This is a genomic window from Tardiphaga sp. GW821-FHT12E02, from assembly GCF_058807155.1.
Genome location: NZ_JBXAQK010000001.1, coordinates 3207537 through 3263403 on the forward strand (window position 1 = coordinate 3207537; position 55867 = coordinate 3263403).

General features: G+C 62.6%; 53 protein-coding genes (1 of these 53 running past the window's edge). 27 read left to right on the top strand and 26 right to left on the bottom strand.

Annotated elements, in window-relative coordinates:
- The first annotated feature begins 122 nt into the window (after nucleotides 1-122).
- From AC1RQ5_RS15165 to AC1RQ5_RS15210, 10 genes are all read left to right on the top strand, one after another.
- The gene (locus AC1RQ5_RS15165; RefSeq protein ID WP_056294916.1) at nucleotides 123-362 is read left to right on the top strand and encodes an acyl carrier protein; all 240 of its coding nucleotides are present in this window, start codon (nucleotides 123-125) and stop codon (nucleotides 360-362) included.
- 110 nt (nucleotides 363-472) lie between these two features.
- Nucleotides 473-1732: a beta-ketoacyl-ACP synthase II gene (gene fabF / locus AC1RQ5_RS15170; protein ID WP_398480979.1), complete on the top strand. Its 1260-nt coding sequence runs from the start codon at nucleotides 473-475 to the stop codon at nucleotides 1730-1732.
- A gap of 124 nt (nucleotides 1733-1856) precedes the next feature.
- Nucleotides 1857-3116, top strand: coding sequence for an endolytic transglycosylase MltG (gene mltG / locus AC1RQ5_RS15175; protein WP_493200026.1), 1260 nt, complete (start codon nucleotides 1857-1859; stop codon nucleotides 3114-3116).
- A gap of 107 nt (nucleotides 3117-3223) precedes the next feature.
- Nucleotides 3224-4111, top strand: a complete 888-nt coding sequence (locus AC1RQ5_RS15180; protein ID WP_398480974.1) for a YicC/YloC family endoribonuclease — start codon at nucleotides 3224-3226, stop codon at nucleotides 4109-4111.
- 2 nt (nucleotides 4112-4113) lie between these two features.
- Nucleotides 4114-4755 carry a guanylate kinase gene (gene gmk, locus AC1RQ5_RS15185; protein ID WP_398480972.1) on the top strand — a complete coding sequence of 214 codons (642 nt, stop codon included), beginning with the start codon at nucleotides 4114-4116 and terminating at the stop codon, nucleotides 4753-4755.
- A 116-nt stretch (nucleotides 4756-4871) separates the two neighbouring features.
- Nucleotides 4872-5492 (top strand): TIGR00725 family protein, encoded by a 621-nt coding sequence (locus tag AC1RQ5_RS15190; RefSeq protein ID WP_398480970.1) that lies wholly within the window; start codon nucleotides 4872-4874, stop codon nucleotides 5490-5492.
- Nucleotides 5493-5580: 88 nt separating this feature from the next.
- Nucleotides 5581-6369, top strand: coding sequence for an ABC transporter permease (locus AC1RQ5_RS15195; protein ID WP_398480967.1), 789 nt, complete (start codon nucleotides 5581-5583; stop codon nucleotides 6367-6369).
- A complete protein-coding gene (locus AC1RQ5_RS15200) occupies nucleotides 6366-7406 on the top strand; it encodes an ABC transporter ATP-binding protein (RefSeq protein ID WP_493200028.1) in 1041 nt (346 codons plus the stop codon). Before AC1RQ5_RS15195 ends, AC1RQ5_RS15200 begins: the two co-directional genes overlap by 4 nt.
- 23 nt (nucleotides 7407-7429) lie before the next feature.
- The gene (locus AC1RQ5_RS15205) at nucleotides 7430-8509 is read left to right on the top strand and encodes an extracellular solute-binding protein (RefSeq protein WP_493200029.1); all 1080 of its coding nucleotides are present in this window, start codon (nucleotides 7430-7432) and stop codon (nucleotides 8507-8509) included.
- Nucleotides 8510-8621: 112 nt separating this feature from the next.
- Nucleotides 8622-9446, top strand: a complete 825-nt coding sequence (locus AC1RQ5_RS15210) for an ABC transporter permease (protein ID WP_493200030.1) — start codon at nucleotides 8622-8624, stop codon at nucleotides 9444-9446.
- A 10-nt stretch (nucleotides 9447-9456) separates the two neighbouring features.
- Here AC1RQ5_RS15210 and AC1RQ5_RS15215 read toward each other — a convergent pair whose 3' ends face one another.
- The 6 genes from AC1RQ5_RS15215 to AC1RQ5_RS15240 all read right to left on the bottom strand — a co-directional run bounded on the left by AC1RQ5_RS15215 (nucleotide 9457) and on the right by AC1RQ5_RS15240 (nucleotide 14911).
- Entirely contained in the window at nucleotides 9457-9936 is a 480-nt protein-coding gene (locus AC1RQ5_RS15215; RefSeq protein ID WP_493200031.1) for a hypothetical protein, read from the bottom strand.
- Nucleotides 9937-9962: 26 nt separating this feature from the next.
- Nucleotides 9963-10469 (bottom strand): hypothetical protein, encoded by a 507-nt coding sequence (locus AC1RQ5_RS15220; RefSeq protein WP_493200033.1) that lies wholly within the window; start codon nucleotides 10467-10469, stop codon nucleotides 9963-9965.
- 27 nt (nucleotides 10470-10496) lie between these two features.
- A complete protein-coding gene (locus AC1RQ5_RS15225; RefSeq protein ID WP_493200035.1) occupies nucleotides 10497-11864 on the bottom strand; it encodes a caspase family protein in 1368 nt (455 codons plus the stop codon).
- Nucleotides 11865-12061: 197 nt separating this feature from the next.
- Nucleotides 12062-13120, bottom strand: coding sequence for an alcohol dehydrogenase (locus tag AC1RQ5_RS15230; RefSeq protein WP_398480951.1), 1059 nt, complete (start codon nucleotides 13118-13120; stop codon nucleotides 12062-12064).
- Between the two features lie 172 nt (nucleotides 13121-13292).
- Complete coding sequence (locus tag AC1RQ5_RS15235; protein ID WP_493200037.1) at nucleotides 13293-13595, bottom strand: hypothetical protein; 303 nt, start codon at nucleotides 13593-13595, stop codon at nucleotides 13293-13295.
- Nucleotides 13592-14911: an HdeD family acid-resistance protein gene (locus tag AC1RQ5_RS15240; protein ID WP_493200039.1), complete on the bottom strand. Its 1320-nt coding sequence runs from the start codon at nucleotides 14909-14911 to the stop codon at nucleotides 13592-13594. Before AC1RQ5_RS15240 ends, AC1RQ5_RS15235 begins: the two co-directional genes overlap by 4 nt.
- Before the next feature lie 207 nt (nucleotides 14912-15118).
- On the opposite strand from AC1RQ5_RS15240, the gene AC1RQ5_RS15245 reads away from it, so the two are divergent.
- Nucleotides 15119-16270 carry an MFS transporter gene (locus AC1RQ5_RS15245; RefSeq protein WP_493200041.1) on the top strand — a complete coding sequence of 384 codons (1152 nt, stop codon included), beginning with the start codon at nucleotides 15119-15121 and terminating at the stop codon, nucleotides 16268-16270.
- Between the two features lie 147 nt (nucleotides 16271-16417).
- Here the strand turns inward: AC1RQ5_RS15245 and AC1RQ5_RS15250 are convergent, their stop codons facing one another.
- The 8 genes from AC1RQ5_RS15250 to lptF form a co-directional block, all read right to left on the bottom strand.
- The gene (locus AC1RQ5_RS15250) at nucleotides 16418-16969 is read right to left on the bottom strand and encodes an SGNH/GDSL hydrolase family protein (protein ID WP_493200042.1); all 552 of its coding nucleotides are present in this window, start codon (nucleotides 16967-16969) and stop codon (nucleotides 16418-16420) included.
- A gap of 144 nt (nucleotides 16970-17113) precedes the next feature.
- The gene (locus AC1RQ5_RS15255; protein WP_493200044.1) at nucleotides 17114-18223 is read right to left on the bottom strand and encodes an acyltransferase family protein; all 1110 of its coding nucleotides are present in this window, start codon (nucleotides 18221-18223) and stop codon (nucleotides 17114-17116) included.
- 124 nt (nucleotides 18224-18347) lie between these two features.
- Nucleotides 18348-19211, bottom strand: a complete 864-nt coding sequence (gene rsmA, locus AC1RQ5_RS15260) for a 16S rRNA (adenine(1518)-N(6)/adenine(1519)-N(6))-dimethyltransferase RsmA (protein ID WP_493200045.1) — start codon at nucleotides 19209-19211, stop codon at nucleotides 18348-18350.
- On the bottom strand, nucleotides 19208-20212 hold the full coding sequence (pdxA, locus tag AC1RQ5_RS15265) for a 4-hydroxythreonine-4-phosphate dehydrogenase PdxA (RefSeq protein WP_493200047.1): 1005 nt from the start codon (nucleotides 20210-20212) through the stop codon (nucleotides 19208-19210). The genes rsmA and pdxA overlap by 4 nt, the downstream gene beginning before the upstream one ends.
- Nucleotides 20213-20252: 40 nt before the next feature.
- Nucleotides 20253-21185, bottom strand: coding sequence for a peptidylprolyl isomerase (locus AC1RQ5_RS15270; protein ID WP_493200048.1), 933 nt, complete (start codon nucleotides 21183-21185; stop codon nucleotides 20253-20255).
- Between the two features lie 114 nt (nucleotides 21186-21299).
- Complete coding sequence (locus AC1RQ5_RS15275; protein WP_493203437.1) at nucleotides 21300-23705, bottom strand: LPS-assembly protein LptD; 2406 nt, start codon at nucleotides 23703-23705, stop codon at nucleotides 21300-21302.
- 107 nt (nucleotides 23706-23812) lie between these two features.
- A complete protein-coding gene (lptG, locus tag AC1RQ5_RS15280) occupies nucleotides 23813-24910 on the bottom strand; it encodes an LPS export ABC transporter permease LptG (protein ID WP_493200050.1) in 1098 nt (365 codons plus the stop codon).
- Nucleotides 24907-26076 carry an LPS export ABC transporter permease LptF gene (gene lptF, locus AC1RQ5_RS15285; protein WP_398483644.1) on the bottom strand — a complete coding sequence of 390 codons (1170 nt, stop codon included), beginning with the start codon at nucleotides 26074-26076 and terminating at the stop codon, nucleotides 24907-24909. The genes lptG and lptF overlap by 4 nt, the downstream gene beginning before the upstream one ends.
- Nucleotides 26077-26490: 414 nt before the next feature.
- Here lptF and AC1RQ5_RS15290 point away from each other — a divergent pair, with 414 nt between their 5' ends.
- The 3 genes from AC1RQ5_RS15290 to AC1RQ5_RS15300 all read left to right on the top strand — a co-directional run bounded on the left by AC1RQ5_RS15290 (nucleotide 26491) and on the right by AC1RQ5_RS15300 (nucleotide 29143).
- Nucleotides 26491-27993: a leucyl aminopeptidase gene (locus AC1RQ5_RS15290; protein WP_398483642.1), complete on the top strand. Its 1503-nt coding sequence runs from the start codon at nucleotides 26491-26493 to the stop codon at nucleotides 27991-27993.
- Between the two features lie 6 nt (nucleotides 27994-27999).
- Nucleotides 28000-28452 (top strand): DNA polymerase III subunit chi, encoded by a 453-nt coding sequence (locus AC1RQ5_RS15295; RefSeq protein WP_493200053.1) that lies wholly within the window; start codon nucleotides 28000-28002, stop codon nucleotides 28450-28452.
- A 220-nt stretch (nucleotides 28453-28672) separates the two neighbouring features.
- Nucleotides 28673-29143, top strand: coding sequence for a hypothetical protein (locus AC1RQ5_RS15300; RefSeq protein WP_493203439.1), 471 nt, complete (start codon nucleotides 28673-28675; stop codon nucleotides 29141-29143).
- Between the two features lie 288 nt (nucleotides 29144-29431).
- Here AC1RQ5_RS15300 and AC1RQ5_RS15305 read toward each other — a convergent pair whose 3' ends face one another.
- Complete coding sequence (locus AC1RQ5_RS15305) at nucleotides 29432-30304, bottom strand: helix-turn-helix domain-containing protein (protein WP_493200055.1); 873 nt, start codon at nucleotides 30302-30304, stop codon at nucleotides 29432-29434.
- A 137-nt stretch (nucleotides 30305-30441) separates the two neighbouring features.
- On the opposite strand from AC1RQ5_RS15305, the gene AC1RQ5_RS15310 reads away from it, so the two are divergent.
- Complete coding sequence (locus AC1RQ5_RS15310; RefSeq protein ID WP_493200057.1) at nucleotides 30442-32748, top strand: TonB-dependent siderophore receptor; 2307 nt, start codon at nucleotides 30442-30444, stop codon at nucleotides 32746-32748.
- 86 nt (nucleotides 32749-32834) lie between these two features.
- Entirely contained in the window at nucleotides 32835-34169 is a 1335-nt protein-coding gene (locus AC1RQ5_RS15315; protein WP_493200059.1) for a PepSY-associated TM helix domain-containing protein, read from the top strand.
- 61 nt (nucleotides 34170-34230) lie between these two features.
- Here the strand turns inward: AC1RQ5_RS15315 and AC1RQ5_RS15320 are convergent, their stop codons facing one another.
- From AC1RQ5_RS15320 to AC1RQ5_RS15330, 3 genes are all read right to left on the bottom strand, one after another.
- A complete protein-coding gene (locus AC1RQ5_RS15320) occupies nucleotides 34231-36093 on the bottom strand; it encodes an ABC-F family ATP-binding cassette domain-containing protein (protein ID WP_493200060.1) in 1863 nt (620 codons plus the stop codon).
- Nucleotides 36094-36151: 58 nt separating this feature from the next.
- Nucleotides 36152-36328: a hypothetical protein gene (locus AC1RQ5_RS15325; RefSeq protein ID WP_398482661.1), complete on the bottom strand. Its 177-nt coding sequence runs from the start codon at nucleotides 36326-36328 to the stop codon at nucleotides 36152-36154.
- A gap of 174 nt (nucleotides 36329-36502) precedes the next feature.
- The gene (locus tag AC1RQ5_RS15330) at nucleotides 36503-36769 is read right to left on the bottom strand and encodes a sulfur globule protein precursor (RefSeq protein ID WP_493200062.1); all 267 of its coding nucleotides are present in this window, start codon (nucleotides 36767-36769) and stop codon (nucleotides 36503-36505) included.
- Between the two features lie 258 nt (nucleotides 36770-37027).
- Between AC1RQ5_RS15330 and ndk the strand changes: the two genes are divergently transcribed.
- Both ndk and AC1RQ5_RS15340 read left to right on the top strand, forming a co-directional pair.
- Nucleotides 37028-37450, top strand: coding sequence for a nucleoside-diphosphate kinase (gene ndk / locus AC1RQ5_RS15335; protein ID WP_398482657.1), 423 nt, complete (start codon nucleotides 37028-37030; stop codon nucleotides 37448-37450).
- Nucleotides 37451-37539: 89 nt separating this feature from the next.
- Entirely contained in the window at nucleotides 37540-38373 is an 834-nt protein-coding gene (locus tag AC1RQ5_RS15340) for a TerC family protein (RefSeq protein WP_493200064.1), read from the top strand.
- 167 nt (nucleotides 38374-38540) lie between these two features.
- On the opposite strand, the gene AC1RQ5_RS15345 is transcribed toward AC1RQ5_RS15340, so the two are convergent.
- From AC1RQ5_RS15345 to AC1RQ5_RS15355, 3 genes are all read right to left on the bottom strand, one after another.
- Complete coding sequence (locus tag AC1RQ5_RS15345; protein WP_493200066.1) at nucleotides 38541-39467, bottom strand: ketopantoate reductase family protein; 927 nt, start codon at nucleotides 39465-39467, stop codon at nucleotides 38541-38543.
- A gap of 53 nt (nucleotides 39468-39520) precedes the next feature.
- On the bottom strand, nucleotides 39521-40126 hold the full coding sequence (locus AC1RQ5_RS15350) for a class GN sortase (protein ID WP_493200068.1): 606 nt from the start codon (nucleotides 40124-40126) through the stop codon (nucleotides 39521-39523).
- Nucleotides 40127-40217: 91 nt separating this feature from the next.
- Nucleotides 40218-42482: a marine proteobacterial sortase target protein gene (locus AC1RQ5_RS15355; RefSeq protein ID WP_493200070.1), complete on the bottom strand. Its 2265-nt coding sequence runs from the start codon at nucleotides 42480-42482 to the stop codon at nucleotides 40218-40220.
- A 186-nt stretch (nucleotides 42483-42668) separates the two neighbouring features.
- Between AC1RQ5_RS15355 and AC1RQ5_RS15360 the strand changes: the two genes are divergently transcribed.
- Entirely contained in the window at nucleotides 42669-43439 is a 771-nt protein-coding gene (locus AC1RQ5_RS15360; RefSeq protein WP_493203440.1) for a helix-turn-helix domain-containing protein, read from the top strand.
- 216 nt (nucleotides 43440-43655) lie between these two features.
- Here the strand turns inward: AC1RQ5_RS15360 and AC1RQ5_RS15365 are convergent, their stop codons facing one another.
- Nucleotides 43656-44060: a hypothetical protein gene (locus tag AC1RQ5_RS15365; protein ID WP_493200072.1), complete on the bottom strand. Its 405-nt coding sequence runs from the start codon at nucleotides 44058-44060 to the stop codon at nucleotides 43656-43658.
- A 163-nt stretch (nucleotides 44061-44223) separates the two neighbouring features.
- Here AC1RQ5_RS15365 and AC1RQ5_RS15370 point away from each other — a divergent pair, with 163 nt between their 5' ends.
- Both AC1RQ5_RS15370 and AC1RQ5_RS15375 read left to right on the top strand, forming a co-directional pair.
- Nucleotides 44224-46182: an adenylate/guanylate cyclase domain-containing protein gene (locus tag AC1RQ5_RS15370; protein WP_493203442.1), complete on the top strand. Its 1959-nt coding sequence runs from the start codon at nucleotides 44224-44226 to the stop codon at nucleotides 46180-46182.
- A gap of 28 nt (nucleotides 46183-46210) precedes the next feature.
- Complete coding sequence (locus tag AC1RQ5_RS15375; protein ID WP_493200073.1) at nucleotides 46211-46792, top strand: TetR/AcrR family transcriptional regulator; 582 nt, start codon at nucleotides 46211-46213, stop codon at nucleotides 46790-46792.
- Nucleotides 46793-46818: 26 nt separating this feature from the next.
- Here the strand turns inward: AC1RQ5_RS15375 and AC1RQ5_RS15380 are convergent, their stop codons facing one another.
- Together AC1RQ5_RS15380 and AC1RQ5_RS15385 are read right to left on the bottom strand one after the other, a co-directional pair.
- Nucleotides 46819-47760 carry a fatty acid desaturase gene (locus tag AC1RQ5_RS15380; RefSeq protein WP_493200074.1) on the bottom strand — a complete coding sequence of 314 codons (942 nt, stop codon included), beginning with the start codon at nucleotides 47758-47760 and terminating at the stop codon, nucleotides 46819-46821.
- Nucleotides 47757-48782: an alpha/beta fold hydrolase gene (locus AC1RQ5_RS15385; protein WP_493200076.1), complete on the bottom strand. Its 1026-nt coding sequence runs from the start codon at nucleotides 48780-48782 to the stop codon at nucleotides 47757-47759. The genes AC1RQ5_RS15380 and AC1RQ5_RS15385 overlap by 4 nt, the downstream gene beginning before the upstream one ends.
- A gap of 307 nt (nucleotides 48783-49089) precedes the next feature.
- Between AC1RQ5_RS15385 and AC1RQ5_RS15390 the strand changes: the two genes are divergently transcribed.
- Nucleotides 49090-49926, top strand: coding sequence for an alpha/beta fold hydrolase (locus tag AC1RQ5_RS15390; RefSeq protein ID WP_493200077.1), 837 nt, complete (start codon nucleotides 49090-49092; stop codon nucleotides 49924-49926).
- A gap of 183 nt (nucleotides 49927-50109) precedes the next feature.
- A complete protein-coding gene (locus AC1RQ5_RS15395) occupies nucleotides 50110-52107 on the top strand; it encodes a DNA/RNA non-specific endonuclease (protein WP_493200079.1) in 1998 nt (665 codons plus the stop codon).
- Between the two features lie 49 nt (nucleotides 52108-52156).
- Here the strand turns inward: AC1RQ5_RS15395 and purN are convergent, their stop codons facing one another.
- On the bottom strand, nucleotides 52157-52807 hold the full coding sequence (gene purN, locus AC1RQ5_RS15400; protein WP_493200080.1) for a phosphoribosylglycinamide formyltransferase: 651 nt from the start codon (nucleotides 52805-52807) through the stop codon (nucleotides 52157-52159).
- A gap of 7 nt (nucleotides 52808-52814) precedes the next feature.
- Nucleotides 52815-53888: a phosphoribosylformylglycinamidine cyclo-ligase gene (gene purM, locus AC1RQ5_RS15405; protein ID WP_493200082.1), complete on the bottom strand. Its 1074-nt coding sequence runs from the start codon at nucleotides 53886-53888 to the stop codon at nucleotides 52815-52817.
- A gap of 167 nt (nucleotides 53889-54055) precedes the next feature.
- Here purM and AC1RQ5_RS15410 point away from each other — a divergent pair, with 167 nt between their 5' ends.
- The 4 genes in view from AC1RQ5_RS15410 to AC1RQ5_RS15425 are tightly spaced (at most 44 nt apart) and all read left to right on the top strand, a layout consistent with a single transcriptional unit that may run on beyond the window.
- On the top strand, nucleotides 54056-54610 hold the full coding sequence (locus AC1RQ5_RS15410) for a CDP-alcohol phosphatidyltransferase family protein (RefSeq protein ID WP_493200084.1): 555 nt from the start codon (nucleotides 54056-54058) through the stop codon (nucleotides 54608-54610).
- A 32-nt stretch (nucleotides 54611-54642) separates the two neighbouring features.
- Nucleotides 54643-55320 (top strand): P-loop NTPase family protein, encoded by a 678-nt coding sequence (locus AC1RQ5_RS15415; protein ID WP_493200085.1) that lies wholly within the window; start codon nucleotides 54643-54645, stop codon nucleotides 55318-55320.
- Between the two features lie 44 nt (nucleotides 55321-55364).
- The gene (locus AC1RQ5_RS15420) at nucleotides 55365-55640 is read left to right on the top strand and encodes a BrnT family toxin (protein WP_398478777.1); all 276 of its coding nucleotides are present in this window, start codon (nucleotides 55365-55367) and stop codon (nucleotides 55638-55640) included.
- Nucleotides 55609-55867 carry the 5' portion of a helix-turn-helix domain-containing protein gene (locus AC1RQ5_RS15425; RefSeq protein WP_398478775.1) on the top strand. The gene runs 20 nt beyond the window's last position, so only the first 259 of its 279 coding nucleotides appear in the window; the start codon lies at nucleotides 55609-55611; the stop codon falls past the right edge of the window. Before AC1RQ5_RS15420 ends, AC1RQ5_RS15425 begins: the two co-directional genes overlap by 32 nt.

The following is a 55867-nucleotide window of genomic DNA, read 5'->3' on the forward strand; positions in this document are numbered from 1 at the left end:
GCTCCGTCCGGGACGGCGGGGTCACTCCACAAGGCGCGACAGCGCAAGGTTTAACGAGTTAAACGCTCCACAATGGCTCGTATCGTCTACGGACGAGCCTGGGTAACAAGCACGAGGTTGATATGAGCGAGATTGGCGAGCGAGTGAAGAAGATCGTGGTCGAACACCTTGGTGTCGAACCCGAGAAGGTGATCGATTCCGCGAGCTTCATCGATGATCTCGGCGCTGACAGCCTCGACACTGTCGAGCTCGTGATGGCGTTCGAAGAAGAGTTCGGTTGCGAGATTCCGGACGATGCCGCCGAGACGATTCTCACCGTCGGCGACGCGACCAAGTTCCTCGAGAAGAATGCCAAGAGCTAACTTCTTCGCGTGACACATTCTGAAGCCGGGCGGATCGCGTCACCGCGGTCCACCGGCTTCTTGCTGTGGAGCGCGGGAGTTCGCTTTTGAAGGAAGCTGTGGAGATGCAGATGAGGCGGGTAGTCGTCACGGGCCTGGGCATGGTGTCGCCATTAGCCTGCGGTGTCGAGCCGACCTGGAAGCGTATCCTCAACGGGGAAAGCGGCGCCAAGCGCATCGACACGTTCGAAGTGTCGGATATCCCCGCCCAGATCGCCTGCATGATTCCGCGCGGCGATGGTACCAACGGCACCTTCAATCCCGACCAGTGGATGGAGCCGAAGGACCAGCGCAAGGTCGACGACTTCATCATCTTCGCGATGTGCGCTGCCAAGCAGGCACTCGACGACGCCAACTGGCATCCGGAGAGCTACGAGGATCAATGCGCCACCGGCGTGCTGATCGGCTCCGGTATCGGCGGCCTGACCGGCATCGCCGAAACGGCAATCATCCTGAAAGAACGCGGCCCGCGCAAAGTGTCGCCGTTCTTCATTCCCGGCCGCCTGATCAATCTGGCGTCGGGTTACGTCTCCATCGAACACGGCCTCAAGGGCCCCAATCATTCCGTCGTCACGGCATGCTCCACCGGTGCGCACGCGATCGGCGATGCCGCGCGCCTGATCGCGCTCGGCGATGCCGAAGTGATGGTGGCAGGCGGCACGGAATCGCCGGTCAGCCGGATCGCGATGGCCGGCTTTGCCGCTGCGCGCGCGCTGTCCACCGGTTTCAACGACACGCCGCAGAAGGCGTCGCGTCCGTACGACAAGGACCGCGATGGCTTTGTCATGGGCGAGGGCGCTGGCGTCGTCATCCTGGAAGAATACGAACACGCCAAGGCGCGTGGCGCCAAGATCTATGCCGAAGTCGTCGGCTACGGCCTGTCCGGCGATGCCTATCACATCACCTCGCCGTCGCCGGACGGCGATGGTGGCTTCCGCAGCATGAGCGCCGCCCTGAAGCGCGCCGGCATGACGGCCTCCGATCTCGATTACATCAACGCCCACGGTACTTCGACGCCGCTCGGCGACGAGATCGAGCTCGGCGCGGTGCAGCGCCTGCTGGGCAATGCGGCTTCCAAGGTCGCGATGTCGTCCACCAAGTCGTCCACCGGCCATCTGCTGGGTGCGGCGGGCGCCATCGAGGCCATTTTCAGCATCCTCGCGATTCGCGACAATGTCGCGCCGCCGACCATCAATCTCGACAACCCGTCGGTGGAGACGGCGATCGATCTCGTGCCGCACAAGTCGCGGCAGAAGGAGATCAATGTGGCGCTGTCGAACTCTTTCGGTTTTGGCGGGACTAATGCGTCGGTGATCCTCAAGCGCGTGTAACCGCGTAGAGGTCTTCCACCGTTTCGCCGCAATCCGCATCGATTGCTGCCGTGGGCGTATGTTATTGATGGTATTCGGATTCGATCGGATTCGAGCCCGTCAGGATTGGACTCTAGGTACATCGATGAGTGAGCGGTCGCCCATTTCGCCCCGTAGCCCGCGCGCCGCGCTGGAGCCTGAACAGGTTCCGCCGCCGCCGAAGCGGTCGGATGTGGCCCGCAGCCCGCTCGTCGTGTTCGGCAATGCCGTCATCACGCTGATCATTCTGGTGATGCTCGCCACCGGCGGCGTGTATGTCTATGGCCGCCAGGCCCTGGAGGCGGCGGGGCCGTTGCAGGACGACAAGATCGTCAATATCCCGGCCCGCGCCGGCAAGGGCGACATCGCCGAAGTGTTGCAGCGCGAGGGCGTGATCGACGCCAATCGCTGGGTCTTCCTCGGTGCGGTGTTCGCGCTGAAGGCGGCGCAGGATCTCAAGCCCGGCGAATATCTGTTCCAGAAGAACGCCAATCTGCGCGATGTCATCGGCACGATCGTCGATGGCAAGGTGGTGCAGCATTCGGTGACGATCCCGGAAGGCCTGACTTCCGAGCAGATCGTCGCGCGCCTGTCCGAGAACGACATCTTCACCGGTTCGATCCGTGAAATGCCGCGCGAGGGCACGCTGCTGCCGGAGACCTATAAATTTCCGCGTGGCACGCCGCGCGAGCAGGTGATCCAGCGCATGCAGGCCGCACAGAAACGCGTGCTGGCCGATGTCTGGGAGCGTCGCAATCCGGACGTGTTGGTGAAGACGCCGGAGCAACTGGTCACGCTCGCCTCCATCGTCGAGAAGGAGACCGGCCGCGCCGACGAGCGCAGCCGTGTCGCCGCCGTGTTCACCAATCGCCTGCAGCGCAAGATGAAGCTGCAGTCGGACCCGACCATCATCTACGGGCTGGTCGGCGGCAAGGGTACGCTCGGCCGTCCGATCAAGCGCAGCGAAATCCAGCAGCCGTCACCCTACAACACTTACGTGGTCGATGGCCTGCCGCCGGGCCCGATTGCCAATCCCGGCCGCGCCTCGCTCGAGGCCACCGCCAATCCCGCGCGGACCCGTGACTTGTTCTTCGTTGCCGATGGGACCGGGGCGCATGCCTTCACCGAGACCTATGACGCGCATCAGAAGAACGTCGCGAAGTTACGTGCGATCGAGAAGGCGGCGCAGAACGACACGGTTGAACCGGCGGAAGAGCCAGCGCCTGCTGCTGCGGCACCAGCCGATGGTAACTCCACCGGCGCCACGCCGCGTCAGGCCCCGGCCAAGCAGCAACAGCAGCGTCCCCGGACGCCGCCGGCCCGCCAGGGCGCAGCGCAGCCGAACGGCGCGCCCGTCGCGCAATAACGAGACGCGTTCAACCGCGCTGATTTTCCGTCCGGCCTGAAAGGGCCTATCCTTGTTCGGGTTCGCGATTGCGCGAATCCTCTTTCGATCTTTTGGAGTGTTTTGCGATGGTGTTGTCGAGCATGACCGGCTTTGCACGGAGCCACGGCACCAGCGGCCCCTATACGTTCGAGTGGGAGTTGAAGTCGGTCAATGCCAAGGGTTTTGACCTCCGCCTGCGCATGCCGCCGGGCTTTGACGAGGTGGAAGCCAGCGCCCGTAAGCGTGCCACTGAGGTGCTGTCGCGGGGCACCGTCTATGCCAATCTCACCGTGAAGCGCGCCAATGCCGAAGCCGCCGTGCGCATCAATGAGGACGTGCTCAATGCCGTGCTGAAGATCGCCGCCGAGATGGCGAGCAAGATCGACGCGGTGGCGCCGAGCATCGACGGCCTGATGAATATCAAGGGCGTGATCGAGATGGTCGAGCCCGAGGCCGACGAGACCGAGGAGGCTGCTGCGAAAGTCGCCGTCGCCGCGGGCTTCGAGGAAGCGTTGAAGGCGCTTATCGACATGCGCAAGCGCGAAGGCGCGACGCTCGGCGATATCCTCACCCTGCGCCTCAACGAGATCGAGGAATTGTCGAAGAAGGCCGAGGCTGCGCCGGGCCGCAAGCCGGAAGCGATCCGCGCGCGCATCGCCGAACAGATCGCGACATTGCTCGATGCCTCCGATCGTTTCGATCAGGATCGCCTCTCGCAGGAAGCACTGATGATCGCCACCAAGGCCGACATCCGCGAAGAGCTCGACCGCATCGCCTCGCACATCTCGCAGGCGCGCGAGATGATCAAGAAGGGAGGCCCGGTCGGTCGCCGCCTCGACTTCCTGTCGCAGGAGTTCAACCGCGAAGTGAACACCTGCTGCTCCAAGTCGGGCGATCTCGAATTGACCAGCACCGGCCTCGAAATGAAGAACGTCGTGGAGCAGTTCCGCGAGCAGGTTCAGAATCTGGAGTGACCATGTCGAGCTTCGAGGGCGTCGAGCGCCGCGGTTTGATGTTCGTGCTGTCGTCGCCATCGGGCGCCGGCAAGACCACGCTGACGCGCATGCTGATCGACGAGATCGCGGATCTGCGGATGTCGATCTCGGTGACCACGCGGCCGATGCGGCCTGGCGAAGTCGATGGCAAGGACTACTACTTCGTCGATCAGGCGAAATTTGACACTATGGTCGCCAATGACGAATTGCTCGAATGGGCAAAGGTGTTCGACAATTGCTACGGCACGCCGAAAGCGCCCGTCGAACACGCGCTCGCCAACGGCCACAATGTGCTGTTCGACATCGACTGGCAGGGCGCCCAGCAGCTCTATTCGCGTGCGCCCAACGACATGGTGTCCGTCTTTATCCTGCCGCCTTCGGTCAAGGCACTGGAACAGCGTCTGCACACGCGCGCGCAGGATTCCGAGGACGTCATCCGCGGCCGCATGAAGAAGGCGGGCGACGAGATGAGCCATTTCGACGCCTATGACTACATCGTCGTCAACGACAATATCGGCATCGCCTTCGAGTCGGTGAAGTCGATCCTGCGCGCCGAGCAGCTCAAGCTGCAGCGTCAGGTCGGCATGGTCGCCTTCGTCCAGAAGCTGCGCCAGCAGCTCTGAGGATGAATGGAAGCGAATGAGGCGCTTGTTCACCTCTCCCCGGTGGGGAGAGGTGAACGCGCGCAATCGTAAGCTTCAGTGATGGCGGATCGAACACGAAACGAGTGAGTGGTGCCATGACCAAACTGTTCTGGAACGAGGCCGCGAAGCAACTCGGCGACGGCACGCGTATCTTCGATCCCGCTGCGTTGACATGGCGTGATGGCGAGGTGAGGCAGGGCGCTCCGGTCACGCCGAGCGAGGCGCTGTCAAAGCTCGCAGCGCATCGGCTGCTGCGCGGCGTGCCGATCGGCATCATCGGCCCGCGTGAGGCGACCGATGCGCAGCGCGCGCTGGCCGAACAGATGGGCGCCGCACTGGCGCGCCACGGACTTCAATTGCTCTGCGGTGGCAAGAACGGCGTGATGGAAGCGGCGTGCAAGGGCCATGCGGAGAATGGCGGCATGCCGGTCGGCCTGCTGCCGGACGAGGAATGGCACGCGGCCAATCCCTATGTGGCGATCCCGATTGCCACCGGCATCGGCCCGGCACGCAATGCCATCATCGCGCGGGCCTGCCTCGTCCTCGTTGCCATCGGCGGTGGGGTCGGGACGCTGTCGGAAATGGCGCTGGGACTACAATTCAACCGGCTTGTCCTCGCCATGGCCGATGCACCGGAGGTCAATACCGTTGCGCGCATTGATACCGTGGACGCGGTCATCGCGCGCATTGCAGCAAGGCTGTTTGCGATCGCCTGACGCTTTTCGCTTTGTCACAAAACTGATATCTGCCCCGTATAACTGAGGCGCTCCGACCTCAGCGCAACATTTACGGGGAGTTGTGATCTTGCCGATCGTCGCGGTCGCATATCTGCTGTTTCTGGCGGCGCCGGTATTGTTGCTGTTTCTCGGCTCGTTCGGCGAAGTCTGGAGCGGCACGTTGCTGCCGTCGGGCTTCACCTGGCGGTGGTATGAAGAGGTCGCCGGCGATCCCAGCTTTCGCCGCGCCTTCACCACCAGCCTCAAGGTGGTTGGTATCACCTGTCTCCTCAATCTTCTGATCGGCCTGCCGCTCGCTTATGCGATTCATGCTGGCGCGCGTGGCGGCGTGCGCGTGGCCGCGCGCATCGTGACGCTGATGCCGATCGCAGTGCCCGAGCTGGTACTCGCTTTCGGATTCATCCTCGTCTTCTCGTCTGATGCGCTGCCATGGCTCGGCAGTTTCTGGCTGCTTGCGGCCGGCCATCTGGTGCTGACGCTGCCTTATACGGTGACCGCGCTGGTCGCTGACATGGAGCAGCTCGGCCTTGCTGAATACGAACATGCGGCAGCAACGCTCGGCGCGCCGTTCCGCACGCGGATGTGGGACATCACGCTGCCGCAGCTGCAGCCGTCGCTGCTGTCCTGCATGCTTACCGTCGCTGCATTGTCGATCGGCGAATTCCAGCTTTCAAATCTGGTGTCGGGCTTCCTGTCGCGCACCTATCCGGTGGTGTTGCTGCAGGCCTTCTATGGCGCGACGGGCTTTGCCTGCGCAGCTACCGTGGTGCTGCTGGCACTAGCGACGCTGGCCTCGCTCGCCAGCGGGCTCACGGCACGCATCGCCGGCCGCCGCACCGCGAGGGCCATCACGTGACACTGCGCTACGACAATGTAAGTTTCAGCTATCCTGGCACGTCCACCGGCGTGTTCGATATCTCGCTGGAGATCGGCCGCGGCGAATTGCTGGCGATCATCGGTGCGTCCGGCTCCGGCAAGTCGACGATCCTGAAACTACTCGCCGGCTTCATCAAGCCGGATACCGGTCGCATCCTGATCGATGGCATCGACGTCGGCCACACGCTGCCGGAGACGCGACGGCTCGGCGTCGTGTTCCAGAACTATGCGCTATTTCCGCATATGCGGCTGTGGGAGAACGTCGCCTTTCCGCTCAAGGTGCGCGGCATTGCGAAGTCCGAGCGCCGTAAGCGCGCGGTCGAGATGCTCGACCGCGTCGGCATGGGCAAGCGCGCCGACGACTATCCAACCGAACTCTCCGGCGGCCAGCAGCAGCGCGTGGCACTCGCACGCGCGCTGGTGTTCGAACCGCAGGGGCTGTTGCTCGACGAGCCGCTATCGGCACTCGATGCCGGATTGCGGATGGAGATGCGTGACGAGATCCTGCGCGTGCAGCGGCAGGCCGGGATCGCCACGCTGCTGGTCACGCATGATCAGGAAGAGGCGCTCTCCATTGCCGACAAGGTGGTGATGATGCGGGACGGCCGCATCGTGCAGATCGGTACGCCGCGCGATCTCTACGAAACACCCGCTGATGCGACGGTGGCGGCCTTTGTCGGGCAGTCCAATCTGTGGCCGGGCGAAGTCTCTGCCGATGGGATCGTGACCACGGCGATCGGCAGACTTGCTTGCGATACGACCGGGCAGGGTATCGGCACGAAAGTGACCGTGTTCGTTCGCCCTGAGCGCGTTGCGCCACTGACCGGCATAGTCGATGCGAGCCGGCCCAACAGCTTCGCCGGCACGATGTCCGCCGATCGTTACCTCGGCCCGATCCGCCGCATCGATCTCGATGTCGCCGGCGGCATCGTGCGGCTTGAGACGCATCTGCGCGGCGATATCACCGGTGCCGAGATTCCGCGTGACGCCATCCGACTTTTGCCACCGACTTCGTGACCCGCAACTCTCAGGAGACCGACATGAACCGACGTCAATTTCTGACCAGCGTTGCCGCCGCCACCATGGTGGGCGCCATCGCACCATCCGCTTTCGCCTTCGAGGGCGCCGAGCTCTATGCCGGCGAGAAGGCGCTGTATGAAGCCGCCCGCAAGGAAGGCCTCGTCGTGTCGTTCGACACCGGCCCGACCTGGGCCAACTGGGCCAACCAGTTCAAGGCATTCCAGAAGCGCTATCCCGGTGTCGAGATGGTCTATAACGATCTCGGCTCGGCGGCGACCGTGGTTGCCCTCGACAAGGCGAAGAACCGTCCGCAGGCCGACACCGCCTATTACTTCGCAGCCTCCGCCCTTGATGCCGCCAAGGCGAATGTCGTTGAAAGCTTCAAGCCGGTGAATTTCGACAAGCTCGCCGAGCCGTTGCGCGATGCCGATGGCCGCTGGTTCACCATCCATACGCTGAGCGTAGCCTTCCTGGTCAACACCAAGCTCGTCAAGACGATCCCGATCGGCTGGGCCGACCTGCTCAAGCCCGACTACAAGAACGCCATCGTCTATCAGGATCCGCGCTCGACCGGGCAGGGCCAGGTCGTTGCCTTCGCCGCCGCCTTCGGCAATGGCGGCAGCATGGATAATGTCGCGCCGGGCATCGACTATCTCGGCAAGCTGACCAAGGCCGGCAATGTGCTGCGCACCGTTGGCACCACGCCCTACGCCCAGTTCCTGAAGGGTGAGATCCCGATCTGGATCGGCTACGAGAATGACGGCCTCAAAGCCAAGTTCACCGATGGTCTCGGCGATGGCATCGCTGTCGTGATCCCGAAGGAAGCGACCGCCGCCGCGCCTTACGCAATCTCGCTGGTAAAGAACGGCCCGAACCCGAATGCCGGCAAACTCTGGCTGAACTTCATCATGAGCGAGGAAGGCCAGAAGATCTTTGCCGAAGGCTTTGTGCGTCCGGCCGTGCCGGGTGTGGCCCTGCCGGCGAGCGTCGCCGACAAGATGCCAGCAGCACCCCAGTTGCAGGCGCTGGACATCGCCAAGGCCACCGCGAAGAAGGCCGAGATCGATACCGGCTGGGCCAAGGCCGTGCTGGGGCAGTAACACGCTGTCATTGCGAGGAGCGTAGCGACGAAGCAATCCAGAAGGCCATAAGCGAAGGAAGACTGGATTGCTTCGCTTCGCTCGCAATGACGACGGAAAGAACAACCAGCCCATGAGTGCACGTGTTTCCACATCGATGCTCGCAGCCATGAGTTTGCCCGGCGCCGTGGTGCTGGGGCTGTTCTTCCTGTTGCCTGTGGGCGCGGTGCTGATCGGGGCGCTCACCGATGGCGGCAGCGCCTTCGCGCGCCTCACCGCCGATCCCGTATTCTGGAACGGGCTGCGCGGCACCATGGTGCTCGGCACCGTCGCGCCGCTGTTCTCGCTGGTCGTCGGCTTCTGCGTCGCACTGGCGCTGGCGCGCTTTGCACCGGGCCTGCGCACAGCGGCGCTGATCGCGATCTCACTGCCGCTGACGTTCTCCGGCCTGATCGTCGCCTATGGCTTCATCCTGCTGCTCGGCCGCGCCGGCTTCGTCACGCTGCTGCTGGCGAAGCTCGGCTTCGATCCCGCTGTCATCGGCGGCTTCATCTTCTCGCCGGTCGGGCTCGGACTTGCCTATTCCTATTATCTCGTGCCGCGCGTGGTGCTGATCGTGCTGCCGGCCATCAGCAATTTCGATCGCAACCAGATGCTGGCATCGCGATCGCTCGGCGCAGGCGGTTTCCGCACGCTGGTCGAGGTGATGCTGCCGCAGATTTTGCCGAGCCTGATCGCGGCCTATTGCCTGACGGCGGCAGTGGCGATCGGCGCCTATGGCACCGCGCTGGCGCTCGCGGGCACGCAGGTCAACATCCTGCCGCTGGTGCTCTACAGCAAGATCTCGGAGACCGGCACCGACCTGCCGGCGGCGTCCGCGGCATCGATCGTGCTGGTCGCCATCTGCGCGATCGTGGTCGCGATCGGCGAGACGATGCGACCACAACGCAAGGCGTAGACGGCGCCAATCACAGCTTCACTGCCGTCCATCGGCCGCTGCAGCCATTCGACATCTGCATCGATCCGCCGCCGCTGCGACCGGACAGGCGGCCGCTCAAGACGGCGCTCACGCCGCTGGTATTGGCAACCCCTTGGAACGCGCCACTCGAAGTGACGGTGCTGCCATCATTGGTGCGGCCGCCGGAGACTGTAAATGTGCTGTCGGCTGTGATGCCTGCGCATATCTTGCTTCGACCGGTGAAGCTCATCCGCCATCTGCCATCGAACCGGGCGACACTCCCGCCGCCGTCATCGGAGCTTCGCCGGGCCGGCGCTGCGCGCGGCTCGGATCGCTCGCGGCGCGCCGGCGCTGCAGCACGTGGCTCGGAGGACGAGCCGGACAGCGACTTGTTGTCGTTGCCGAGGCTGCCCCCGGTAGCGCCCTGGCTCCATGCGTGGCCGCTGCCGAGTGTGACGACGAGCAGGCAGGGAAGGGCGACTGATTTCATGAGGACCTGTGGGACTGTCATAGCGATCACTGCTTTGATGCGACCCAGCGGCCCGAACATCCGTCGGAGCGCTGGAAGGTGCCGGAGCCGGTGCGCCCGGACAGGCGGCCCTGGCTGGTGACGCCGATGCCGCTGTAGTTGCCGGCGCCGCGTACGCTCCCGTTGGCGCTCACCGTGGCGCTCCCGGCGCCGGAGCCCCCCGTCATCCGTCCGCCCGAGACGACGAATTGCTCTGTCAGCGTGTCGGAGCAGCCCGACGTGCCGGCGCTCGAGATCGACCAGACGCCGTCGAAACTCCCGCCACCACCGCCACCGCCGTCGCTACGGCTCCGCGTTGCGGTCTGGCGGCGCGGTGCGGGACGTTCAGTGCGTTCGCGGCGGGCAGCCGGGGCTGATCGGGATTCCGGGGCGGAGCCTGACAGGGTCTTGTTGTCATTGCCGAGGCTGCCGCCGGTGGCGCCTTGGGCGAGGGCGGTGCCGCCAGACAGAAGGAACGCGGCTGCGCCAATTATCAAACCGGATCGAAGAGACATCGCAATCAACTTTCACAATGGGCTTGCTTACAATTTCGCGTCGGGACCTTTGACTGTATTGGCGCAAATGGCGCCGACGATGGAGCATGACTTTCCTGTCTTGCTGCATTGATCGATGGCCGCATCGCGTGCCTGTGCCAGCGTGCTGCGCGCCACCAGCGACCAGTTGCCGCCAAGCGATGCGAAGGCCCCGCAATTCGATCCATAGAACGACAGTTCAAGTCCGCAGGCGGCCGCGCCGCATTGCGCGCGCGCTTTGCCGACCGCGGATTTGCGCGAGGGCTGGTCCCATGACATGCCCCATTTCTTGTCCTTGGCGTCGAATACGATCGCGCCCCATGGCTTGACGTCCTGGATCGTCCGCAGCCGTTGCAGCAGGCCTTCGGTGGCTTCGCCGGTGGGCGGCAGGCCGCCCTTGAGCTGGAAGTCGCGGATGGCGATGGCGATGCCGTTCTTGCTGTTCAGCGGCTCCGGATCGAAGTTCAACTCATAGAGGCGATCGCTGATCTCCGTCAGCTTGACGGGATCGGTGATCGCGAGCTTGTCGAAGTCGATGCGCGGCGCATCCGACAGCCGCGCTTCCTGCAGTGGCTTGTCCGGCACGATCAAGGGGACCGCCGGGGGCGGCGCCACGAAATAGAAATTGCCGTCGATCGGCGACGACGACACCCACGGCTGCTGCGCGCCGCCGGTGGAGCGCTTGACCGCCAGGCCGACCTGGTTGAACGTCTGGAAGATATCGAGGCCGGCCTGCCGCACCGTGCTCGCCAGCGCTTTCGTGTAGGGGCTGTTGCCATCGACGCCGTCCTGCGCCACCGAGCCGGGCTGGGTGGCATAGGAGATCAGCGTGCCCTCCGGTGCGCGCATCTGCGCGAGGCCACCTTCCGCTGCGCGCAGGCCGCGGGCGCCAAAGGGATTGTTGCGGCAGGCATCGAGAATGACCATGTTGAGCCGCGTGCCCGCGCCCTGCATCTGCCGCAGCACGAGATTGACATCGACCATCTGGAAATCGACATCGGCCTCGCGGGTCGGATTGGCGCTGATCGGGACGAGATAGTTGGCGCCGGAAACCTGCACGCCGTGGCCGGCATAATAGAATAATGCGACATCGGCGCCTTGCACCTGGCGGCCGAAATTCTGCACGGCAATATCGAGAGACGGCTTGTCGAGATCGAGCTGTGCGCCGCCGCCGACCAGTGTGAAGCCAAGCGCGGACAGCGTCTGCGCCATCAGTTTGGCGTCGTTCTTCGGATTGTCGAGGCGGGTGATGCTTTGATAGTTCGAGTTGCCGATGATCAGCGCAATGCGCTTCTCGGCATGAGCAATGCCGATCGTCGAAAGCGATGCGAGACATATCAGCGCGAGCGAACGCACGTAGCGGACAAAATGGTCCATGATCCCCACCTGGCAATGGGGATCATGGTAGCCGGGACGGCGTGAATCGCAATTGGCTGGACGCGCAGTCCTGGCTCAGTCCCTCATGGTGAGGAGGCGCGAAGCGCCGTCTCGAACCATGAGATGTTAGAGCGCTGCCGCCATCCTTCGAGACGCCGCTGCGCGGCTCCTCAGGATGAGGGGGAGTATGAGGCGAGCTAGTTCGCCAGCATGATCCGCCCGACCACTTTACCGGCACGGAGCTGCTCGATCCATTTCTGCGCGTCGGCCATCGGCTCTTCCGTCATCGGCGTCGGCTTGACTTTGCCGGCGCGGGCGAGGGTCATCAGCTCCTTGGCCTCGTCCAGCGTGCCGACCATGAAGCCTTCCACGGTCAGGCGCTTGTAGATCCACTGCACCATGGGCAGGCTGAATTCGCCGCCCATCAGGCCGGACACCACCACCTTGCCGCCGCGGGCCGCCGCAGCGACTGCAAAATTCATGGATTTGTCGTTGCCCGCGAAATCCACCACGCCGTCGAAGCCGCCGTCGTTCTCCTTCACGATGCGCTTGGCGATATCGGGCTCGGAGGGATCATAGGCGAAGGACGCGCCGTTCTTCAGCGCGGCCTCGCGCGCGGCCGGATTGAGGTCGGCCACCGAGATCGGCTGCTTGAACATCGCCTGTGCAAGCGACAGCCCGGCCATGCCGACGCCGCCGAGGCCAACCAGCAGCAGATTGCGCTGGCGCGGACGATCGACCAGGCGCTTCAGCGCACCATAGGCGGTGATGCCCGAGCACATCAGCGTCGCAGCGACATTGGTCGGCAGCGGATCGTAATCGAGCAGGTATTTCTGGTCGGGCACCAGCACATGGGTGGCAAAACCGCCATCGAGGGAGACGCCGAGGAAGCGGTTGCGGGCGCACAGGTTCTCGTCGCCAGCGAGGCAGTCGCGGCACTTGCCGCAGCCGATCCAGGGGAACACCGCCTGCTTCTTGCCGACCAGCGACTGGTCGCCTTCGGGGCCGACTTCATCGACGATTCCCGCGATCTCGTGGCCGAGGGTGAAGGGCAGGGTCATGCCACGCGTGGTGTCGAGCTTCTTGCCGCCGCCAAGATCGGCCCAGCCGTCCTGGATATGCAGGTCGGAATGGCACAGGCCGCAGCGCTCGATGCGCACCAGCACTTCACGGCCTTGCGGCTTCGGCGTGTCGATGATGGTTTCGCAGAGCGGAGCGTCGAACTTGACCAGCGACTGGCGGATCATTTGTGCCATTTTGTTTCTTCCCTGAGTTTCGTTGCCGTCTAGCAAACACAGGATGGCGGGGAGGGCAAGTGGGGCTGGCGCGGCGTCCGTAGGATGGGTTGAGCGCAGCGAAAACCCATCATCCCGTGAATGCCGCAGGCCCTGCCGATGGGTTATCGCTCCGGCGCTGTCGCGCCTGCGCTCAACCCATCCTACGGGCTCTGAGCGCCAGAACAATCGCCACAGCCAGCCACACCAGCAGCGCAACAGCGCCGATCGGAACGGTCATCAATGCCAGCCAGCCCGCTATGAACATGAAGGTGAGCAGGCCGCCGACATCAACGCCGACGATCACGCAGGGATGCGTACGCGCTTCGTTGAGCTGACAATCGCCCAGCGCGGCGATCCCGCTGGATGCCATGACGGAAATGATCGGCAGCAAGGCAAACAGCACGATGGCGGCCAGGATCCAGGCCATGCCGCGGGCCGACAGGATGCGTTTCATTTCCAGGCCGGGCGTGAATGCGCCAGTGCCGCACGGCGGAACACCAGGCGACGCAGGCGCGTGTGGCGTGTCTCGCTGCTTGAGGGCAAGGGCTCGACCACCACATGCAACAGGCGCGCATAATCGAGCACGAGGCCCGGCGTCCAGGCCATGGCTTCCGCGCGCCGCCGCAGCACGCCCGCGATCCAGAGCTCGGGTGTCGTGATCGCGCGGAAGAAGGCGCGCCAGGGGCGCTCGGTCTGGCCCAGGACACCCTCCAGCGCGGCATCGAGCGCATTGACGACGGCGCTCGAACAATTCCGGCTGGTGAGATTATACGCGGTGTCGCTGCGATAGGCCCGCCAGAAGTGGCGCACACGCAGGCGATCGATACGCGTGAATCGGATGTGCTCGGTGGCCTCGCACCAGCCTGCGGCTTCCTCGGCATAGCTCGGCAGGAAGCGGCCGGGAATGTCGTTGTCCACGCTGGCGCGCAGCACGCGCCGAAATTCCTCCGGCGAGCGATCGATTTCGACCGCGGGATAGTGGCTGATATAAACGTTGGGCGCGAGTTCGAGCGCAGCGTGGCCGGTGGAGATCCGGCCTTTGTGATCGACGGCAGCAATGTAGCGATCAATCAGCGGACGCTGGCGCGCGTTGCGCCGGCGCCCGGTTGGCGTCCAGACATGGACGACCAAATCGTCATGCCCGGCATCGTCGGGCGTCGCGGGCACCCACAATGCGGCAGGGAATGTGCCGCCGATCAACATCGAGATCGGCGCATCCGGCGGCAGCTTGCGTAGCCGATTGGCGAGCATGATGGTGCCCCAGCCGGAGATGATCAGCAGCGCGCCGACATTGAAGCCGATCGTGCCTTCATACCATGTGGGCCACGGCTCCAGCGTGATGATGGCAAGGATGATTTCGATCACGCCGGCCACCAGGGCCGTCCGCCAGTTGTCGAACCGGACCACCCACGCGCTGGCGATGCGCAACGTGCCGTCGCACAGCATGACGCCACCAAGCAGCATGGCGATCAGCATGTTGGAATGGCGCGGTTGAGCGATGATGATCACGGCGGGAAGCAGCAGGATCACCGCCTTGGCGAGCTGCGAGACGCGGCGTTGCGTCGCGAGCAGGCCGGCGAGCAAAGTGATGACGCCTTCGAGCAGCAGCAGATAGCCAAAGTAATGCGGCCGGATCAGCGTCGCGCCATCGAGCGCGTCCAGCACCGTGAACAGGCCGAGCGACGCCCAGACAGCGCCGATCGCCAGCAGGACGCGCCAGCGCCGCTGCACCACTTCGGCGCCGAGCAGGAGGAGCAGGAGTCGGATCATAAGTGGTCTCGGTCTAAGCCGTCATTGCGAGGAGCCGCTTGGCGACGAAGCAATCCAGAGCCACACGAAGAAAGAACTGGATTGCTTCGTCGCTACGCTCCTCGCAATGACGGATTCTGGCTCTCATCGATCGCCAAGCCTAGCCGAGGGATGTTTAACTTTTCCATGCCAGTGATACCGCGATTTTGCAGAGCGGACAGGCGGTTCATGGCGTCCATCGGTTCCAATTTATGGTCGCGCGCGGCGGTGATTACCGCAGCCATGATCTTTGGCCTGACCTACAGTCTCAGCGCGGCGTTGCTGGCGCTTGATCTCTCCGAACGCGGGCATTCCGACGGCTTCATCGGTGCCAATGCGGCGATGCATGCCGTCGGTGTTCTGGCCATGGCCTTTGCGCTGCCGCGCATGGTCGGCGGCATCGGCGCGAGGCGGATGGTGCTGGTGGCGCTGGTGATCGCGGCCGTGGTGCTGGTGCTGTTTCCCGCCATGCCGTCGATCTGGCTCTGGTTCCCGTTGCGTATCGTACTCGGTGCGGCCTCCGAGACCTTGTTCGTGATGTCGGAGACCTGGCTCAACAGCCTCAGCACCGACGCGACGCGCGCGCGCGCGATGGCGGCCTATACCGCAGCACTCTCGCTTGGCTTCGCATTGGGGCCGTTTCTGTTGTCGCTGATCGGCACGGATGGTGCGACGGCCTATTGGGTCGGCGCAGCGTTTGCGCTTGCGGCGGCGGCTTGCCTCGCCATGCCGGGGATCAGCGAGCCCACTTTCGACAAAGGCGGTCATGGCAATCCGCTCGGCTTCGTCGCGCTCGCACCGATCGCGATGGCTGCGACGGTGCTGCACGCATCCGTGGAGAGCAGTGGCCTGTCCTTCCTCGCGCTTTATGCGCAGTCGCTCGGCTGGAAGGAAGGCGATGCGACGCAGCTGATGTCCTGCATGATGGTCGGTGCCATCCTGTTGCAGCTGCCGATCGGCTGGCTCGGCGACAAGATGGATCGCCGCAAGCTGATCATCGCGCTCGCTGCGATCGCGGTGGTCGGAGCGCTGGTCTGGCCGCAAGCGCTGCGGTCGCCATGGACGACCTATCCGCTGCTGTTCGTGTGGGGCGGCGTGTTCGTCGGGATCTATACGATCATGCTCACCATTGTCGGCAGCCGTTTCGCGGGCAGCCGGCTGGTCGGCATCTATGCGGCGATGGGCCTGATGTGGGGCGTCGGCGCGCTGATCGGTCCGGTGGGTGCGGGCGCGGCGATGCAGTGGCTCAGCCACGGCCTGCCGCTGTTCGTGGCCTTTGCCTGCGGCTGTTTCCTGCTGGCAGCGCTATGGCAGACGCTGCACGGCGGCGAGGCGACGTAGTAGGGCGCTGCACACACTCTCTCATCCTCATCCTGAGGAGCCGCGCAGCGGCGTCTCGAAGGATGGCCGCAACGTCGGGGGCTTGCCAACTCATGGTTCGAGACGCGCGCAGGGGCGCGCTCCTCACCATGAGGGGCAGAGCTGTCGTCAGCGGCAGTCCAACGCGCGCTCGATGCTGCCGATGATTGCTTTGGACCAGATCGCGTAGCCCTGATCGCTGAGATGAATGCCGTCGGATGTATTGTTGTCTTGCGCGAAGAGCACGTCGAGATCGATCCGCGCCGTCGTGCCTGGAGTGGTCCGGATCGTGTGATTGATCGGGGCCACATATTGGGGATCGTAATTGGCGGCAAACGCACCGTCCTTGATGCCGGTGAGCGTCGCCACCACCACGGGCGCCAGCTTGGACAAGCGCTGCACCACCATGCGATAGTTCTGGTCGAATGTCGCGCCGACATCGGCGCGCGTTGTTCGCCAGGCATCGTTGATGCCGACGGCCAGCACGATCAGCCTCGGCTGCGTGATGCCCAGCAGCGCGCCGGCGTGCTCCGCAAGATAAGCGATGGTCGCGCCGCCGACGCCGGCATTGATCAGCCTGTGGCCGCAGACGCTGCGCGATAGCGGTGCTTCCTGCACGATGCTGTCGCCAAACACGACGATGGCACGGTCGCCGGCCTTCGCGATCTCGGTGCGGATCATAGCGTATCGCTGCGGGTCCGCTTGAGGTCCTTGCACTTTAACAAACATCCCCACCACAGTGGATGGAAGCTGCGGCCAAGCAATGCACGCCACTGCGACGGCGAAGGCCGCAATGATGGTTGCCCATGTCCGGTTCATCGCAGCCTATCCCGAGCGCGTTTGCACAGCCATGGAGGCATCAGGCTGTCGCATGCCCGACACGCGTGCCAGCAGGCGCCGTCGCAGGGCATTCATGGCGGGGCGTTCGAACAGGATGAACGACCACAGCGAGAGCGTGATCAGGACGATCATGAACACCAGCAGCGTGACCGGCGACAGATAGTCGATCTGCCATCCCTGCCAGGCGGCGAGAGTGACGATGGCGAGCTGCAGTGGAAAGTGCAGCAGGTAGGACGAATATGAAATGTTGCCAAGCCATTCGAGTCGCGAGGTGATGGGGAGCAACATATCCTCGTAGATCACCAGCGCGATGATCAGGCCGGGAAACACGAAGGTGAATGCGATGAACTCCGCCAGGGTGTCGTGCGGTGCGATCAGGCGCGCGACGATCACGCAGGCCACGGTCGCGGGGAGATAGAACCACGCGGCGCGCGGCAGCCCGATGGGCGATTGTGCGTGCCGGATCAACTCCGCGCAGAGGCCGCCGAGGAAGAAGCTCAGCACACCCCGGACCAATGGTGCGTCGGGATTCAGCAGGAACGGCGCCAGCGCGCAAATGGCGGCCACCACCGGCAGCCGCGCGAGCTTCAGCTTCGCCAGCGCGAAGAAGATGCCATACAGCATCACCTCGACGATCACTGACCATGAGGGCCCGTTGAAGGTGAAGGAATGCCCGGACCATGCGGTGGTCAGCAGCAGTTGCTGGACGAATTGCGTGGCGAAATCGCTGGGGAAGACGAAGTCGCTGCCCGTGAGCGCACGGGTGAAAACCTGCGTGACGGCGACGAAAACCAGCGTGGCGAAATACAGCGGATAGAGCCGCGAGAAACGCAGGATGGCGAAGCGGAGGCCGCCGACCTCGCCGCGCGCCACCGGCTCCGCATAGAGCCGGAAGAAGATGAAGCCGCTGATCGAGAAGAACAGTTCGACGCCCCAGGAACCGTGCTGATACAGCGGCCAGAACAGCCAGAACAATGGATATTGCTCCGTCGGCCCGGCATCCTTCGGAAAGAAATGTTGCCAGTGCCAGAACACGACGGCCAGCGAAGCCAGGCCGCGCAGGGCATCGATGGACGTCAGGCGGTTCTGATGCATGGGGTCTGCCAAGGTGCAGGACCACGAAAACATCCCGAGATTGTGAAGGCGTTAATGCCGGCAGGACAAGTCGCCGCAATGACCGCAAAAACCGAGGTGTTGCCGTACAGGCCGAAGCGTGGGCTTACGAGCCGCTCCGGGCCTTCCTCAGGTCGACCAGCGCCCGGGCCATCGCCACGAAGCCGGACACCGGAACGGTCTCGGCGCGCCGGGTGGCCTCGATGCCGGCGGCGGCGGCGAGCTGTTCGGGATCGACACCGAGCGGCTTCAGGCTCTGACGCAGCATCTTGCGGCGCTGATTGAAGGCGGCGGCCGCGACCTGTTCGAGCAGGCGCCGCTCGCATGGCTCCGGATTGGCGCGCGGCGTCAGGCGCACCACGGACGACGTCACCTTCGGCGGCGGCGTGAAGGCGGCCGGCGAGATGTCGAACAGGATCTTGGTTTCCGCGCGCCAGTTGGCGAGCACGCCGAGCCGGCCATAAGCCTCCTCGTCACCGATAGCGACGATGCGCTCGGCGACCTCGCGCTGGAACATCAGCACCATCATGTCGTACCAGGGCGGCCATGGCTCGGTGCACAGCCAGTCGATGAGCAATTGCGTACCGATATTGTAGGGCAGGTTGGCGACGATCTTGGCGCGCTCGCCATTGAGCATCGGGCGCGGATCGAAGGTCTGCGCGTCGCCGATCACGATCTCGAGCCGTCCAGGATAGTGCGCGGCGATCTCCTGCAGCGGCCCGAGCGCGCGCTCGTCGCGTTCGACGGCAATGACGCGTTTCGCCCCCGTTGCAAGCAAGGCACGGGTCAGGCCGCCGGGACCGGGGCCGACCTCGATGACCGTCGCATCTTGCAATGGGCCGGCAGCGCGGGCGATGCGTGCGGTGAGATTGAGGTCGAGCAGAAAATTCTGGCCGAGCGACTTTCGCGCCTGTAGGTCATAGCGCTTGATGACGTCGCGCAGCGGTGGAAGATCGTCGATCCCGCTCATGATGGCGTTGAGCCGGCCATGCGCGCTGCAAGCTTGATGGCGGCGATCAGGCTCGACGGATTGGCCTTGCCGGTGCCGGCAATGTCGAACGCGGTGCCGTGATCCGGCGAGGTGCGGATGAAGGGCAGGCCGAGCGTGACATTCACGCCTTCATCGAAGGCGATGGTCTTGATCGGGATCAGCGCCTGGTCGTGATACATACAGATCGCGCAGTCATACGTCGCGCGCGCCGCCGGATGAAACATCGTGTCGGCTGGCAGCGGCCCGCGCGCATCAATGCCTTCGTTCTGCAGCACGGTGACGGCATGCTGGATGAAAGCCAGTTCCTCATCGCCCATGCTGCCGTCTTCGCCGGCATGCGGATTGAGGCCTGCAATGGCCAGACGCGGACGCTGGATGCCGAAGCGCGCTTTCATGTCGTTGACGACGATGCGCGCAGTCGCCGTGATGAGCGGGCCGTTGAGCTGTTCAATGGCACCCTGCAGCGAGACATGGATCGTCACCGGCACCACGGCCAGTTCAGGCGACCACAGCATCATCACTGGGAGCGGCACCTTGCCGTCCTTGGCAGCGAGTTCGGCGAGAAATTCGGTATGGCCGGGATGCTCAAAGCCGGCGCGATACAGCACGCTCTTGGCGATCGGATTGGTGACCACGGCGCCGGCATGGCCAGCCTCCACATCGGCTACAGCCTGCCGGATCGAGGCGATCGCCGCGGGCGCGCTGGAGGCATCGGGGCGGCGCGCTTGCGCGGTGACCGTGTGGCCGGTGGAGACAACGGGGAGGGCGTCAGCGAAGATATCTGCGGCTTTGGCCGGCGTGGCCTCCGCGAGCGCGATGTCATGGCCCAGTGCTTGCGCGCGGGCGGCCACGAACTCACGATCGCCGAGCAGATAGAACGGTGGCAGATCAAGCTCGCGCCGCTTCAGCCAGGCGGCGATGGCGATATCCGGGCCGATGCCGGCGGGTTCGCCGAGGGTCAGTGCGAGAGGCTTGGTCATGCTGCGGCCCTGAATTCTGTTCGGCCGCAGCCGGATCGGACTAGCGATATTCGATCATCGCCGCCTTGCGGACGTCTGCAAGATACGACTTCGACTTCGCCTCGAAGCGCTCGGCGAACATCTTCTCGCGGACTTCGCGCTTCTTCGGCGTATCGACCTTGGTCGGCTTGCGCGAACACAGAGCCACCATCTCGATGCCCTGCGCCGTCACTTCCGGCGGGGTGAGGTGCCCGATCGGGGTCTTGTCGAGGAGGTCGCGCAGATTCGGCGGCAGGTCGGCGGAGCTCTTCACAACGATGCTCTTCACAGTCGCATTTTGGGCGCCCTTGAAAGTGCGGATCGCATCCTCACAGCTCTGGGTGCGCTCGCGCAACGCCTGTGCTTCCTTGAGGCGGGCTTCCGCAAGGCCGCCACCTGCACCGCGCGGCACGATCAGCACCAGCGGACGCATCTGATATTCGAATGCTTCAGCCATGGCGTCGCCGCCCTGGCCCTGCACAGCAGCCTCGACTTCCTTCTCGCCGACCTGCAGGCTCTGCTTGAAGCGGCCGCGGACGATCGCGTTCCACACCATGTCGGCCTTGAGGCGGCTCTTCAGCGTGTTGGGACGGATGCCCTTCGAGGCCAGTGACTGCGTCAACTGATCGGGTGTGAGCCGCATGCGCGATGCCATCGTGGCATAGGAGCCATCGACTTCGCTCGGGCCGGGATCGACGCTGAACTTCTTGCCTTCCTTGATCTTGACCTTCTCGTTGATGAGATCGTCGAGCACGGTCTGGCGGCTGTTGTCCTTTACGCCCGACAGCGCGTTCAGCTTCATGCGCTGCTCGATGTCCATAGCGGTAATCGGCTCGCCATTGACGATGACAGCAACGGTCTGGGCATAAACCGGCGATGCCGCCGATATCACAATCGTCGCAGCAGCCGCCATGACAGCATGCACAAGGTGACGGACGTTCATCTCGTTCATCATTCTCCGGAAGAGGTTCTGGCCAGGTCCAAAGGACCTTTCGCGTATACATCGCGGCCGAAAACGGAAATTTCGCGGCATCCGGAACCCGAGCGTCCGAATGTCGCGATTAAAAGATCAATAGACCTGTCCACCGGTGCCAGTGCCGGCCTGGGTGCCGCCAAGCGTACGCAGCCCGATCTGGAACATTACGGTGTGGCTCAGAACCGGTGGGGTCGAGAGATTGGCAACATAGCTATAGGAGGTGACATAGTTCAACGCGAGGATGAAGCAGTCATCCACATAGCCGGCACCCACGATATACTGGTCGATCTTGTTCTCAACCAGGTTCCAGCGAGCGCCACCGGTGACCACCCAGTTATCGGCCAATTTGATCGAGCCGGTGCCGAGCAGGCCCTCGCGGCGGGTCAGGTAACCGAGTTCAGCCTGCGGCGCGTAATTGCCGTACAGCATGCTGACCGACCAGCGATCGAAGCTGGCGCGACCTTCGGCCTCGAAGCGGTTGATGTTGCCGGTCGCTTCGTCGATCCGCGCACGGGTCGAGAACTGATATGTGCGGTTCGGCGCGTAGCTGACGCTAGCGACATAGTCGGAGCGGGGATTCTGCAGGCCGGACGCGACGCCGGTATTAGTCAGGTCGGCGACGGCGAACGAGTTCATGCCGAACAGCTGATAGGACTGGCCGAACAGCACCTTGATGGAGCCGCCCTGGTCGAACTGGGTGGTGGCCTGGACGCCGACATTGGCACGGCCACCGCCCTCGACCCGGTCATATCCCGAGAACTTGTTCACGCTGAACAGGTTGCTGGTATCGAAATTCAAACTTTGCGCGTCTTCGTTGGGAAGGCGGCCGGCATAAGTTTCATTCGGGCGGATGATCACTTGCGCGATCGGCTCCACCACCGTCGAGCCCCAGGGCTGCACATTGATGAACGGATAGCGGTATTCAAGGCCGACCGTCGGCATCACGCGCAGGGCTTGAGTGTCGCCTGTCGAAAGGAAAGCAGGAACGCCAGTTTGGTTCGAAACTGAAACATCAGCAGCATCGACGCGCAGGCTCGCGAACGGCGTGAAGATCTGTCCAAGCTCATCGGTGAACGATCGGCGCCACTGCGCTTCAGCGGAGAAGCGCGTATAGGTGCCAGGGAAGCCGCGAAGCAGGCAGTTCGCAGGAGTACGCAATGCAGCGTCAGCCGACAGCGTGCTGCAAGGATTTACCCCTGGGCTGATGCTTGTGCTGGGATTGACTATCGAATTGATCGCGTCGAACTGTGCATCCTGCCGGGTCAGGCTGGTGAAGTTCATCTTGTAGCTTAACTCGCCGCCCAGAATGTTCTGCTGCAGGACGTTGTTGTAGTCCATCACTGGATGGATGATGGGGACTTGGCGCTGGTTGCCTGAGAAGCTCGTATACTGGATCGTGCGTAGATCGAAGAAGCTGCGCTTGCCCACGCCGGTCAGGTAAAGCTGCGACACGGCTTCGGTCGATAGATTCAGGAACGACTGATAAGGGTCGCGATACATCGCCAGGCGATAATCGTACAGGAAGTTGTAGTCGCTGAGTGCGACTGCATCCCAGCCCCATGTCCACTTGTCGTTGATGGCGAACTGGCCTTTGGTTTCGACTCCGCCGCGCCAATCCTTGTCGCTGACCGTGCCTGCCCCGAAGGCGGTTCGATCCTGCTGATTGATGCCATAGGCGCGAATAGAATAGGCGCCGTCCATCAGGCGCTGACGGAATTCGCCCTGCATCAAAAGGCCCTGACGCGTGGTGTAACGCGGCGAAAGCGTCAGGTCGTAGTCCGGCGCGATCGCCCAGTAGAACGGAGATTCGATGCCGTAGCCGAAATTGGTGTTCTGCGAGAAGCCCGGCATCAGGAAGCCGGTCTTGCGCTTCACGGTCGGATCGGGCGTTGAGAAATAGGGCATGTAAGCGAGGGGCACGCCGAAGAATTCGACGCGCGCATCCTCGAAATACATCATCTTTTCGGTCTGGTCGTGGATGATGCGGGCACCCTTGACCTGCCACAATGGTGGCTTCTTCGGATCGTCCTTACAGGCGGCGCAGGCGGTGTAGACACCGTTCTGGAACACCGTGTAGTTGCCGGCGGTTCGGTCGGCGCGGGTCGCCGCCATGCGCGTGGCATCGGCGGTATCGACGCGCAGCGAATCCACGAAACCGTCGCGATAGTCGTCGCTCAGGTCGAGCAGGTTGGCATAGGTGATCTTGCCGTCGGCGTCCGTCATGCGGACATTGCCTTCGGCATGCAGGCGCTTGGTCTTCTGGTCGTAGATGACCTTGTCCGCCTCGACCGAGGTGCCGTTGTAATACATCTGCACGCTGCCGACGGCGGCAACGCGCGAGTTGTTGTAGTCGTAATTGACCTCGGTGGCCTGCACCAGCATCTGCCCGGTCTGGGCGGCCGGCGGCGGCTTCGGGCGGGTGGCCGGGCGGTTATAGGTGAAACTCTGGGCGTGGACCGGCGTTGTCGCGGTCGCGCCAAGGGTCACGGCCACGCACATCATGGTTGCTGCGATCGTTGTGATCGCGCGAGACGTGCGTCCGCAATCTGCACAAATGTGCAGTTTCGAGGTCAATTTCCGCGCACGGAGGGCGGCAAAACCAGCCACTACCCGTCCTCCAGGTACAACAAGGCCAAAAAGCCGGTGAGGCCGCCCACACAGACGGGCAGCCACGCCGCAGCAATCGGATGCATCAACTCGGCCTTGCTCAAATCTTCAGTCACTTTCGACAGAACGTAGAGCAGAAAGCCTGCGCCCACGCCATACAAAACCATCTTCTGGACACCGCCCATCCGAAAGAACCGGAGGCTCACGGACGCCGCCAGCATCACCATCGCGACCAGCAAAAACGGCTGCGCGATGAGCTTGTGATACTGCAGACGATACCCCGCGGTCGCAAATCCCGAACTCTCGGATGAACGGATATACGAAGGAAGTTGCCAAAATGACACTGTTTCGGGGGTCGAGAAACTATTTCGGACCTGGGTCGGGGTCAGCGTCGTGGCGATATCCAGCGTTTCCCGTTCGACCACAGGCGAATCGAGGGAGTAAATTCGTACTCCCTTGAATACCCACTTGCCGGGTTCGAGTGTGGCCTCGCGGGCCTCGATCCGCTCGCTGAACTGGTTCTCGGTGTCGAACCGGAACAGGGTCAGGCCGGTGAGGCGGAGGCCTTGCTGCTCGCTGCGGGCGGCATTGATGATGGTCTGGCCGTCGGCATTGACCTGGTTGATCCAGAAGCCGGCGGCGTCCTGCACGCCGCCGCCCGACGCGTCGCCGAACATCCGGGCTTCCATCCGCTTGGATTCCTCGCGCAGATTGGCCGACATCGGGTTGTAGCCGATGGTCGCCAGCACGCCGAGGACGAGGGCGGCAAAAAGCGCCGGCGAGATGAACTGCCAGGCGGAGACGCCGGCGGCGCGCGCGACGACCAGTTCGAGCCGACGGGAGAGGGCCAGATAACAGGTCATGGCGCCGATCAGGATGCAGAACGGCATCAGCTTTTCCAGCGCCTGCGGCACCCGGTAGAGCGATGTCTGCGCCACCATCAGTGCGGGCGCCGTGGCGAGTCCGGCGGTGCGACGGACCATTTCGATGTAATCGACCAGCACCAGCAGCATGAAGATGCTGACGAACACGCCGACAGCTGCGACCAGGAACCGGCCGGCGAAATAACGCCCGATCGTGTTGGTGATCATGCTCATGCGGCGACCGGCCGTCTGAACAGGCGCAGGATCCGTTCGTTGGAGCGGTTGATGGCTTCGATCAGTTTCGCGGGCGGCTCGATCACAATGCCGAGCTTGATGATCGCAAGGCTGCCGAAGATCGTGCCGAACAGCAGGGCATATTGCAGTGGTGCCGCCCAATCCGATTTCGCAGCCGCCACCGAGCAGGCGAAGCCGGCCATGCGCAATGCAAACACCGCGCCGATGGCGTTGCCCATGGAGAAATTGCGGCTTTGGCGCGTGGTGCGCGGCTGGCCGAGAAAGGCGAAGGTGAGGGCCGCAAAGGCGAATGGATAAAGCGGCGCCATCAGGCGGTCATGCAGTTCGGCGCTGAAGGCGCCCGACATCTGCTGATACATCGGATCATTGGCCGGCGGCGAGAACAGTTCCCACAGATAGCGCTCGCGAATGCCGTAAGTGACATCCTGGCTGCGATTGGAGAATTTCGACATGTCGAAGGCGTAGCGGGCAAATGCCACCATGGCGGGATCGGTCTTGCCTGTTTCGAAACGCTGCAGATTGCCGTCTTCGAGAACAAGGAAGGAGCCATCCTTGTTCTTCAGGATGGTGCCGTGATCGGCGATGATGGTGATGCGTTCCTTGGGATCGCGGCGGTCGTCGACGAAGATGCCGACCAGCAATCCGCCGGGTTGGCGTTCCTTGATGCGCACCGTCAGATTCGTATCGAGCTGCGCGAAGCGGCCCGGCTGCAGGATGTTGGTCAGCACGTCGGCGGTGATCTCGGCATCCCAGCGCTTCAGTCGCCGCATGCCATCCGGCGCCATATAAGAGGCGATGAAGGCCACGATCAGCGACACCACCAGCGTGGCATAGAGAAACGGCCGAAACAGCCGCATCGGCGACAGGCCGGCGGCATTCATGACGATGACTTCGGAATCGGTCGCGAGCTTGGTCAGCGTATGCGAGACGGCGATCATCAGCGCGATCGGCGCGATGATCAGCACCAGCACGGGAATCGCGAGACTCGTGAAGCCGAGAAAGGTCAGGATGGTCTGGCCCTGGCTGGTCATCAGGTCGATGCCACGCAGCGCCTGCGTGATCCAGATCACGCCGGTCAGGCTGACCAGCACGATACCGAACGACGCCAGCACCATCTTGAAGATATATCTGTCGATCGACCCCATCGGTCCCCGTAACGGCCCGGAAAACATGCGGCGTGCCCATCCCCGATGAGGGATCCCCGAGGGCAGTGCTGCGGCTTCAGGCCTGATCGTCATACTTACCATCCCATTGATCGGTCAACAAAATGGCCGGGCGATGGCTGGGTGAGTAAGTGGTTAATTTACTCTGCGATGTGGCCCTTGGGACACTGAAAACAAGCCCGGACAAGCGCTTCCATCAATAAGTGTGATGGCCCGTGACCCCGGGCGGTGGCCTTATTGGTGGCAACTGACATGTTGGGACACAGAATCAGCGCCCGTGACGCCGATTTGTCCGCACGGCTTGACGGCTCCGGCTGCCGGGACAACAACATCCGTTCCCCCGCGTCGCCCCCTGCGGTCCGATGCGCCTCATGTGATATTCTGGAGGTCTTGCCCATGTCCGACACCGTCAAGGTCGGCTTCGTCCCATTGTCCCAGGCCGCCCGCGGCACCCTCGTGGTGTTCAGCGACGATGCGTTGAAACTGGGCAAGGCAACGACCAAGGCGCTGGGCGCCGCGGGCGCGCTGGTCAAGCGCGCCGCCGCTGCCTCGAAATTCAAGGGCAAGAACGGATCGACCCTCGACATCCTCGCGCCGGAAGGCGTGAAGGCCGATCGGCTGCTGGTGATCGGCACCGGCAAGGTTGATGAAATCAAGGAAACCGACCTCCTGAAATTCGGCGGCGTACTGGCCGGCAAGCTCGGTTCATCCGCCGATGCGATCACGGTGATCGCTGAATTGCCGTCGGCCGACATGACAGCAGAGCAGGCCGCCTCGGTCGCATCCGGCGTGCTGCTGCGTGCCTACAAGTTCGATCGCTACAAGACCAAGAAGAAGGACGGCGAAGAAAAGCGCGGCACCGTCAGCGTGTCGCTGGCCGTCAGCGACGTCGCCGCAGCCAAGAAGGCCTTTGCGTCCGACAATTCCGTCGTGAACGGCGTCGTGATCGCGCGCGATCTCGTCAACGAGCCGCCGAATGTGCTGTTCCCCGTGGAATTCGCGCGCCGCGCCAGCGAGCTGAAGAAGCTCGGCGTCGTCATCGAGGTCCTCGACGTCAAGGCGATGCAGAAGCTCGGCATGGGCGCGCTGCTCGGCGTCGCACAGGGCTCGGCGAATCCTGCGCGCATCGTGGTGATGCGCTGGAACGGCGGCAAGAAGGGCGATGCGCCCGTCGCCTTCATTGGCAAGGGCGTCACCTTCGATACCGGCGGCATTTCCATCAAGCCGGCCGGCAGCATGGAAGAGATGAAGGGCGACATGGGCGGTGCGGCCTGCGTCGTCGGCCTGATGCATGCGCTGGCTGGCCGTAAAGCGAAAGCGAATGTCATCGGCGCCATCGGCCTCGTCGAGAACATGCCCGATGGCAATGCGCAGCGCCCCGGCGACATTGTGACCTCAATGTCCGGCCAGACCATCGAAATCATCAACACCGATGCCGAAGGGCGCCTCGTCCTTGCCGACGTGCTCTGGTACGTGACCAAAAAGTACAAGCCGCAATTCATGATCGATCTCGCCACACTCACCGGCGCCATCATGGTGGCGCTCGGCACCGATCATGCCGGCCTGTTCTCCAACAATGACGAACTCGCTTTGCGTCTTGCCACCGTGGGGCAGGCGACCGGCGAGCGCGTCTGGCGCATGCCGCTCAGCCCGGATTACGACAAGCTGATCGACTCGCAATTCGCCGACATGAAGAACACCGGCGGCCGTTACGGCGGCTCGATCACGGCAGCGCAATTCCTGCAGCGCTTTGTCGATGGCACGCCATGGGCGCATCTCGATATCGCGGGCACCGCGATGGGCGCGCCGAAGACCGAGATCAACCAGAGCTGGGGCTCGGGCTACGGCGTGCGTCTGCTCGATCGGCTTGTTGCCGATTATTACGAGGGCAAGAAGTAAGCGGATATGACCGAGGTTCTGTTCTACCACCTGCAGAACATGGCACTGGAAAACGTGCTGCCGCCGTTGCTTGAGAAATCTCTCGAGCGCGGCTGGCGGTGCGTGGTCCAGTCCACCTCGGAAGAGCGCGCCGATGCGCTCGATGCGCATCTCTGGACGTATCGCGACGACTCGTTCCTGCCGCATGCCACATGGCGTGCGGCAGACGCGGCGGAGCAACCCATCCTCCTGGTATTGGAGGAGAGCAATCCGAACGGCGCGCAGGTTAGGTTCCTCGTTGACAATGCGCGCTTGCCGGCGGAAACGGCCGGATATGAGCGCATGGTGCTTGTCTTCAATGGCGACGACGACGAGGCGCTGGCCGCGGCACGCGCCGCCTGGACCGATTGCAAGGCGCGGGGGCTCACAGCGACCTATTGGCAGGCCGACGAACGCGGCCGCTGGCAGAAACGGAACTAGCGCGTGGTAAATCTGGCTTTGCCGATTAACCGTATTTGATGCTAATTGCGCCTTTCCGGAACGCTGGGTGGCCCGATGTCACGGTCACGCCGCAAACGAATGATGAGACGGGCGCGTCGTCGCCGTGTGTGGGATAGCGTTGATCGTGAACAGCAAAAAGCTTCATCGAACGGGTTTGGCCGTCATTTTCCTCGCGCCGCTGCTGGGCGGCTGTTCGGGCATGAGTGCGGGTGACATGTTCAAGTCTGACCTGCTGTCCAAGGACGCTGACTGGTTTCAGCGGACCGGCCGCAGCATCAGCCGCAACGTCTCGATCGAAACGCCGCCGCTGACACCGGAACAGGCAGTGTCACCACAGGATCTGATCGGCGCCGACGGTTCATGCCCCGGCATGCCGCCGCGCGATGCCAGCGCGCTCGCCGATGGCGCTGCCGCTGTAGCGCCGGCAACGGGCGTCGTGGCACTCGGTCATACCGAATGTGACGTCGCGCGTGGCGCCGGTGCGCCCGACAGCGTGAATATTGGCGGCAATCCGCGCGGAGATCGTCTCACCACGCTGACCTATCTGCGCGGTCCGCGTGCCGGCATCTACACGTTTACGGCCGGCCGTCTGACAATGGTGGAGGGCACGCCACAGGTCGAGCAGCCGAAGCCGGTGCGCGGCGCGAAGAAGAAGCGTGCCACGGGCTGATCGGCCAGTCGCTGCTACACATAACCAGTTTCGTAAAATCGCCCGCGCCGCATGGCCGGGCGATTTTCGTTGAGAACGGGCGCTACAAATATTCCAACGAGAGGCGGCGCTCGAACACCTCTCCCCACCGGGGAGAGGTCGCGCGCGCTCGCGCGCGGGTGAGGGGGCTTCACTCCGACGGCGCTTGGGGCACCCCCTCACCCGAAATCTGCGCTTCGCTCCGATTTCGACCTCTCCCCGGTGGGGAGAGGTGTCCGCGCGCCTACGTTCGATCCATTTGAAGCTGCTTTAGCGCTTGGCGTTCCGCCATTCGCGTGGCGAGCAATCATACAGCCGGCGAAACGCCGCAGCGAATTTGCTCGGATTGGCGTAGCCGACCGACATGGCAATCTCGGTAATCGATCGTTCCGTCTGCAACAGCTCGCGCGCGCGTTCGAGCCGGCGCATGGTGAGATACTCATAGGGCGCGAGCCCGGTCGCCGAGCGGAATGCGCGCGTGAAACTACGAACGTCCAGACGCGCTTCGCGTGCGAGATCCCCGACATTCAGATCGTCGCCGAGGCGCGCGTCGATCATCTCCCGGATATGAGCAAGGCGCTGCAGCGGCAATGGTCTGCTCACGGTATCGGGCAGGGCAGCCGACTGCATGTCGGCCAGACGCTTCAGGATCAGAGCGACGCCATGCTGGAAGAACAGCGACGACATGCCATTGGCTTCGGCGTCGAGCCAGATTGCGCGCATCACGGAGGAGATCAGGGGATCATTGCGGATCGCGCTTGCTGCCGGGATCAGATCTTCGGCAGCCGACAGGCCGAAACTTTCGAGTTCGGCCGAGCCGATGGACAGGCCGAGCATATCCGCCGCTGGCGTGAAGCCGCTGCCCTGCGTATTGGGCAAAGCGAGTGCAAAGCTGCCCGGACGCATCACGCCCTCGACCGCGCCGTGCTCCGTCGATCGTCGTAACCGTCCACTGCCGGACAGGCACAGCGAGATCATCAGCCGCGGTGTGAGCTGAAATGCGCCTTCGAATTCCGAAAAGCTCGCCCGTGCCATCAGGATCGAGCCGCTCGCATTGGACAGCACCGGCTGCGCATCGATGGCCAGCTCCGCCACATTGCGTTCGAACCGCGTTCGCTCTCTTTGCCAGTCGTGATTGTTCATTAGAACATATCTAACAAGTTTAGCCGCGAATGGAGCATTCCCAGCCGTAATGGAGCAGTTTGCGCTTTTTGCAAAGCGCATATTGTGACCCGCGGATGTCGCTTTGGTTTGCGATGTCCCGGTTGGGGGCTTCCGGAATGAAGAACGGGTTTTGGCGCAGCGTGTCTTGCTGCGCATTGTTGTGCGTCAGCGGCATCTGGGTGGAAACGCGCGACGCACTCGCGCAATCGAATAGTTCGGGTGTCGCTGCCACCAGCGGCAACGCATTGCCACCGGTTGTCGTCGATACGCCGCGCCGCGAACGCACTGTGGCGCGCCGCGCAACGCAGCGCCAGGGTTCGCGCCGTGCCGTTGCAGTGACGCGTGCGCCTGCGGCCGTAGCTCCGGCAGCGCCCCTGATCAGCACCGCTGCATCGCCGGGGCAGGTTGTCGGCTATGTCGCGACGATCGGCTCGACTGGCACCAAGAGCGATGTGCCTCTGGTGCAGGTGCCCCAGTCGATCAATGTCATCACCGCCGATCAGATCCGTGATCAGGGCGCCCAGAGCGTCAGCCAGGCGCTCGGCTATACGCCCGGCGTGTCAGTCAATAATTTCGGCGCGCTGTCGCCCACCGATGCCTATACGCGCATCCGCGGTTTTCGCGCCGATCAGTATCTCGACGGGATGCGGCTGCCGATCCGCGGCGACGGTGCTGCGAGTTACGCGATCGAGCCTTACGGTCTCGAGCGGATCGAAGTGCTGAAGGGGCCGGCCTCGGGACTCTATGGTTCGAGCGGGCCGGGCGGTCTCATCAATATGGTGAGCAAGCGGCCGACATCGGTGCCGATCGGCGAAATCGAGCTGCAGACCGGCAGCTATAATCGCGCGCAGGCGGCCTTCGATCTCGGCGGCCCCATCACCAGCGACAAGCAGTGGCTCTACCGCCTGACCGGCCTCGTGCGCGATGCCGACACCCAGGTGCGTTACGCAGAAGATAATCGCGTGTTCATCGCACCGGCGCTGACATTCCAGCCGAACAACCAGACCAGCCTCACTTTCCTCGGTCATTACTCCGAGGAGAAATCGCGTTGGCCGTTCTTCAACCTCGTGCCGCCAAACGGCTCGATCCGGCCGAATCCGAATGGCCAGATTCCGCGCAGCACGAATACGGGCGAGCCAAGTTACGATCGTCTCGACCGCTCGCAATACGGCGTTGGCTACGCCTTCGAGCATCGCTTCACCAATGACCTGATCTTCAAGCAGAACCTGCGTTATGGCGAAGTGAAGAGCCAGGTCGATGCGGTGGCCAATGTGTTCGGCTTTTTCTTTACCAACGACAATCGCAATACGGCGCGCATTCCCATCAATGCCTATGATGCGGCCAATGCCTTCACCATCGACAATCAGTTGCTGGCGAAATTCAACACCGGCGTGCTGTCGCACGATGTGGTGGCCGGGCTCGATTATCGCGACGAGGATGCGCGCCGCATCTTCAAGCAGGGCACCGCGCCGCTGCTCCTGAACATTTTCGCGCCGGTCTATGGCCAGCCAGTCCCGGCGCCAACGGCCGTCGCCGAAGACTTCCAGGCTCGGGAAAAGCAGCTCGGCCTCTATCTGCAGGACCAGATCCGGCTCGGATCATGGCTGGCCTCGCTGAGCGGCCGCGCTGACTGGGTGGAGTCAAGCTTCAGCAACTTCAGGAACAACACCGTCATCAACCAGAACGATTTTGCGACCACCGGCCGCGCTGGTCTGAGCTATCTGTTCGACAATGGGGTCGTGCCCTATGTCAGCTACGCCACCTCGTTTCAGCCGGTGACCGGCGTCGGTGCGACCGGCGATGCGTTCAAGCCGTCCACTGGCGAGCAGGTCGAGGTCGGCGTGAAGTATCAGCCGGTCGGCACCAACAGCCTGTTCACGCTGGCTTACTTCGATCTCACGCAACAGAACGTTGTGGCCTCCGACATCCTCGGCGTTCGCCGCCAGACCGGCGAGATCCGGGTACGCGGTGTCGAGGCGGAAGCGAAGACGGAGATCACCCGCGAATTCAGCATGATGGCGTCCTATGCCTATCTCGATGCTGAAATCACCAAGAGCGCGCGTCTCGCCGAACTCGGCAAGCGGCCCGCGGAAACGCCGAACCATCAGGCATCAGTCTGGGGCCAATATCAGTTTCTGCACGGTCCCTTGGATGGCCTGAAACTGGCGGCTGGCGTGCGCTATGTCGGTCAGACCGAGGATGACAGCCACACGCTTTTCATTCCGGACTATGCCTTGCTGGATGCGCGCGTCGCCTATGATTTCGGTGCGCTCCGGCGCGACCTGCGCGGCCTCACCATGGCGGTCAATATGTTCAACCTGACCGACAAATATTACGTGACCGGCTGCTTCAGCGTGAATGCCACGGCCTGCGCGCTGGGGCAGGGCCGCAAGGTGGTCGCCTCCATCGCCTATCGCTGGTGACGTCGATTCGCCAATGGCTGGCAAGGCGGGATTGCGCCTGCGCAATCCCGCCTTGCTGCGTGTGAGGACCGAGAGGCGTTTGGTGCATGCTCGCAAGTACGCTTCGAAAATGGTCCGTCGTGCACAAATGGACCAGTCTGATCTGTACGCTGTTTCTGCTGATGCTGTGCATCACCGGCCTGCCGCTGATCTTCCGCCACGAGATCGATGCGATGCTCGATGGTGGCCCGGCGAAGCCGACACGATCGGAGCAGGCTGCACCGGCAAGTCTCGATATCGCGGCCGGCAACGCACAGCGTGCCTTGCCCGGTCAGTTCATCCAGGCGTTCTTCTGGGATCACGACGACCCCACCGAATTGAGTTTTGTACTGGCTCCAACACCCGGCGCACATCCGACGCAGAATCGCACGCTGCGCGTCGATGCCATGTCGGGCGAGGTGATGAGCGAAGCGAAAACGCGCGAACGCTACACCTATTTTCTGTTGCGGCTTCACACCGATCTGTTTCTCGGCCTCTACGGCAAACTGTTTCTCGGTGTGATGGGTCTGTTGTTCGTCGTGGCGACCGTCTCCGGCGTCGTGATCTACGGCGTGTCGATGCGGAAACTGTCTTTCGGCACCATGCGTTTCGACCGATCGACGCTGCTGCGGTGGCTCGATCTGCACAATCTTCTCGGCATCGTGACAGTAGCCTGGGTCATGGTGGTCGGCATCACCGGCGTCATCAATACGGGGGCTGATCTCGTCATCAAGGCCTGGCAGAACGGACAATTGGTCGAAATGGTTGGTCCGGTGAAGAACCGGCCACGTCCGCAGGTTCTGGCGTCGGTGCAATCGGCCGTTGATATGGCGCAAGCGACGATCCCGAGCATGAAGCCGTTCTTCGTGGCCTATCCCGGCTCGCTGTTTTCGAGCCAGAGTCACTACATCGTCTTCATGCACGGCAATGCGCCACTCACGGCGCGTCTGCTGACGCCGGTGATGATCGATGCGATGGACGGCAGCTTCGTCGATTCACGCAGCCTGCCTTGGTACGTCTCGACTGTGCTGTTGTCCCAGCCGTTACATTTCGGCGACTATGGCGGATTGCCGCTGAAGATCGTCTGGGCGGTGATGGATATCGCGGCTATCGCGATCCTGATCAGCGGGCTCTATCTGTGGATAGGGCGGCGCGGACGCCGGCTCGCGTCTCGAGAGGCACGAACCGAAGCCGGCGCCATCCGTCACCGCATCGACCTGCGTGCGGTATACCGTATTCCAATCTGGCTGATGGTCGTATCGCTATTCGGGCTGGTCGTCGCGCTCGTCGGCGATGGGATTTGGAACATCGTGGGCTGGCTCTCCCTCGCGTTGCCCATCTTTGTGGTGGCCCTCAAATATCGGCAGGCGAGAAAACCACATCCGCGCGCACCTGGACGGTGATCTGCCACGGCACATTTTCGCCGCAAGTGTGCCGCCGTGCGGCCGCACGAATTCTCGTCGATCAGGCGCTGTTTGCGTCTTCCAGCAGCGCGCTGGCGTTCAGCCATTGCTCTTCGGCCCGGGCCAAAGCATCGGCTGCTGCAGCGCGGGCTTTGGTGAGTTGTGCAGCCTGTTTGGGATCTTTCGTAAAGATATCTGGCAAAGCTAATGCGGTATCGATCTTCGCGATGATCCCCGTAATGCGCGCCATCTCGGTTTCGGCTTCGGCGATCTGCTGCTTCGGTGAGCTGCGCTTTTCCTTCGTGCGCACCGGCTTGTCTTCAGTCGCAACACGCTCGCGCGCCGGCGTGCGCGGATCGCGGATCTGCATCACCTGCTTGCGATAGTCTTCGAGGTCACCATCGAAATTGGTGACGGTCTTGTTGGCGACGACCCAAAGCTGATCGGCGCAGGCCTCGATCAGATAACGGTCATGCGAGACCATGATCACGGCGCCTGGGAATTCGTTGATCGCTTCCGCGAGCATCGCGCGGCTGTCGATGTCGAGATGGTTGGTCGGTTCGTCCAGGATGATCAGGTTCGGGCCGTAGAAGGTCGCGAGGCCGAGCAGCAGGCGGGCTTTCTCGCCGCCGGACAGGCTTTTTACCGTTGTATCCGCAGCCTTGCCGGAGAAGCCGATATTGCCAGCACGCGCGCGGACCTTGGACTCCGGGGCTTCCGGCATCAGCTTTCGGATATGATCATAGACCGACTGCTCCATCACCAGTTCATCGACCTGATGCTGGGCGAAATAGGCGACGGATAGTTTGTCAGCGCGCGTCACCGCGCCGGAAAACGGCTGCAGCTTGTTCGCGATCAGTTTTACGAGAGTCGATTTGCCGTTGCCGTTGGAGCCAAGCAAAGCGATCCGGTCTTCGGTATCGACGCGCAGCGTCACCTTGCTGAGCACGGGCTTGCCGGGCTCATAGCCGATCGAAACATTGTCGAGCGCCAGGATCGGCGGCGACAGCATCTTTTCCGGTGCGGGGAAGTGGATCTCGCGCACGTCATTGCTGACGATGGCCGCGACCGGCTTCATGCGCTCCAGCATTTTCACGCGCGACTGCGCCTGGCGGGCTTTCGATGCCTTGGCTTTAAAGCGATCGACAAAATCCTGCAGCCGCTTGCGCTCGGCTTGCTGGCGTTCAAAATTCTTCGCCTGCAGCGCTTCGCGATTGGCGCGGAATTCTTCGTAATTCGAGTAGGTGCCGCGATAATGCACCAGCTTGCCGCGGTCGAGATGCAGGATCTCGTTCACGGAGACATCGAGCAGATCGCGGTCATGGCTGATGACGATCACCGTGCGCGGATAGTTGGCGAGGTGATCCTCCAGCCACAGCGTGCCTTCGAGATCGAGATAGTTGGTCGGTTCGTCCAGCAGCAGCAGGTCCGGCGCCGAGAACAAGGTCGCCGCCAGCGCCACGCGCATACGCCAGCCGCCGGAGAATTCCGAGCAGGAGCGCAGTTGATCCTCAGCCGGGAAGCCGAGGCCGCTCAGGATGGCGGCGGCACGGGCCGGGGCGGAGTGGGCGTCGATATCGACCAGGCGTGTCTGAATGTCGGCGATGCGGTCGGGATCCGTGGCCGTCTCGGCCTCGGCCAGCAGCGCGTAGCGCTCGACATCTGCCTTCAGAACCACGGAAATCAGGCTCTCCGGCCCGTCCGGCGCTTCCTGGGCCAGGCTTCCAATCCGCCAGCGCGGCGGAATGCTGATGCTACCGCCCTCAAGCGAGAGGTCGCCGCGGATGGCATGGAACAGGGTGGATTTGCCGACACCGTTACGGCCGACGAAGCCGACGCGCGCGCCGGGGGCAATCTGCACCGTGCTTTCGTCGATCAGAAGCCGGCCGGCGATACGGATGGAAATGTCGGTAATGGAGAGCATGCGGCCTTGTCACCGCTGCAGAGCACAAACGCAACCCGGATTTGCGGGGTCCCACCGCTCAGGCGCTGTCTTTGTCGCGCTGCTGAAGTTCGCTGAGGAGCATCTGGAGGTGCGACGGCAGGGAGTCGTCGGTCCCCATATCCCGGCGCAGCCGTTCCCCGATGGCGTTGCGGATTGCCGCGCTGGTGTTGCGGTCCATCTCGTCCTCGCGGTTGGTGGGGAAGGGTGACGTCATAGCCGATCCAAGGTGTGTTCGTTGCCGTACAGATATCAAGGCAAGTCACACGGGTTGAAAATGTTTCCCGTTTCCCGGATTTCAGCGCGATTGGTTCAAAAAAGGGTGAAATATCCACAGGTGCAATGCAAAAACGCCCGGCCGGGAGGGGCCGAGCGTTCCTGTGGTAAATAGTTAGTAGCAGCGATTGATCGTCCGCCAGCGGGGTCCCCACGGGGTGGGAACCACCCGACGGACCCAGCAGCCGCCTCCGCCGTAATAGGCCGGGCCGGCTACGAAGCGCGGCCCTCCGGCAAAACGGGGCGGGCCGCCCCAGCCGCGGTGCCATCCGCCGCCGTGCCATCCACCATGTCCGCCCCAGGCCGAGGCGGAAGTCGGCGCCAGCGCTGCGGCGCCCAGGGAGGCGGCAGCGACCAAAGTCAGTGCAATCTTGCGGAACATCGTCATCTCTCCTCGTCGGCACGTCCGTTGGCCGGTGGATGCCGCCGGAAGCGGGTGGGGCGTGCTGTTGAGATGAAGCTAGGCCCCGGCGGCTGAACGCAGGCCGGCCAGATCTGTCAGAAACGGTTCATCTGCATGACATCTTGGTCATTTTTGCTGTCCAGATGGCAGGAGCGATGCTGACGGATCGCTTGCCGTTCCAGCATGGCGCCGATATAAGCCGCCATCTTTCCAACTATCGTTATTCAAGGATGTATCATGGCCATCGAGCGTACCTTTTCGATTCTGAAGCCCGACGCGACCGAGCGCAATCTGACCGGCGCGATCAATGCGCTGATCGAGAAGGCCGGCCTGCGCATCGTCGCGCAGAAGCGCATCCACATGACCCGCGACCAGGCCGGCACCTTCTACGCCGTCCACAAGGAGCGTCCCTTCTTCGGCGAGCTCGTGGACTTCATGACCTCGGGTCCGGTCGTCGTGCAGGTGCTGGAAGGCGAAGGCGCGATCCTGAAGTATCGCGACGTGATGGGCGCCACCGATCCGTCGAAGGCCGCTGAAGGCACCATCCGCAAGGCTCACGCCAAGTCGATCGGCGAGAATTCGGTGCATGGTTCGGATGCTGCCGAGACCGCCGCGATCGAAATCGCGCAGTTCTTCGCCGGCAACGAGATCGTCGGCTAAGCTTTAGCCGAACGCGACTATCTGCCGGCGCGCGGGGGCGCGCCGGCATTTCCATAAGACGACAACGACGAACAAAAGAGGGGCGCACTGTGGACTGGCTACTGCAAGTTTTCGATCCGGCGACGATCAAGTCGGTTTTCACCCAGTTTCAGCTCGAGATGCAGCAGCCCGCTTTCTGGGTTGCCGTCGGCAAGATCATCTGGATCAACGTGCTGCTGTCGGGCGACAATGCGCTCGTGATCGCGCTTGCCTGCCGCGGCCTCGAGCCGAAGCAGCGCATGTGGGGCATGATCCTCGGTGCGGCCGCCGCCGTCATCCTCCGTATCATTTTCACCGGCATTGTCGCCTCGCTGATGGCACTGCCCTATCTCAAGCTCGTCGGTGGTCTCGCGCTGATCGTCATCGCGGCCAAGCTGCTGGTGCCTGAACCGGAAGAAGAGGACGGCGTAAAGGCCGCCTCGAATCTCTGGGCCGCCGTGCAGATCGTGGTCATCGCCGATATCGTGATGAGCCTTGATAACGTGATCGCCGTCGCCGCCGCCGCCAATGGCAGCGTGCCGCTGCTGATCCTCGGCCTCGCCATCAGCGTGCCGCTGATCGTCGCCGGCGCGGCGCTGATCATGGCGCTGCTCACCCGCCTGCCGGTGCTGGTGTGGCTCGGTGCTGCGCTGCTCGGCTGGGTCGCCGGCGAAGTGATCGCTACAGATCCTGCGGTTCTGCCGGCGCTGCACAGCTTCTTCGGTGGTTCGCTGGGCGCCAGCCTCGATGGCGTGTTTGCCTCGCTCGGCAGCGGCATCCGCTTCACCGGTGACGGCACCGGCGGCGAGATCCTCTGCGGTCTGCTCGGCATCTTCGTTGTGCTGGCCGTCGGCGGGCTGTGGCGTCGCCGCAGCCAGGCTGCGAATGCAGGGCATGCGGCGTAAGCCAGCTGGCTGTTTCGAACTTTCAAACGGGCGCTTCGGCGCCCGTTTTTCGTAGGATGGGTTGAGCGGAGGCGCGAAGCGCCGGAGCGAGAACCCATCGGCGGATTCCGCCACATGGTCGGACTGATGGGTTTTCGCTACGCTCAACCCATCCTACGGCCGCGAGGCTAGTCCAACATCTTCCGCTCGCGTGCCTTCACAATGCCGACCACGGTGTCATTCACCGGCGTCGGCACGCCGAGCGGGTTGCCCAGGCGCGGGATCGAACCATTGATGGCGTCGATCTCGCAGCGGCGACCGGCCTCGTAATCCAGCAGCATCGATGGCTTGGCATGCGGGATCTTGCCGCCGAGCTTGCGCACATGCGCGACGGGATCGCCGACATCGAGGGTGATGCCGGATGCGCGGGCGACCGCGATCGCTTCCTCGGCGCAGCCGCGCGCGACTTTCCACGCGTCCGCATCATCGATGATCTCGCCGATAGTCAGCCCGGTGGTGCAGGACGTGCCGGAGAAGGCGACATTCATGATCAGTTTCTCCCACACCATCTGCTTGATGTCGTCGAACAGCGCGACCTTGAATCCGGCCGACTCCCAGATTGTTGCTGACGCTTGCACCAACTGTTTTGGCAGGCCGGCATAACTGCCGAAGCGGATCATCTCCATGCCGTTGTGATGGACATGGCCGGGGCCGCGCATCGATGCGCCGAAACCACCGACAACGCCGACGGCGATGCGATCGGCGCCGATGATGGGAGCAGCGACTTCAGGCGAGCCGAGGCCGTTCTGGATCGTCTGCACCACGGTTTCGGGGCCGAGCAGCGGCGCGCAGCTTTGCGCGGCGGCTTCCACATCAAATGCCTTGGTGGCGATGATGACGAGATCGCAGGGGCCGATGCCATCGGTGGTGGTTGCGCCATGGATCGGCACGGTGCGGTCGCCACTGATGCCCTCGCAGCGCAGGCCTTTGGTGTTCATGGCTTCGGCATGATCCGGCCATGCGGTGATCGCGTGGACCTCATGGCCGGCATCGACCATCAAGGCTGCATAGACCGATCCCATCGCGCCGCAGCCCACGATTGCCACTTTCGCCATTCATTCACTCCCTGTCATGCGGCGCTGTTTTGATCGCGCTTCGCGCATGCAGATTACTTCTTCTGTGCGGGATCGAGCAATGCAATCGGAGATGTCGGTTGCTCGCTCAGCAAGGTTGCGTGGACCACGTAGCGCAGCGGTCCCTCGGTGATGGCGTCGAGCGGCCAGCAGGTGGTCAGCGCCAATCCGGTTTCATCGGCACGGGCATCAATGTCCGACGCATCGAAGGGGACGATGGACGTGCCCGTGACCCGATAGCGAACATGGCGGCCATCGCTGCGTGTCACGTCGATGTCGTCGCCGACCACGACGTCACCGAGAAAACGGAAATGCGTATCGCGATGGGCGGAATAGACGGCGATGCCGGGCTCGCCGGCGTCGGGTGTATTTTCCACATGGCCGGGCCCGAAAGCGAGCGCCTGTCCGCTGCTGCCATGCAGTGCGATGGCGCCGGCGTGGAGTCGCTTCACTTCGATCCGTGCCACGGGCCAGGTGTCCGCCCACGACCATGGTTTGACGGGGTGGCCGGTGGCGAGCGACGCCGTGAAGGCACGTTCGAGCAGCACTTGCGCGAGCATGGCCTTGGCATGGATGTAGCTACCCTGGCCGAAGAGAAGGACGCCGATCAGCGCGAACAAAGCGGCGGTGATGCGGAGCATGGCGATGTCCTTGCGTAATGGGGAAGGGAAAGCGCGCGCGGCCGGGGATGCCGCGCGCGCCGGGAGGAAACGGCCGCTCCCATCGCCGCCGTCAGCGGGGGATCATCCGACGGTGGCGCAACATCACAAGCAGCAGGCTCAATGAGAGCAGCACGAGACCGAGCATCATCTTCAGCTCCGCATTCGTGGCCGTCTTCGGCAGTTGCACGGTGGCGGGTTGCGCGATCTGCACAGGCTGCGGCCGCTTCGACGTGGCGATCTGGACCAGCTTGCCGTCCGTCTCGGCCCGGCGCTCGGCAGGCGGTCTCGGCAACTGCGGGCGCTCGCCGAACACTTTTGCAAAATCCCAGCCGGCGGGCAGGTTGGCCGGCAGATCCGAGAGCCTGAGCGGTTCGCCTGCAGGGCGGCTCGGCGTCTTGTCGATGGCCACGAGGCTGGTGAGCCGCGTCACGAGCTGGTGTTCGAGGGCGAGCGACAGGATGGCGCTGTCAGCATCGGCGGGCTTGAGCTTGTTGAGCGTGCGCGCCACTTCCGCATCGTCGATCATGCGGCGTGCCCACACTTTGGAAAGACCTTTGCCTTCAGCCGCGCGATCGAGCGGCAGTGTGACGGTCCAGGGCTGATCGCCGATGCGGCCCTTGATGGTGACGCTGCCGGCGAGCTTGTCGAGGCGTGCTGCAAGAAGCAGTGGCTCGCCGCGATAGAGATCGGGCAGGGCGTTCGGCGTCAGATCAGCCTTGGCCTCCGAGAACGAGGCGGTGAGGCCGGTGACGACAGGATTTTCAAGCTTTGCAAACAGGTCGCGCATGCGGGTTTCGACCTGCGCCGTCGAGCCGATATGGGTAAAGGTGCCGCGACCAAGTTCTGCGGCGCGGGTCATCAGGAATGTGTTCGGCGCCGAGCCGATGCCGACCATGAAGATCCGTGACCGACCTCGCAATGCGGTGATCGTATCGAACAGCTGTTGCTCGTTGCCGATGGCGCCATCGGTCAGGAACACCACCTGGCGCAGCGTGCTGCCGTCAGCATTCGTGTCGTCTGCGAGGGCTGCGCGCATGGCTGGCACCATCTCGGTGCCGCCCTTTGCCTCCAGGCCGCCGACGTAAGACGTGGCATTGTTGATGTGCTGGCTGTCCGCAGGAACCGACGACGGAAACAGCATGTCCATGGTGTGATCGAAGCGGATGACATTGAAGCGATCAGTCGGCTGCAGGCGGCCGAGCGCATAGGTCAGGCTGGCTTTGGCCTGAGTGATCGATGTGCCGCCCATGGAGCCGGAATTATCGATAACAAAGATGACCTCGCGGGGCATCGGCTTTTGCTCAGCCGTCGCGGCCGGCGGCGTGACATAGGCTAGGAGATAATCGGATTTGCCGAGCTGTTCGCGAAACAGGCCGACTGACGGGGTGGTTTCTGCGGCTGGCTTCCAGCTCAGTTCGAAATCACGATCGGCGGGCACGGCGCCGTCGGCCAGCGTGATGACGCGTGTGGCACTGTCGGGGCTATCGATCTTGACGCGGTGATGATGGCTGGTGACATCGCCGAGCGGGAAGCCGGCCTGCAGGCGCACGGTGATGGTGGTCGGATTGACTGGCGCGTGCTTCGCGGGATCGAGCACGGGCTGGGTGATGCGGTCGCGATCCGGAACAGGATCGGATGCGGCGGTGCCCCAGCCGCCGCCGTCCTGGCGCAGGTCGACGGTCTGCACGATCGGTGCGGGATTGTAGCGGGGGCCGACCACCATCGGAATCCGCAGCGAGAAGTCGCTGCCGTTCTGATGCACCGGCTCCTGATATTCGATCTGCACCAGCACGGTTTCGCCGGGGCCAATATTGGCGACGGCATTGGTAAAGATGTTCGGTCGCTGCTGTTCGGTCAGTGCCGCTTTCTGACCGGCCTGCTTGGCCTGCTCATAGATGGCGCGGGCCTGTGCGCGCTCCTTGATGTCGCCGACCACGACGCGGTCGCCGATCACCAGTTTGAGCGTATCCACGGCGCCGCCTTGCGGCAGCGGATACATGTAGGTCGCCTCCACCCAATCATTGGTCGGATTGCGGAAGATTTGCGTGACGCGGGCGCGCATGGTCGGGCCGGACACGCCGAGGTCGACATCGATGCCGAGGCGGGTGGCTTCGGCGTTGCCGGTTTCCGACTTGATGATGAGCGAGCCGGAGCGGGGCGCGTCATCGCCTGTGGCCGACCAGGCCGGGCTGAGGTCGAACAGCAGCAGCCCGATGCCGAGCAGGAACGCGGCGACGCCGCCGAGTGCGAACAGCAATATCTGTTCGATCAGGTCCGGCAACCCAGTGACGCCGCGCTCGTCGGCGTCGTGGTGGTCGTAATCGATGGTGGTCATGTCAGGCACTCCCGAAGGCATTGCGATGACCAAGTCTTGCGGGACGCTGATCGGGCGGACGAGCGTGATGATCGGCATTGATTGGCCGTTCACCGCCGCACATGCGCATCCGGCCATGCGGGCATGTGCGGTTTTGTGCTGGGTTGTCCGTCTGCTAATGTACTGGGCGAAATGACAGGGATGACGATGCAGACGCCGGACAAGCAGCTTTCCGACGAACAGAGCCGGGAAATTGCCGCCATCATTCGCGAGGAACTCGCGCGTCGCCGCATCTCGCGGCAGACACTGGCCGAACAGGCCAAGCTCAGCATCTCCACGCTGGAGAAAGCGCTGGGAGGCCGGCGGCCCTTTACGCTCGCAACAACAGTGCGTTTGGAGGAAGCGCTCGGCGTATCGCTGCGCAAGGGCGCGGATGCGCCGGTGGTCGCCGTGGCGAGCAACGGCAATGGCGATGTCGCGCCCGACAGTCTTGGCGCCTATTCGCGGCGCTCCATGAGCTGGATCGCCGGCGCCTATGTCACGCTGCGGCCGTCATTCGGCGAGGTTGGATCGATCTATGCCTATCGCACCGAGATCGCGTGGGACGCCATGGGCTCCTGCTACGAGTTTCGCGAGGCCGAGCGGCAGGATGCGGCCTATACGCAGTTTGGCGAGGTCTCGGTGCCGAACCAGTCCGGCCACATCTATTTCGTCACCAACCGCAACGGCCAGTTTCGCCTGATCACGGTGTCGCGGCCGACCATTGCCGGCGAGATGTATGGGATCATCAACACGCTGCTGGCAGGGCGCGGCTCGCTGCTGACGCCAATTGCGGCGCCTATCGCGTATGTGCCGATGGCGGGCATCGCTGAGCCAAGCTATGGACGGATCGCAGCAGGTACGCCGAACTACGATCTCTATCGTACCCATCTGCAGAAGATCATGGACGAGCCATTCGCCATGTTCCTGCAGGGATAGAGCTGTTTTGGATTGAGACTACTCAGTCCTCATGGTGAGGAGCGCGCCTCTTGGTGCGCGTCTCGAACCATGGAGCTTGGCGCCATCCTTCGAGACGCGGTCGAAGACGACCGCTCCTCAGGATGAGGGAGTTCTCGCTGAGGCCGAATCATTTCAAGGCGAAATTGCTCCAGCTTCGACAAGGATAGCGGCGCGGATCACCGCGCCGCGTCGCGCTCAGGACTTCTTCTTTTTCGGCTTGGCTTTAGCCTTGGGTGCTGCGGCCTTCTTGGCCTTTGCAGCTTTCTTGGCCGGCTTGGGAGCCTTCTCGGCCACCTTCTCCGCAGCCTTGGCAGCGTCCGCGACAGCCTTTGCTGCAGAGACTTCCGCGGCCATCCGCATCGACCGTGCAAAACTGTCAGCGGCGTTGTCGGCGGAGATTTGCAGGCGGCGGGCGGCGGCGGTGCCTTGCTCGGTCACATCCCTGGCGGCCTGCTTGTAGCGCTCCTTGGTGCCAGCCTCTTTCGCCTTGGCGGCGAGGCCGTTGAAGTGATCGCGCCGTGCCTTGATGGCGGCGAGGATGGTTTTGTTCTGCTGCTTTGCGGTCTGCCTGATGACCACATCGATATCGGCGCCCGCCATATCCTGCTTCCTTAATGATCGGTTAAACACTTGCGCGCCTAGACTATGCGGATACCGCTTAAACTTTGCAATCAGCGGTACGCCGGCATAATGCTTGGGCGATCGAGCAATCGCATAGCACCGATAATGTTCGAGTTTTGCTAACGCGGGCGGCCTCGCAGTGATGAAACACACGCAGTGGCGCGTCAGTTTCCGGACATCGATCATCGCGGTGTTCGTCGGCATCGTGCTGACCGTCGGGCTGGCGCTGCTCTATCTCAGCTTCAGCCGCGTCAACGCCATCGTCCGCACCGCCGCGTCGTCCTATCTCGGCGCGGTGGCGCAATCCTCTGCGGACCGGATCGATGGCCAGTTGAAATCGGTCCGCGACAATCTCGATATCCTGCGCGGCATGCCGTCGGTCCAGGCCGCCGATATCAGCGACAACCAGCGCCTCTACAACCTGCTGGCCTCGATGCTGCGGAATAACCGACAGCTTGGCAGTCTCTACATGGGCTATGACGACGGCTCGTTTCTCGAAATGGATTTTATCGAGCGTTTGGGCCCCGAAGCCCGCAAGCGCATGGGGGCGCCGGAGGCGGCGGCTTTCAGGATGTTCCTGATCGTCAAGTCGGGACCGACCGGCGCACGTCAGGCATCGACGGCTTATATTGATGGCTCCTTGCGAGTGCTGCAGCGAGTGCCGGGTCCGGACGACTACGATCCGCGCAAGCGGCCCTGGTATGCCGGCGCGTTCGAGCCCGATGCTGCGTTGCTCACGGCACCTTACATTTTCCATCTGATCGGCAATGTCGGCTACACGCTGCGCCTTCCCATCAGCGGCGACGGCGCAGGTGTCGTTGCCGGCGATATCCTGATCGGCGAAGCTGAGACGATGCTGCGCCAACAGGGGCTGGGTAAATCCGGCGTCGCTTTTCTGTTCGACGAAACGGGCCGGGTGCTTGCGCATCCCGATCTGTCGAAATGGCTGGGCGCGCGGGTGACCGGCGATCGCCTGCCGGATCTGCCGCGCCTCGCGGACGTTGATAAAGTAGGGGCGTCGTCAGCAATCGAAGCCTGGCGCAAGACTGGGCAATCCGAACAGTTTTTCAAAGACCCGAACGGCCGCGAATATCTGGCGGCGATCCAGCCCGTGAATGTGGCCGGGACGGCGGATCTGCGGGTGATCGTCTTTGCGCCCATCGATGAATTTTATTCGGACATCGTGGCCGAGCGGCGCTCGCTCATTATCTTCGCGATGCTGATGCTGCTGACGGCATTGCCGCTGGCCTTCCTGATCGGCAACCGGCTGTCGCTGTCGCTGCGCATTCTGGCGCGCGAGGTGGATCGCATCCAGCGCTTCCGCTTCTCGACCATGCCGCGGCTGCGGTCGCCGATCCGCGAGATCGACGATCTCGGCCGCTCCGTCTACACGATGCGCTCGCTGGTGCAGACTTTTTCGCATTTCGTGCCGAAGCGGCTGGTGCAGCAATTGGTGGAGACCGGTGACTCCATGGAGCTCGGCGGTACGCGGCGCGAGGCGACGATCCTGTTCACCGATGTCGAGAATTTCACCAGCCTGACCGAGGAGAAAGATCCGACGCAGGTGATGCTCTACACGTCGCGTTACTTTGCTGCGATCTCCAACGTCATCGCGGCAAATCAAGGTACGGTCGATAAGTTCATCGGCGATGCGGTGATGGGAATCTGGAACGCACCCGTCGAATATGACGACCATGTCCTGCAGGCCTGCGAGGCGGTGCTGCGTTGTATCGAGGTCAATCAGGCTCTGAACGAGGAGTTCGAGCGGGAGGGCTGGCCGGCTTACAACACGCGTTTCGGGCTCCATGTTGGCGATACCATGATCGGCAATATCGGCTCTTCCGATAGAATGAATTATACGGCACTCGGCGCAACGGTGAATCTGGCATCGCGCCTGGAGACGCTCAACAAGGATTACTCAACGCGGGCGCTGGTCAGCCAGGCCGTGAAAGACGCGGCCGAAGCCCGCTTCACATTCCGCAGTGTGGCAACCATCAAGCCGAAGGGCTTTGCCAGGGAGGTCGGCGTCTATGAGTTGCTTGGGCGCCGCACGGATGCGCCGGCTCTGCCTTTGACGGATGTCGTCAGTCCCGCTGTTTGATCGCGCTATTTCGCGCTATAGGACTTTCATGTCCGATATCAAACCGATCCGCCGCGGCCGCCCGCGCTCCGTTGAAACGGAAGAGGCGATTCTCGACAGCGCCTATCGCATGATGGCAATCGATGGTCTCACTGCCGCAACCATCGATGCGATCGCGCGCGAATCCGGCGTGTCGAAGATGACCATCTACAAATGGTGGCCATCACGCGAGGCACTGCTGATCGATGCCTTCCTGAAGCAGGCGGCGAGCATGTTGCCAATCCCGGAAAGCGGCGATGCCATTGCGCGCATCAGTCGGCACGCAGCGGCCTATGCCGCGGCACTGAGCGGCGAGTTCGGCAAGGTGCAACTGGCTGTGATTGCCGAATGCATCGCGCGCACGGGATCGGCGCGCATGTTCTCGGAACGCTATCTTAGCGCTCGCCGCGATATTACGGTGGCGATCATCAAGGCCGGTCAGAAGGACGGTTGTGTGACGTCACCGGAGCCCGCAACGGACCTCTATGATCGCATCTATGGAACGCTGTTTTATCAGGACGCATTCGGTTTTCGAGCTGTCACGGCTGACCATGCGCGGAAACTGGTGAAGTCGGTATTGTCAGGTGCGTAGGGTGGGCACGCTGCGCTGTGCCCGCCCTACAGGCCACGTGCGCGGCGAAACCAGGCAAAGGTCTCGCGGGTAACGCGGCGGTAGCCGCGGCCGCGATGCAGGATGCGATCATCGACGATGGCATTCAGCTTTGGCAAAGCGTGAAAGGGCACCGACGGATAGGCGTGGTGCTCCACATGGAACGGCATGTTCCAGCTGAACCACTTCATCAAGGCGCCGGTGTAAGTGGTGCGGGTATTTTCGAAAGCGCTGCGGGTATGTTCGCAGCCGGTATGCTCGGCATAAAGATAGGGCCGCAAGAACAGCTGGCCGACGATCAATGGCAGCACCCAGCACCACAACAGCATGGTCGTGTGCAGGGCGACCGATCCAGCCAACAGCAACAGATAGACCAGCACATAGATGCGCGCTTCGCGGACGACGAGGCCGCGCTTGTTCTCCGGAATCCATGGCGCAACAGCCTGTCCCGTAAAGGCGCGGCGAAGCAGCAGGCGGATGCGGTTGGTAAGCTGGATGATGCCCGTATAGGCGATCGCCAGCTTGGTATCCGATGACGGGATGGTCGCGGTCACCAGTTCTGGGTCGCGATCGGGATCCTGGGTGAAGCGATGATGATCCCAGTGAAACAGTGCGTAATACTCATAGGGATGCACGATCAGAAACGATGAGAGATGACCGAGGATTTCATTGGCAAGACGGCTGGTGAAAACCGTTTTGTGCGCGGCTTCGTGTACGGGCATGAACAGGAAGGCGATGAGATAGCCCTGGACCGCAACCAGCGGCAACGCCCAGATCGCGCCATAGCGCGAGACGGTCAGCCAGATTGCGGTACCGACGACCAGGATCGCGCCATAATGGCTCAGTGACCGCACGGTGCCCGGCAGATTGGCGCGGATGGACAGGTCTTTGAGCTGCGCAGGCGTCAGCGCACGCACGGGCTTGTGATGATGGGTATCGATGCTTGTCATGTGTCGAGGAAAGCCTTGATCTTGGCGTTCAGGAATGCCTTGTCCGCGGGGACCTTGATCGGATTGCCGGCGCGGTGGCCGTGCAGCGAGGGGATCGGGCAAAGCTCCGCCGAGCGCGCATTGGTGAGCAAAGGCAGCTCGGCCTCGTTATCGCCGACCTGGAAATAATCGTCGGTGGCGCCCGGCATCAGCAGCACGCGGGTCTTGATGGCCGCCATTGCCTTGCTGAAGTCGCCGCCGAATTCGGCACACTTGCTGATATCGCCATTCTGCCACGTCCAGAGTTGGGCGAGAATGTTGTTGGCATCGCGATGTGCAAAGGCCATGTCCCATGAGCGGCTGAGGTAATCCTCCAGCGACGTGAAGCCGCCCTCGCGCCAGAGTTCGTCGCGGTAGAATCCGTGCGACATCGCCCAGCCGGCATAAACACGCCCCATGGCACGCAGGCCTGCAGCGGGGCGAGAGGTGAAGCGGCCATCGGTAAAAGCCGGATCGGCGGTGATCGCGGCGCGGACGCTTTCCAGAAACACGGTGTTGAATGGCGAGCATCGAGCGCTGCCGCAGACGACGGCTGCACGTTCCACCATGTCGGGATAGCGCGCGGCCCAGTGATAGGCCTGCATGCCGCCCATCGACCAGCCATAGACCATGGCGAGGCGCGGGATGCCAAAATGCTCGGTGACCAGGCGATGCTGGACCGCGATGGCGTCGTGATAGGTGATCGTCGGATAGTCCGCGTCAAAGCCAGGCGTATTCGACGGCGACGAAGAAAGTCCGTTGCCGAACAGGTTCGGAATGATGACGAAATAACGCTCCGGATCGAGCGCTGCGCCCGGCTCGATCAGCCATTCCGTGTCATAGTGCTGGGCGGCAAACGAGGTCGGATAGAGGATGGCATTCGACTTGTCGGCATTGAGCCGGCCATAGGTCTTGTAAGCCAGCTTGAGGTCGCTGAAGACCTTGCCGGATTGCAGCGTCACGTCTCCGGCGTCGAAGATGTCGTAATCGGGTGATACGCTCATGCGAGAGTTTCCAGAAAGCGATGGCCATTGCGCGTCGCGCAATTGAGACAAGTCAATAACTGGACCATAAGTACAATAAATAGCAGGCGGCAACGGCAAAATACGGGAGAGGCGCCGCAATTGCGGGCAGCAATCTGCTTGTTCTTTGCGCGATGCTGCGGTGCACGAATGTCCAAGACACGGATGGAACGGACAATGTACTGACGTCACGGTGGCGCTGATTGCAGGATTTCTTGGGCGTTTCAACGTCTTGCAGGTGCGGCGCCTTTCGATCCGATCGGATTCCAAGCCAGCAAGGAGCCTCGATATGCCAACCATCACCACCAAAGACGGGACGGAGATTTTCTACAAGGATTGGGGGCCGAAGGATGCGCAGCCGATCATGTTCCATCACGGCTGGCCGCTGTCGTCGGACGACTGGGATGCGCAGATGCTGTTCTTTCTCAAGAATGGCTACCGGGTCGTTGCCCATGACCGCCGTGGCCATGGCCGCTCGGCGCAGGTCTCCGAAGGTCACGACATGGATCACTACGCTGCCGACGTCTTTGCGCTCGTCGAGGCGCTCGATCTGAAAAACGCCGTTCATATCGGCCATTCCACCGGCGGCGGCGAAGTCGCTCGCTATGTGGCCAAATACGGTGAGCCGTCGGGCCGCGTCGCCAAAGCGGTGCTGGTATCCGCCGTGCCGCCGATCATGGTGAAGACTGAGGCCAATCCCGAGGGACTGCCTATCGAAGTGTTCGACGGCCTGCGCGCCGCGCTCGCTGCCAACCGCGCGCAGTTTTTCGTCGATCTTCCGGCCGGCCCTTTCTACGGATTCAACCGCGAAGGTGCGAAAGTTTCGCAGGGCGTGATCGACAACTGGTGGCGTCAGGGCATGATCGGCAGCGCCAAGGCGCACTATGAGGGCATCAAAGCGTTCTCGGAAACCGACCAGACCGAGGACCTCAAGGCCATCTCGGTGCCAGTGCTGGTGCTGCATGGCGATGACGACCAGATCGTGCCTTATCAGGACGCCGGCGTCCTGTCCGCCAAGCTGGTGAAGAACGGCACGCTAAAAATCTATCCGGGCTATCCGCACGGCATGCTCACGACGCATGCGGACGTGATCAATCCGGACCTGCTGGCTTTTGTAAAAGGCTGAGCGACATGCCAGAGGGCGCTGCGGTGACAAACCGCTGCGCCCTTTAGCGCGCCGACGAGCTTGCGCGCCTGCACCGACTGTCAGAGATGGCGTTGTTGTGCTATTCATCAACCCAAGGTAGATTAAGGTCTGGCGGAGGTCTGGATCTGTCCGACCGGCTGCGGTGACCTTGGGGAGGGGCGAATGCAGATCGGCCGTGATATCCAGAATGCGCGGCGCGGTAGCGACCGGCGGGACATTGTTCCCACCACATCTCATGCACTTGCAATTCAACTCCAGAAAATCATCAGGCAGGCTGAGTCCGGAAAGACGTCATCGGCGGGCCGAGACAAGCGGGCTGATCGAGCAAAGCGGGACAAAGACCTTGATGTGCGCGCGGGTTTGATTCAGGCACCGCGCAGCGATCCCAACGGCCTGGAACGACTGATCGGCAGAAGTGATTTGCTGTCGATCAATTTTCTCGACCTAGGCAAACGCGCGGCGGCGGCTGTTTGCCGTATAAAAGTCCCGACCAATGGCGGCGCCTGGTATGGTACGGGCTTCCTCGTCGGTCCACGCTTGCTGGTAACCAATAATCATGTGTTGGGCGATGCGGACGAAGCCAGCCAGTGCGAAGCGCAATTCGGCTATGAACACGATGCCGATGGCGTGCTGCAAAATCCCGTCTGCTTCAATCTGCGTCCTCACGAGATTTTCTACACCAATCCTGATTTAGACATCACATTTGTCGCGGTGACGCCGCTGTCCGATCAAGGCGTTTCACTCGATCGTTATGGGCGCCTGCCATTGCTGCCGCTCCGCGGTAAGACGCTGGACGGCGAGTGGGTGACGATTATTCAGCACCCAGGCAGTGAGCCTAAGCAGATCGCGATACGGTCCACGCAGATCGTCAAGCTAGACAAGAAGCTTGCTGCGAGCCTCAAGGTTGAAAATTTTATCCACTACTCGACAGATACCGAACCAGGATCGTCTGGCGCTCCGGTGCTCAACGATCAGTGGCAGGTTCTGGCCGTGCACCATAAGGCAGTGCCGGCGCCGCAGAAAAATGCGACCAGACCAAATGCCGAGCCGATCTGGATTGCCAATGAGGGCATACGTGTCAGCGCGATATTCGAGTTGCTCCAAAGCGACCGTATCAACAATCCGCAAGCTGACCTCGTTCTCGACCGCTTGGGAGTGGCGTTGGGGTTTCTGCCTTTGCCGGATGGCGCGGAGCGCGCTGAACTTGCCTTCGAAGCCGATCACAAGCCGCTACCTGCCAAAAGATGGACGAACGTAAAAGGTTATGATCCTGCGTTTCTCGGTGCCGGCTCGAATATCGAACTTGCGAAAATCTACGCGCCGATTTTGGCAGAAGGCAATGTAGCGCCGTTGCTGGGGAAGTCGTCGAAACACGAACTCGCTTACCGCCATTTCTCGGTCGTCATTCACAAGGCACGTAAATTTCCTCTGCTAACGGCCGTCAATATAGACGGAGCAAATCTGATGCGTCCCGAGAAGCGCAAGAACACCTGGCGCCGGGATGTCCGCATTGCCGACGAATATCAGCCTGCAGGAAATTTCTACGAAAGGAACAAGGGAGATGATCCCGTTCCATTCAGCCGCGGTCATCAGGTGAGGCTTCTCGATCCCTGCTGGACGACCTCCATTGGTACAGGTGCTGCAGTTGAAATAGAGCAATGTATGGAAGATACATTTCACTACACCAACGCGGCCCCGCAATTCCAGAAATACAACGACACCGACTGGGGCAATCTGGAAGATTACATATTGGACAAGGCGCAAACCACTGAGAGAAAGCTTTCGGTGTTTACTGGGCCGATCTATCGCGATGACGATCCGCTCTATGGCCAGCATCGCGAGGGCGGGCCATGGCGAATTCCGCTGACCTTCTGGAAGATCGCAGTGCTGAGAAAGACGACAGAGAAGATTGTCGCTGCCGCCTTTGTTGTCGGACAACTCGAATACATAAAGGCGCTCTACGAAGCGAAAGTCTTTACTGGACTGACGCCGTATTCCGTCGAAGAGATGAAGAAGCGGACCATTCAGACGACGATTGCGGCCGTCGAGAATGCGTCAGGGTTGAATTTCTCGGTGCTGAAGCAATTCGATGCGCATGGATCGCTGGAATCGACCCGCAAGACGCGCGTCATCAGCAATCTTGCAGATATTACCATCTAGCCGAGAAATGGTCCGTTTGCTTGGTCCGTAGATTTGCCGGGGGAACGCGTCAAATCACAGTCGGCGCGATCAGGCTGTCTTCGGCATCGACGCCGGCGGTGCTGGTCGTCACGTCGCCGGTGATCTTGATGCCATCCGTCGCCAGCAGTCGCAGCGCCTGCGGATAGATCTGATGCTCCACGCTGAGCACCCGGGCCGCCAGCGTGTCGGCGGTGTCGTCAGCGGCCACAGGCACCGCGCCCTGCATCACGATCGGCCCGGCATCGGTTTCCGGGATGACGAAATGCACGGTGGCGCCCGAAATCTTCACGCCGGCGCGGAGCGCCTGGCCGTGGGGGTCGAGGCCGGGGAAGGATGGTAGCAATGACGGATGGATGTTCAGCATCCGGCCATACCAGCGCTGCACGAACTCCGCCGTGAACAGGCGCATGAAGCCGGCGAGGCAGATCACCTCGATCTTGTGCTCGTCGAGGGCTGCCTGCAGCAGCTTCTCGAAGCCGGCGCGGTCCTTACCGAACGGCTTGCTCTCGATCACCAGCGTCTCGATGCCGTTCGCCTCTGCATTGGCAAGGCCCGGTGCATCGGCGCGGTTGGAAATCACGAGCGCGATCTTGGCCGGGAAGCCATCGGCCGAGGCGGCTTCGATCAGCGCGGACATGTTCGAGCCGCGGCCGGAAATCAGGATGGCGACAGGGCGCATCACGGCCTCACAGTTTCAGGTCGAGATGCCCGTCATAGACCACGCGCTCGTCGCCCTTGGCCTCAACCACGTCGCCGAGCAGCGAGACGGTCTCGCCGGCTTCGCGCAGGATGTCCATCACCTCTTGCACCGCGTCGGGCTTGACGATGGCGATCATGCCGATGCCGCAATTGAATGTGCGCAGCAATTCGAGCTCGGCGATGTCGCCTTCGGCAGCGAGCCACTTGAACACGGGCAGCACATTGAGAGCGGGGAGGTCGATGCGGACACCGAGGCCCGCTGGCAGCACGCGCGGGATGTTGTCCGTAAAGCCGCCGCCGGTGATATGGGCGAGGCCCTTCACCGCTCCGGTCTCGCGGATCGCGCGCAGGCAGGACTTTACGTAAAGTTTTGTCGGCGTCAGCAGCGCGCCGCCGAGCGTCATGACGGGCGAGAAGGGCGCCTTGTCGGCATAGGAGAGGCCAGTGCGCTCGACGATTTTGCGAACAAGCGAAAAACCGTTGGAATGCACGCCCGACGAAGCGAGGCCGATCACGGCGTCGCCGACGGCCATGTCCTTGGTCGGGAGCAGGGTGCCACGTTCGGCCGCGCCGACCGAAAAGCCGCCGAGGTCATAGTCGCCGTCCTTGTAGAGGCCGGGCATTTCCGCGGTCTCGCCGCCGATCAGCGCGCAGCCGGATTCCCGGCAACCTTCGGCGATACCGGCAACGATGGAGGCGGTCGCTTCGGGGTCGAGCTTGCCGCAGGCAAAATAGTCGAGGAAGAAAAGAGGCTCGGCGCCCTGGACCACGAGGTCGTTGACCGACATGGCGACGAGGTCGATGCCGATGCCGTTATGCACATTGGCCTCGATGGCAATCTTGACCTTGGTACCGACGCCGTCGGTGGCGGCCACCAGGATCGGATCCTTGAAGCCGGCTGCCTTCAGATCGAACAGGCCGCCAAAACCGCCGATCTCGGCATCGGCGCCGGGGCGGGCAGTGGCGCGCACCATCGGCTTGATGAGGTCCACCAGACGATTGCCGGCATCGATGTCGACGCCTGCATCCGCGTAAGTGAGGCCTTTTTTCTGGTCGGTCATGCCCGGTATCCTGGCGAAGTGCGAAATTGTGAATTTTCCGCTGGTTACGTCGTAAATTGCGGTCGCGCAATGGCTCGTAAACGCTATCCCGGCTACTATCTAGGCGTTACGCCGGTCAGGGCAGCGATGCCCGGATTCTGGCACGATCCGCAGCCGGAAAGCGCCAGTTGAGTATCCCGAATATCATCACTCTGGGCCGCATTCTGCTGGTTCCCATCGTCGTCTGGGCGATCGCATCCGGCCAGATGGAGATCGCCTTTGCGGTCTTCGTGATCGCCGGGGTCAGTGATGCCGTTGATGGCTTCCTCGCCAAGCGCTTCAACATGGCCAGCGAACTCGGCGCGCTGCTCGATCCCCTGGCTGACAAGGCCCTTCTGGTGTCGATCTATGTGTCCCTGGGGATATGGGGGGCAGTACCGCGCTGGCTGGTGATTCTGGTGGTGTCGCGGGATATCATGATCGTGGGTGCCGTGATCGTTTCCTGGCTGTTCGGGAAGCCGATCCCGATGAAGCCGCTGATGGTCTCGAAGCTCAATACGGTGGCCCAGGTGGGCTTCGCCGCCTTGGTCCTCGCCGCCCTCGGATTTGGTTTCAATTCGTCGCCTTACGATTTGATTCTAATGGGTTTTGTGACTGTCCTGACACTCGCTTCCGTGGCCCTTTACCTGGTCGAATGGGTGAGGCACATGAGCACGATCGAGACGGGCGCGCGCCCTGAGTAAATTGCCGGTCACCCGGCCTGGAGTATCCCTGCGTGTCTGTTCGCGTCCAACCCCGTCAATTGGCGTTTGCCTTGCCCCATGCGGAAAGTCTGTCACGCGACGACTTTCTCGAAGGCAGTGCCAATGCGGAGGCACTGGGGCTGGTCGATAGCTGGCCGGACTGGCCGAACAAGGTGATGCTGCTGGCCGGGCCGGAAGGCAGCGGCAAGAGCCATCTCGCGGCGATCTGGGCGGAGGAAGCGGGTGCGCGTTCGACCATGGCACATGCCCTCACGGCGGCCACAGTGCCTGGCGCATTGGCCACCGGCGCCGTCGTGGTCGAGGATCTGACGCCTGACAGTTTTGACGAGCGGGCGCTGTTTCATCTTCTCAATCTTGCCCGCGAAGATGGTGCTTATGTCCTCATCACCGCCCGGATTGTACCGGTTGCCATGGGGATCGCGTTGCGGGATCTCCGCTCGCGGCTACGTGCCGTGCCTGTGGTGCAGCTCAAGGCGCCCGACGATCACCTCTTCAAGGCGCTGATCGTCAAATTCTGCGCTGATCGTCAGATGAGCATGGACGAGGCGACGCTCAATTACGTCGCCAGCCGTATCGAGCGCTCGTTTGTTGCCGCGCGCCATACCGTCGAACTGCTGGACGGTGAAGCTTTACGGCTCGGTCGTCCGGTCACTCGTGCCCTCGCTGCCGAACTCTTGCGCGAGTCCTGATCCAAAAGACTTTTAAATGTACGGAAATTCCGTATATTCGTCTGATGGCCGCGGATCATTTTGACCCTGCCAAGGATGCGGTCAATCGCCAGAAGCACAAGTTGTCGCTGGCGTTTGGCGTGCGCATTTTCGAGGACGCAGCCCACCTTGTCGTTCCGTCCATCCGCGAGACCGATGGTGAAGCGCGGTTTAAGGTGGTCGGCATTGTCGATGGCAAGCTGTTCACGGCTGTTTTCGTTTGGCGCGGTGAGGTGCCACGCTTCATTTCGGTGCGAAGGAGCAACAAGGGTGAAGAAAGAGCATATCGTGCTGCCGGCTGATCCCGCTGATGCGGAAGACTTCGACGTATCCGCCGAGGCCCTCGAGCGTGGCCAACGTGCGCGCCTGATCCGCATGACAAGAACCAAGCTCGGTCTATCACAGTCCGAATTCGCGACCCGCTTCCGCGTCCCAGTTGGCACGCTCCGCGATTGGGAGCAGGCCCGTGTAACAGCTCCCGATTTCGCAGTGGCTTACGTCAAGGTCATCGCGCTGCATCCCGACGTCG

Bases quoted from the DNA above. Each gene is read 5' to 3' on its own strand.
- AC1RQ5_RS15300 (WP_493203439.1), top strand. From the start codon at position 28,673: ATGAGTGCGGGTGACATGTTCAAGTCTGACCTGCTGTCCAAGGACGCT.
- AC1RQ5_RS15390 (WP_493200077.1), top strand. From the start codon at position 49,090: ATGCCAACCATCACCACCAAAGACGGGACGGAGATTTTCTACAAGGAT.
- AC1RQ5_RS15345 (WP_493200066.1), bottom strand. From the start codon at position 39,467: ATGGCGAAAGTGGCAATCGTGGGCTGCGGCGCGATGGGATCGGTCTAT.
- AC1RQ5_RS15395 (WP_493200079.1), top strand. From the start codon at position 50,110: ATGCAGATCGGCCGTGATATCCAGAATGCGCGGCGCGGTAGCGACCGG.
- mltG (WP_493200026.1), top strand. From the start codon at position 1,857: ATGAGTGAGCGGTCGCCCATTTCGCCCCGTAGCCCGCGCGCCGCGCTG.
- pdxA (WP_493200047.1), bottom strand. From the start codon at position 20,212: ATGACCAAGCCTCTCGCACTGACCCTCGGCGAACCCGCCGGCATCGGC.
- purM (WP_493200082.1), bottom strand. From the start codon at position 53,888: ATGACCGACCAGAAAAAAGGCCTCACTTACGCGGATGCAGGCGTCGAC.
- AC1RQ5_RS15350 (WP_493200068.1), bottom strand. From the start codon at position 40,126: ATGCTCCGCATCACCGCCGCTTTGTTCGCGCTGATCGGCGTCCTTCTC.
- AC1RQ5_RS15255 (WP_493200044.1), bottom strand. From the start codon at position 18,223: ATGCATCAGAACCGCCTGACGTCCATCGATGCCCTGCGCGGCCTGGCT.
- AC1RQ5_RS15370 (WP_493203442.1), top strand. From the start codon at position 44,224: ATGAAACACACGCAGTGGCGCGTCAGTTTCCGGACATCGATCATCGCG.
- AC1RQ5_RS15375 (WP_493200073.1), top strand. From the start codon at position 46,211: ATGTCCGATATCAAACCGATCCGCCGCGGCCGCCCGCGCTCCGTTGAA.
- rsmA (WP_493200045.1), bottom strand. From the start codon at position 19,211: ATGAGCGGGATCGACGATCTTCCACCGCTGCGCGACGTCATCAAGCGC.
- purN (WP_493200080.1), bottom strand. From the start codon at position 52,807: ATGCGCCCTGTCGCCATCCTGATTTCCGGCCGCGGCTCGAACATGTCC.
- AC1RQ5_RS15365 (WP_493200072.1), bottom strand. From the start codon at position 44,060: ATGGCGGGCGCCGATATCGATGTGGTCATCAGGCAGACCGCAAAGCAG.
- AC1RQ5_RS15385 (WP_493200076.1), bottom strand. From the start codon at position 48,782: ATGAGCGTATCACCCGATTACGACATCTTCGACGCCGGAGACGTGACG.
- AC1RQ5_RS15310 (WP_493200057.1), top strand. From the start codon at position 30,442: ATGAAGAACGGGTTTTGGCGCAGCGTGTCTTGCTGCGCATTGTTGTGC.
- AC1RQ5_RS15250 (WP_493200042.1), bottom strand. From the start codon at position 16,969: ATGATCCGCACCGAGATCGCGAAGGCCGGCGACCGTGCCATCGTCGTG.
- AC1RQ5_RS15290 (WP_398483642.1), top strand. From the start codon at position 26,491: ATGTCCGACACCGTCAAGGTCGGCTTCGTCCCATTGTCCCAGGCCGCC.
- AC1RQ5_RS15180 (WP_398480974.1), top strand. From the start codon at position 3,224: ATGGTGTTGTCGAGCATGACCGGCTTTGCACGGAGCCACGGCACCAGC.
- AC1RQ5_RS15360 (WP_493203440.1), top strand. From the start codon at position 42,669: ATGCAGACGCCGGACAAGCAGCTTTCCGACGAACAGAGCCGGGAAATT.
- AC1RQ5_RS15225 (WP_493200035.1), bottom strand. From the start codon at position 11,864: ATGGACCATTTTGTCCGCTACGTGCGTTCGCTCGCGCTGATATGTCTC.
- ndk (WP_398482657.1), top strand. From the start codon at position 37,028: ATGGCCATCGAGCGTACCTTTTCGATTCTGAAGCCCGACGCGACCGAG.
- AC1RQ5_RS15230 (WP_398480951.1), bottom strand. From the start codon at position 13,120: ATGGCACAAATGATCCGCCAGTCGCTGGTCAAGTTCGACGCTCCGCTC.
- AC1RQ5_RS15305 (WP_493200055.1), bottom strand. From the start codon at position 30,304: ATGAACAATCACGACTGGCAAAGAGAGCGAACGCGGTTCGAACGCAAT.
- AC1RQ5_RS15220 (WP_493200033.1), bottom strand. From the start codon at position 10,469: ATGTCTCTTCGATCCGGTTTGATAATTGGCGCAGCCGCGTTCCTTCTG.
- AC1RQ5_RS15320 (WP_493200060.1), bottom strand. From the start codon at position 36,093: ATGCTCTCCATTACCGACATTTCCATCCGTATCGCCGGCCGGCTTCTG.
- AC1RQ5_RS15165 (WP_056294916.1), top strand. From the start codon at position 123: ATGAGCGAGATTGGCGAGCGAGTGAAGAAGATCGTGGTCGAACACCTT.
- fabF (WP_398480979.1), top strand. From the start codon at position 473: ATGAGGCGGGTAGTCGTCACGGGCCTGGGCATGGTGTCGCCATTAGCC.
- lptF (WP_398483644.1), bottom strand. From the start codon at position 26,076: ATGGGGTCGATCGACAGATATATCTTCAAGATGGTGCTGGCGTCGTTC.
- AC1RQ5_RS15325 (WP_398482661.1), bottom strand. From the start codon at position 36,328: ATGACGTCACCCTTCCCCACCAACCGCGAGGACGAGATGGACCGCAAC.
- AC1RQ5_RS15315 (WP_493200059.1), top strand. From the start codon at position 32,835: ATGCTCGCAAGTACGCTTCGAAAATGGTCCGTCGTGCACAAATGGACC.
- AC1RQ5_RS15210 (WP_493200030.1), top strand. From the start codon at position 8,622: ATGAGTGCACGTGTTTCCACATCGATGCTCGCAGCCATGAGTTTGCCC.
- AC1RQ5_RS15245 (WP_493200041.1), top strand. From the start codon at position 15,119: ATGGCGTCCATCGGTTCCAATTTATGGTCGCGCGCGGCGGTGATTACC.
- AC1RQ5_RS15355 (WP_493200070.1), bottom strand. From the start codon at position 42,482: ATGACCACCATCGATTACGACCACCACGACGCCGACGAGCGCGGCGTC.
- AC1RQ5_RS15235 (WP_493200037.1), bottom strand. From the start codon at position 13,595: ATGAAACGCATCCTGTCGGCCCGCGGCATGGCCTGGATCCTGGCCGCC.
- AC1RQ5_RS15215 (WP_493200031.1), bottom strand. From the start codon at position 9,936: ATGAAATCAGTCGCCCTTCCCTGCCTGCTCGTCGTCACACTCGGCAGC.
- AC1RQ5_RS15270 (WP_493200048.1), bottom strand. From the start codon at position 21,185: ATGATGAACGAGATGAACGTCCGTCACCTTGTGCATGCTGTCATGGCG.
- lptG (WP_493200050.1), bottom strand. From the start codon at position 24,910: ATGAGCATGATCACCAACACGATCGGGCGTTATTTCGCCGGCCGGTTC.
- AC1RQ5_RS15330 (WP_493200062.1), bottom strand. From the start codon at position 36,769: ATGTTCCGCAAGATTGCACTGACTTTGGTCGCTGCCGCCTCCCTGGGC.
- AC1RQ5_RS15275 (WP_493203437.1), bottom strand. From the start codon at position 23,705: ATGTGCGTGGCCGTGACCCTTGGCGCGACCGCGACAACGCCGGTCCAC.
- AC1RQ5_RS15380 (WP_493200074.1), bottom strand. From the start codon at position 47,760: ATGACAAGCATCGATACCCATCATCACAAGCCCGTGCGTGCGCTGACG.
- AC1RQ5_RS15240 (WP_493200039.1), bottom strand. From the start codon at position 14,911: ATGATCCGACTCCTGCTCCTCCTGCTCGGCGCCGAAGTGGTGCAGCGG.
- AC1RQ5_RS15190 (WP_398480970.1), top strand. From the start codon at position 4,872: ATGACCAAACTGTTCTGGAACGAGGCCGCGAAGCAACTCGGCGACGGC.
- AC1RQ5_RS15205 (WP_493200029.1), top strand. From the start codon at position 7,430: ATGAACCGACGTCAATTTCTGACCAGCGTTGCCGCCGCCACCATGGTG.
- AC1RQ5_RS15420 (WP_398478777.1), top strand. From the start codon at position 55,365: ATGGCCGCGGATCATTTTGACCCTGCCAAGGATGCGGTCAATCGCCAG.
- gmk (WP_398480972.1), top strand. From the start codon at position 4,114: ATGTCGAGCTTCGAGGGCGTCGAGCGCCGCGGTTTGATGTTCGTGCTG.
- AC1RQ5_RS15295 (WP_493200053.1), top strand. From the start codon at position 28,000: ATGACCGAGGTTCTGTTCTACCACCTGCAGAACATGGCACTGGAAAAC.